Below are 57,671 nucleotides of genomic sequence, written 5' to 3'. Positions count from 1 at the left end.
ACATGGCCTACACCGTCGAGCTGACACAACGTTACCCCGACCGCCTGATAGGTTGCTTTGTCTACAACCCGCGCTGCGGTCCGGAGAACGGGGCCAAGGCGATTGAGTTCTACGCGAAGGAACACGGTTTCAAGATGGTTCAGTTGCAGGCCAACATGCACGCCTACCGACCGGACCGCGCACTCGACTGGTTAAGGCCGGCACTGCGCAAATGCGCGGAGCTGGGGCTCATCGTCAAGCTTCATACCGGCGATGGTCCATACAGCATTCCGACCGAGTGGTATCCGCTGATCCGGGAATTTCCGTCGGTGAATTTCATCATGGCGCACTTCGGCGTGCAGACCGGTGGCGTGTATTGCTTCGAGCCATTCCAGATGGCCATGGATACCCCCAACGTCTATTGCGAATCGAGCTGGTGCCTGCAATCGCGCATTGTCGAATTTGCGAAGGTGCTGCCCACGCACAAGATCCTGTACGGCTCCGACACGCCGCCGAACGAACCGGGCATGTGGCTGCGCCTGCTCGAAGTCCTGTGCCACGAGCCACCGCAAGGTCTGAATCTTGATGAGGACACGCTCGAGGATTATCTCGGCAACAACCTCGCGCGAATGATCGGCCTCGAACCGAGTCCGCCGCCGCGCAGTGTGGAGCAAGCACACGACTATCTGAACCAGTTTGCCGGAGCCCGCGCATGATCATCGATACCCATCTGCACCCGACCAATCTCGTCGACGAAGCCTGGCGCCATACCGGCGAGCCGTTCACCGGCGAGCGCCTGCTCAAGATGATGGACGGCCCGTACATGATCAACGGCAAGCCGCGCCGTATCGACATGGGGTTCATCCAGCCGCCGCCCGGCAACACGGGTTATCGCGACGGTAACCGGCGTGGCCGCGAGGGCATTCGCGACTACATGGCGTACATCGCCGAACTGACGCAGAAATACCCCGACAGGTTTATCGGCAACTTCACCTACAACCCGCGCTGGGGCCCGGAAAACGGCGCGGCCGAACTCGAGTTCCATGTGAAGGAGTACGGCTTCAAGATGCTGAAGCTGCACGCCAACATGCATGGCTACCGGCCTGATCGCGCGCTCGACTGGTTGCGTCCCGCGATGAAGAAATGCGCGGAACTGGGCGTGGTCGTGTTGATTCATACAGGCGACGGGCCGTACACCATCCCGACGCAGTTCTATCCGATCATCCGCGAATTTCCGATGGTGAATTTCATCATCGGTCACTTCGGGATCCAGACCGGCGGCAACTATTCGTTCGAATCCTTCTGGATGGCAATGGATACGCCGAACGTGTATTGCGAGTCGGGCTGGTGCTATCAGTCGCGCATTGTTGAGTTCGCGAAAGAGTTGCCGCGCAACAAGATCGTGTTCGGCACGGACTCGCCGCCGAACGAGCCGGGCATGTGGTTGCGTGAACTGGAAATGCTGTGTTCGCCGGCGCCGCAAGGCATGGACCTGGACGAGGACGGACTCGAAGACTACATGGGCAACAACATCGCGAGGCTGGTCGGCATCGAGCCGAGCAAACCGCCGAAGGATCTGGCCGAGGCTGAGAAGCGCCTCAAGGCGAGCTATGTGTAGTTGATGGAGGACCACGGGCGCCGTATCTGCATGCGTATCCAAGCGTGCGCCCGTGGTCGTCGCGCCTCTTTTTTGTCCACACGCCGGAGCCCACCATGGCCGATGCACGCTTGCACGAACTCGCGGGAACGCAGGACTTTCACGCATTCGTGTCCACCTATCGCGACCTCTTTCCCGATGACGTGCTGACGATCAGGCACCCGTTGTCCGCCGATCAGGATGTGACTGCGCTGGTCGCGGAACTGGCGGCGCGAGGCCGGCATGAGATGCTGGTCTGCGAGCAGGTCGATGGTCTGGACACACCGCTCGTCACTAACGTCTTTGCGTCCCGCAGACGCATTGCGCGGCTGTTCGATGTCGAACCGCCGCACTTGTTTGAAGCCTATCAAAGCCGTGCGAATGCGCCGCTTGCGCCGCGTTTCGTAGCGAACGGTCCAGTGCTCGATCAGGTCACCGAAGGCGATGCAGTCAACCTCGATCACCTGCCAATGATCCGGCATTTCGATACCGACCGCGGCCCTTACATTACCAACGCGGTGATCGTCGCCGAAGATCCGGTGACGGGCATCGCCAACCTCAGCTACCACCGTTCCATGTGCCACGCGCGCAATGCACTCGCCACCAGCCTGCACTCACGCGGACACCTTTGGCGGATGCTACAAAGCGCGCAGCAACGCGGCGACGTGCTCCGCGTTGCAATGGTGATCGGCGCTCATCCGCTCTTCATGCTCGCAGCTTCCGCGCGGGTACCGTTCGGGACGGACGAGCGTTTGATTGCCGGTGGCCTGTTCAACGCGCCGCTTGAACTCGTGCGCACGCCGCGTTACGGCATAGGCGCACCCGCTGCTGCGGAGTTCGTGCTCGAAGGCACGATCGATCCAGCCGAGCGCGCTGAAGAAGGTCCGTTCGGGGAGTTCTCCGGTTATTCGTCGGATCGCTCGACCAACAATGTGCTGCGCATCGACACCATGATGCGCCGTCGCGATGCATGGCTCGTCGACGTGGTCGGTGGTCCGTATGCCGAGCACCTGACGCTCGCGCGTTTGCCGCGCGAGGCGGAAATGAGCGAGAAGTTGAAGGCGCGTTTTCCCTCCGTGACCGCGCTTCATTACCCGAACTCCGGCACGCACTTCCATTGTTATGTCGCACTGAACCAGTCGCGCGACGGTGAAGCGCGCCAGATCATGCTCGCGTTGCTCGGCTGGGACCCTTATCTGAAGAATGTGATCGCGGTGGACAGCGACATCGACATCAGCGACGACTCACAAGTGTTATGGGCGGTCGCTACGCATTTCCAGCCGCATCGCGACCTGTTCGTGATCGACGGCTTGCCGGGCAGTCCGCTCGATCCTTCGTCTTCGGCGTCAGGCACGACCTCGCGCATGGGTATCGATGCGACTCGCGGCTCCGCATTCGAGGGCATTCGCGCGCGCATCGGCGAACGTGCGATCGATCAAGCGCGTTCTCTGCTTGCTGGTCTCGAGCGCGGAGTGCCGGCATGACAATCGATAAAAACCGTCGCATGGTGGTCGGCATCAGCGGTGCATCAGGATTCATCTATGGCGTGCGCTTGCTTGAATTACTGCGAGGACTGGATGTGGAAACGCACCTGATAGTTTCGCGCGCGGCCCTTCTTACGATGACGCACGAGACCCATTACAAACTCGCCGACGTCAGCGCGCTCGCTACCACGACACATCGCTGCGACGACCTTGCAGCCAGTATCGCAAGCGGCTCGTTCCGCACGATGGGGATGATTGTCGCCCCCTGCTCGATGAAGACGCTCGCCGAAATTGCTAACGGCATGTCGCTCGGCCTGATTTCAAGAGCAGCCGACGTGACGCTTAAAGAACGCCGCCCGCTTGTCCTGCTCGCGCGCGAGACACCGCTCACGCTGGCGCATCTGCGCAACATGACCGCCGTCACCGAGATGGGCGCCATCGTGGCCCCCCCCGTTCCCGCGTTCTATGCCCGGCCGCAATCGCTCGGACAAATGATAGATCACACGCTCGGCCGGGTGCTCGACTTGTTCGGGCTCGAGACAGGCACCGTTACGCGCTGGCGGGAGGCCGTCGAAGAACCGCTTTCCGCATGAAGATTAGCCAGGCATCAGCAGTCCGTACGACCACCAGGAGACGATCGATGAACACCATCCACATGACCCATCACGAAGCCGAGAAAATTCCGGTCACCATTTTGGCCGGCTTCCTTGGCGCGGGCAAAACAACACTGTTGAACTACATCCTGCGCGAAAACCACGGCCGCAAGATTGCCGTGATCGAAAACGAGTTCGGCGAAATAGGTATCGACGGCGGTCTCGTGCTTGAATCGACCGAAGAAATCTACGAGATGACGAACGGCTGTGTCTGCTGTGTCGGCGCGGTGCGCGAGGATCTGGTGCGCATCGTCCGCACACTGATCGACAGGCCCGAGCGGCTCGATCACATCATTGTGGAGACGAGCGGTCTTGCCGATCCGTATCCGGTCGCGCAAACCTTCTTCCTCGACGATCCAATCGCTAAACAGGTCACACTCGACGCAGTCGTGACGATGGTTGACGCGAAGCATATAGCGGCACATCTGGACGACATCCTCCTCGACGGTTCTGACAATCAGGCAGTAGACCAGATCGTATGCGCGGATCGCATTGTGATCAACAAGGTAGACCTCGTGAGCGAGCAGGAAGTGGCCACCCTGACCACACGGATTCGCGCATTGAACGCCACCGCCGACATTGTCCCGTCGAGCTACGCACTGATCGACCTGGGAAAGATCCTTGGCGTCGGCGCCTCCGAGTTCTCACAGCAACTGGTCGAAACGGGCGGACTTTCCGGGCATGAGCATGAGGATCACGATCACCACGAACACGCAAATGAGCACGAACACGAACACGAACACGACGCCAGTGTCTCGTCGGTAGGTATCGAGGTATCCGCCGAGGTCGACCTCGACGCATTGCAGGACTGGCTCGCCCAACTACGCGTATCGGATGCGAGCAAGCTGTTTCGCATGAAGGGCATTCTTGCCGTACAAGGGCAACCCTGCCGCTACGTGCTGCAAGGCGTGCACAACGTGATCGAGCTGCGCGCGGCGCAGGCTTGGGGTTGCGAGCCTCGGACTAGCCGCGTTGTTTTTATCGGCCGCGATCTCGATCGTGCCGAGCTGACCGACCGCTTCCATGCCTGTCTCGGCGCACCTATAACGGCCTGACGGGTTGAACAGCCGGCCCGCGGATGACTCGTGGCGCGACTGCTGCCAAAACGACGCGTGCAAACGCGCACTTGTGCCGCGGACCGCGGGCTGGTCAATAACGAAATTCAGGAGACATTCGATGAACACCGCCCCACACCCTGTCGATCAGCGCCTGCCGAAGCGCCAGGTAATTACGCTCGGACTGCAGCACATGCTGGTTGCTTATATCGGCGCGATTGCCGTGCCGCTCATCGTCGCGTCGGCGCTCAAGATGTCGTCCGCCGACACGACCATCCTGATCAGCACCGCGCTTTTTTGCTCGGGTATCTCGACCCTGCTTCAGACCATTGGCTTCTGGAAATTCGGCGTGCGCTTGCCAATCCTGCAAGGCGTTGCGTTCAGCAGTGTCGGACCGGTGATCGCCATTGGCTCGAATCCGAATGTCGGCTTCGCGGGCGTGTGCGGCGCCGTGATCGGGGCGGGTTTGTTCACGCTGTTCGCCGCCCCCCTGATCGGCCGGCTGCGACGCTTCTTTCCTCCAGTCGTGACCGGTTGCATCGTGACAGTGATCGGCTTGCAGTTGTTTCCGGTGGCTTACGAGTGGGCAGCGGGCGGACGGCAGAACCCCCAATTCGGCGCATCGCCATTCCTGCTGGTCGCGCTGTTCGTCGCCCTCGTGATACTCGCGGTCAATCGCTTCGGCTCGCCGTTCCTGCGCAACCTGTCAGTGTTGATCGGGCTCATTGCCGGCGGGATTGTCGCGTGTCTGCTCGGAATGGGGAATTACAGCGGTGTCAGGAGCTCGCCGTGGTTCACCATCCCTTATCCGTTCCACTTCGGCACACCGGTATTCGCCGTCGTGCCGGTGCTGACCATGATCGTTGTCATGGTGGTGCAGATGGTCGAGTCAATGGGACTCTTCATCGCGATCGGCGGGATTGTCGACAAGCAGGTCACCGAGGAAGACGTCGTGCGCGGCCTGCGCGCTAACGGGCTTGCCAGCGCCATTGCAGGCATGTTCGCGGCGTTTCCGTTTATCGCGTTCATGGAGAACGTCGGGCTCGTGATCCTCACGGGCGTGCGAAGCCGCTGGGTGGTTGCCACCAGCGGAGCGCTGATGTGCATCGTGGCCCTGGTGCCGAAGATTGGCGCGGTCGTCGCAGCAACGCCTGCCGCCGCGCTCGGCGGAGCGGGGATCGCCATGTTCGGCGTGGTCGTGGCAGCGGGCGTGCAGACGCTCTCGAAGGTCGACTTCGAAAGCAATCGATACAACGTGCTGATCGTGGGCTTCACGATCGCGACAGCGCTGATTCCCGTGATGGCACCCGAGGTATTCAAGCAGATGCCCGAGTGGACCCAGCCGTTCCTGCATAGCGGCGTCGTGCTCGCCTGTCTCGTCTCCGTGGCGCTCAATGCATTGCTTAACGGCGCGCACGACGAGGTCGTGGCCGAGACACATCAACTGGTCCGGGAATAAGTCAAATCGAATCGTGCGGCGGCCGTCTATGCGCCGCTGCAGGAAATGCGTTGCAAGGAGAAACAAACGTGAGCACCCAAAGCGAAGCCCTGTTGATCAAGAATCCGATTGCTGTCATGAGCGGCCTGCGCGGCGAACGCGCCCGGCTCGGTCACGTCGACGTGCGCGTTCGCGCGGGACGGATCGAGGAAATCGGTCCGCAACTCGTGGCGAGAGAAAATGAAAGAGTCATCGACGCCAGTTCCTGCGTCGTCTATCCGGGGTGGGTCAACACGCATCATCACCTGTTCCAGAACTTGCTGAAGGCGGTCCCCGCCGGTATAAACGCCGATCTTCAGGAATGGCTGGCTGCGGTGCCGTACCCTCGGCTCGCGCGCTTTACACCGGACCTCGCTCGCATCGCCGCCCGGCTGGGGCTGGCGGAACTCCTGCTTTCGGGTGTGACCACCTGCGCCGATCATCATTATCTTTACCACGCAAAAGGCACGACAGAAACCGGCGACCTTCTGTTCGAGGAAGCGGCTGCATTCGGCATGCGTTTCGTGCTGTGCCGCGGTGGAGCACTTCAGGCGGCGGGGGACCATCCGGGGTTTGCGAACAGCGTGTTGCAGCCTGAGTCACTTGACCAAATGCTCGGCGACATCGAGCGCCTGAAGTCCCGCTATCACGATGCCCGCCCCGACTCCATGCGCCGGGTCGTGGTCGCGCCCACCACGCCGACCTTTTCGTTGCCGCCCGCGCTGTTGCCGGAAATCGCACGCGCAGCGCGCAGCATGGGCTTGCGTCTGCATACGCATCTGTCCGAGACGCGTCGCTACGTCGACTTCTGCCGGGAGAAATTCGACATGCTGCCCGTTGAGTTTGTCGCCGAGCATGAATGGCTTGGCCCAGATGTATGGTTCGCCCATTTGGTTCATCTGGAACCCGGCGAGATCGCCATGCTCGCGGAAACGGGGTCCGGTTGCTCGCATTGCCCGGTCAGCAATGCGCGGCTTGGCAGCGGTATTGCGCTCGCGCCGCAGATGGCGGCAGCAGGCGTGCCCATGTCACTGGGCGTGGACGGCGTGGCCTCGAACGAGTCGGGGAGCATGACCAACGAAGCGCATTTTGCGTGGCTGTTGCATCGCGCGTCGCAGGGGGCTTCTGCTACAACCGTCGAAGAAACGATTCATTGGGGGACTGCTGGCGGCGCAAGCGTCCTCGGTCTTGACGCGGTAGGCACGCTCGAAGTCGGCAATGCGGCCGACTTGGTGCTGTACGATGTCGACGCACTGCGTTTCAACGGTTTCCACGATTTAGCGATCGCACCGGTTGCGGCGGGCGAACCAACGACCGTTCGATACAGCGTCGTGGGCGGCCGTGTTGTCGTCGACGACGGTGAGATCCCCGGTATGGATCTCGGAGAGCTTCGGCGGGACGCACGGAAAGCGGTGCAGCTCTTGCTTGTCTGAACCGAGTATTGACTCGGCAGGTGGTGCGAGCGTTCGAAATGCAGTCGACCTCGCTCACGTTCGCGTCGCCCGTCGGTCTTCGGTCGCAACCACCGACGTGATTTAGCTCGGCAATTGAGAGGAGTAAGAGTCAAAGGCGGCTGCCAATAAATCTCAACCAAAGGAAGATGCTTTCTGCAGGTTTCGAGCGGCAGACAATGCGAGGTTTACGTCCAAAGGTTTGCCGACGTCTTTTTTCCATTCGAGATCCCAATGACAAAGAATCGCACTTTGCTTGGCATGTTGACCCCGTCGTCCAACACATGGCTCGAACCGCTGACAAGCGCGATGCTTGCAAGCTTGCCGGATGTTACGGCTCACTTCGCGCGCTTCCCCGTCTCAGAGATTTCGCTTAGCGATCATTCCCTCGGACAGTTCGACGAGTCGGCGATCACTCATGCTGCGCAGATGCTAGCTGACGCGAGAGTCGACGTAATTGCGTGGAACGGTACATCCGCAGGATGGCTCGGCTTTGAAACCGACGAGCGCCTGTGTCGTCGGATTACCGAGATTACTGGTATTCCAGCAACCACATCGGTGCTGGCACTCAACGAGATCTTAAGGAAGACCAATGTACGCGAACTCGGTCTGGTGACGCCGTATGTCGATGGCGTACAAAAGAAAATCGTCGACAACTATCATCGTACCGGCGTCACTTTTGTGAACGATCGGCATCTGAATCTGCAGGTAAACTTCTCCTTTGCCGAAGTCCCGATCGACACAATTCGCACAATGGTCCGCGAAGTCGCGACGTCGCGGCCCGGCGCTATTTCAATATTCTGCACCAACCTGAACGCCGTTCGCATCGTATCCGAACTTGAACAGGAAATCGGGATTCCTGTCTACGACACGATCGCGACCGCCGTGTGGAAGTCCTTGCAGCTCGCCGGATATGACACGTCGCGCTTGGCAAGCTGGGGGCGTTTGTTCAGCGAATTTGTTTAAGGGCGGTTAACCCCACCAACACGCCAGATGAATTTTCTGAAAAGGATCCACCTACCTGCGCACCGTCAATATCCTTTCTCGCATGGGCAGGTTGCCCGCTTTAGATCAACGAGCAATGCTGAATCTGTCGTGACCCGTCGTTCTTCAAAGCGTCAAATTAGCGCCGCTGTACCGCCTCCCTTACGGACAACATAGTCGGAGTTAAATTGGCCGCTTGGCGAGGAATCGCTGCATGCGCGGACTAGTGGAACAGGCTACAGCGCCGTTGAGAGTAGTTAAAAAAGAAATCTTGGTCGCGTTCGGTGTTGACGTCGATGCCGTTGCCGGTTGGCTCGGTTCATACGGAGGCGACGACTCTCCTGACGATATATCGCGCGGCATGTTCGCCGGCGAAGTCGGCTCAATGCGTATTCTCAAATTGTTTGAGCGCGAAAGAATTAAGTCGACGTGGTTCATTCCGGGGCATTCGATCGAGACGTTTCCCGAGCAAATGAAAGCAGTAGCAGATGCAGGTCATGAGATCGGCATTCACGGTTACAGCCATGAAAATCCTATCGCTATGACACCCGAACAGGAAGAAGCTGTGCTTGATCGTAGCATCGAGCTCGTGACGAAACTCGCTGGGCGCAGACCCACGGGATACGTTGCGCCGTGGTGGGAATTTAGCAATGTCACCAATGAGCTGCTCATCAAAAAAGGTATCAAATACGATCATAGCCTGATGCATAACGACTTCCATCCCTATTACGTTAGAGTCGGCGATTCGTGGACAAAGATCAAATATAGCAAGCACCCCGACGTGTGGATGAAGCCGCTTGTACGCGGTCAGGAAACTGATCTTGTCGAGGTTCCGGCCAACTGGTATCTCGACGATCTGCCGCCGATGATGTTCATCAAGAAGGCGCCGAATAGCCATGGGTTCGTTAATCCGCGAGACGTCGAGCAGATGTGGCGTGACCAATTCGATTGGGTCTACAGAGAGCACGAATACGCAGTTTTCCCGATCACCATTCACCCTGACGTTTCCGGACGCCCGCAGGTATTGCTCATGCTCGAAAGGCTCATCGCGCATTTCCGAAGCCATGATGGCGTCCGTTTCTGCACTTGCGATGAAATCGCTGACGATTTTTTGCGGCGGTATCCTCGCAAATTTTAAAGGCCGATGTTGAGCGCATGCGCGCGTAGCAACATCCGTTCGTTCTCCCATCATGTTGAGCTTTTAGCGACGTGCGCCGGCAGTCGATGATAGCCGGTCTAGCGTGAGACTCGCTTTGCTACGGTCGGACAATTCGGCCAACCAGAATTGACGACACCGACCTTCGTGCGACCCGTCCAAACCAAATGTTCATCAGGAGAAAACCATGAAAGTTGCATTGGTGACGGGAGCCGCCAGTGGCATTGGACAAGCCTTGGCAAAATCCTATGCTGAAATTGGCGTAGCTGTCGTTGGCGGCTTCTTCCCGGGTGACCCACACGACCCACAGCTGACTGTTAAATCAGTTGAGGAAATCGGAGGTCGCTGCGTAATGTATCCTGTCGATGTCACTTCAGCCGAACAAGTCGAAGCCTTTGCCAACACGGCGGTTGAGCGCTTTGGACGGATTGACTACGCGGTCGCGAATGCGGGTTTGTTGCGGTCGTCCCCGCTTACAGAAATGAGCGACGAGCAGTGGCATCAAATGCTGGATGTCGACCTGTCTGGAGTGATGCGAACATTCCGCGCTGCTTCACGCCATATGACCGATGGAGGCGCAATGGTTGCCATCTCATCCATTGCGGGCGGGGTCTACGGTTGGGAGAATCACACGCACTATTCCGCGGCCAAGTCTGGCGTGCCAGGCTTGTGCCGCGCTGTAGCGATGGAACTTGCGCCGCGTGCCATTCGCTGCAACGCAGTGATTCCCGGTCTAATTGAACCCCCCCAATCGCTCGATTCCGTTAATTCTTTAGGACCGGAGGGCTTGCGTGAAGTGGCAAAAGCGATCCCGCTTCGACGAGTGGGCAGGCCACAGGAAATCGCAGCACTGATTCGTTTCCTGACCAGCGACGAAGCTTCGTACATTACTGGGCAATCGATCATCGCCGATGGCGGGTTAACCGTGCGGTGGCCAACCTGATCCCAAAAGAGGGTGCGAAAATATGTCTTTATCCATTTCACTTGATGGACGCTGAGCTGTTGTCACTGGCGCGGCGAGTGGTATCGGGGCGGCCATTGCACGCGCTTACGCGGAAGCGGGAGCCCGTCTAGTACTCGCAGATATCAACGAGACCTCCTTGGTAAAGCAGGCAGAGGCATGCCGCAGCTTCGGCGTTCAGGTAGAAACGGTCGTCGCAGACGTGGGTGAGGAAAATGGTGCAAATACGATTGTTGACCACTGTATCGCCGCATATGGCGGAATCGACGTGCTTGTGAACAATGCAGGGATGCTTACTCAGGCGCGCTGCACTGAACTCACGACGTCCATGTGGGACGAGATGCTGCGCGTCGATTTAAGGAGCGTTTTTTTGTGTTCCAGACGCGCACTACCGGATATGAGCGCCCAGCGTTGGGGACGAATCATAAATATCGCGTCGCAACTTGGCATTAAAGGGGGCGCGGAACTCACTCACTACGCCGCTGCGAAGGCCGGCGTGATCGGCTTTACCAAGTCACTCGCGCTGGAGGCGGCGCCCGGTAACGTACTTGTCAACGCGATTGCACCTGGACCGATCGAGACGCCTCTTGTCGATGGTATCAGCGACGCTTGGAAATCTGCAAAGGCAACTGAACTACCGCTGCGTCGCTTCGGACGTGCCGAGGAAGTCGCTCCCACTGCGGTGTTGCTCGCTTCGGATCCTGGCGGTAATCTGTTTGTCGGCCAGACGCTGGGGCCAAATTCTGGTGATGTAATGCCGTGAACGATCACAAGACCTGTACGTATATAAGTAGGCCTTAGAGGGGACTCGTCAAAAATGTGCGGCATGTGCGGTTTGCTGGGAGGCGGCAATCATTGGTCAAACAGTGGCCTGCCCGCGGATAGCGCAAATGTGCGCCGTCGCAGACATTTGCAAGTTTCTCTTGCAAACAGAATTTTAACGACGTTTCGGCTGAGCTTGGATGATTTCCAGGGGCAATCTTTTATCCTGCGGTCACCAACAGAGGCTGCGGAATTGGTTGCCGATTTTTCAGAAATATGGAAAGTCGCTGAAAAAATGCTTGGCAGATCGCTTGACCCTCTCTTGCTTTTTGACGACGAGGCAGACAAATGAGCGTCGCTTACGACGTTATCCCAGTAACGCTCGTCACCGGCTTCCTCGGTAGCGGCAAATCGACGCTACTTGCTGATCTGCTTCAAGGCGACGCCGCGCGAGACACCGCGGTACTCGTCAATGAATTCGGAGAAGTCGGCTTAGACCACCTACTCGTAGGTGCGATAGATGCCCAAACAATCCTTTTGGACAACGGTTGTCTCTGCTGTGCTGTGCGTGGTGAATTACGGGAAGCACTCGCTACATTGTTTTCTCGCCGCGCGCGTGGCGAGGTACCAGCGTTCTCTCGAGTCGTGCTGGAGACTAGTGGACTTGCGACCCCAGCGCCGATAGTCGCTACGTTACTCGGCGATCCGGTCATTCGTAGCCATTTCGTCGTCGCAGGGACACTTACGGTGGTCGATGCTTCAAATTTTGGATGGCAACAACGAGATCACCCCGAATGGCTAGATCAGGTTAGCGCTGCCGACCGACTGCTCGTCGGAAAAGCAGACTTGGTTGACCAGGAACGCATAGAGGACCTTTTAGCCATGCTCGCCGAGCTTAATCCGACCGCAAGCGTTGTTGTCAAACGGGCGGGCATCAAAGCTGACGTATTACGCGCGTCCTTGTTTGAGCCAGGCGACATCCAGAATATGATCCGAAATATCGGGAAAGCAACGCGCAGCACCGCCCCGTCGAGGTCTCGGGCTCCATATAAACATCGCGAGGGTCTTATCGCTTCACAAGTCAGGTCTTTTTGTATGACGTTCGATGTACCGCTTGACTGGGAAGTTTTTACGCTGTGGCTTACCATGCTGCTCAATCGACACGGCAATAGCATCTTGCGAGTTAAAGGCCTACTCTGGATAAGAGGGTCCGGCAGACCAGCGGTCCTTCACGCGATTCGTCACATTGTATATCCGGTGCTACACCCAGAAAACGTCGATGCTGATTGGACCGGCGACAAAAAGTCACAACTTGTGTTTATTGCGGAAGGTCTCGAGCTAGCCCCCTCGTCGCGTCGTATCGACGCTTTCAGCATCAACTTGAGGATTGCAGCCGTTGATCGTCGCTCATGCACCGCAAAGTCAATCCGCTTCAATTGGCGCACCCGCAATCATAGGAAGCAAGGTCGAACTACGTGTGATTGGCACTTCCGTCACGTTGCAGGAACATATCCGCGAAAAGGCGGAGCGGGACCTCGGAATCAAGCTGAACTTCATTGTGCTTGACGGACCGCTTGCGCAACGTGAAGGCGTTATGCACCCCGAGACCTACGATGTTTACGATCAGTGGTTTCACAGTCTTGACTGTCTTTGGCCTGCTCACGCTCTTCAACCTATTGACGTTCGTCGCATCAATCGATGGGACGAAGTAAACGCGCTACCTCGAACCGGGCACCTGGCCGGACGAGCAGGGACGACCGCCGGTAGCGTTCCGGCAGATCGACTCTACGTGCAACGCGACAATACACTCGGGCGGACTGCTTCCGCGCGCATCAGTATGCTGCCTCTTACTCACAACGCGGATAGCTTCGCATACCTTGCTGACGAGATACCTTCCAGACTAATCGATCAAGGTGAGAGTTGGTCTTGGCTTCTTGCTCCCGAACTCGCAGGGCGCGTTGCGCTGCAAGCCGACCCTGCAATAGGAGCTATAGACGCGGCGCTCGCCGTGCGGGCAAGCGGACTGATGGAATTCCAAGACATTGGCAACCTCTCGATAGAAGAGATCGATGGGCTAATCGAGATTTTGATCCAGTATCGACAACGCGGGCACTTTGCCGGCTTCTGGTCGACATTTGCTGAGGCCGCTCAGTTAATGCTTCGCAAGCAAGTCGTCATACAGAGCATATGGTCTCCAGCCATCCTCGAGCTCGAGCGGGCCGGACTCAAGCCACAATTGGCCAGTCCTCGTGAGGGATATCGCGCTTGGTTCGGTGGGCTTGCCCTCTCCAGGTTAGTAGAAGGGCGTGCACGGGATGCTGCGTACGACTATCTGAATTGGTGGCTCGACGGATGGGCAGGCGCGACGATGGCGAGACAGGGTTATTACATTTCAAATCCAGAACGTGCTCGTCAATATATGAGCGAGGGTGAATGGGCGTATTGGTACAATGGAAAACGTGCTGCTGTCCTCGTAGGGCCAACCGGCCAGCAACGAAGTCTAGCCGGACAACTCCGGGACGGCGGAGACTACGCGGCGCGGATGGGCCGTATTGCTGTCTGGGATTCAGTAATGGACGAACAAAACTATCTGGTGCGGCGATGGGGCGAGTTCCTCCGAGCACAATAATTACAATGTCACGCAATGAATAGACGGACACCTTTCGTTCACTCGTCTTCCGACGCCACCGAGTCGAATCGCACAACGGATATAGACAATCGGCACCGCTACAGGCTGATCCAAAACCACCTTCAGCAGGCGATTCTCGCGGGCCGTATCGTACCCGGACTCGTATTGCTTGAAGGACCGGTAGCACGACTTTTTGGTACAAGTCGCGTACCAGTCCGAAAGGCATTCGAGCTTTTGCATTCTGATGGCCTACTTCTCACTTTCGATGGACGCGGCTATCTAGTCGCCAATGAGAACGGCTCGGCGCCCGAACCGCTTCGCGCGCCATTGTCGGAAACTGCGCTTGGCTTTGATGCTCCGCCCGAACCTCTAGATTTACCCACTACAGGGGAGCGGATCTATCGGGCACTGGAGGAGGCGGTCTCGGTCGCAATTGTCTTCGGTCATTTTCGGATAGACGAGACTCTAGCCGCCGAAACGTTACACGTAAGCCGGGACGTGGTGCGCGAAACGCTGGCACGACTTCGCGATCGCGGACTGATTGAGAAATCAACCTATTCCCACTGGCTATGCGGTCCGCTGACGGCAAGATCAGTCGCCCAAGATTACGAGTTGCGCATGTTGCTTGAGCCTGCCGCGCTCCGGTCGAGCCAGCCGTTTCTACAGCATGAAATGCTGGCCGCAGCCATCGCTGATATTGAAGAAGCAATTAATCGCCCAGATTCAGTCGACGCTGACAGGCTTCAGCATATTGAAACCACTTTGCATGTTGACTGTCTAGCGTATGCGCGCAATCGCAAGCTTCTTGATACGGTTCGGCATGCACACATGCCGCTCACAGTGAACCATGCTTTTTTTCAAGCATTTAATCTTCATCCCGAGGCTGGCACGCTCGAAGAGCACCGGGTGGTTTTGCGTTGTCTAATGGCCGGAGATGTTGATCATGCCACGTCCGCATTGTGCCAGCATTTAAAAAACGGCCAAACACGTACATTGCAGCGGCTGAAGGTTCTTGCTGTGTTGCCGGAGCCAGACTTGCCGGCATTCGTAGTGCCGTTTCCCTAGTTTCTGTGGACGTGCCAACGTTGACTAAAATGCAACCCGACGATGTGATTCAGTCTGAGAGCAACCGGGACAAGCGGTCAGCATTGACAGTTAATGCGCAAGCGCAGCGATCTCGCCATGAGAATATTGAAAGAAACACTCACTCAATAGGCACGGTGTGTCGGCTGGATACGTGGTCCTTGGTGACGGGCTTTCGTTCAGTTCTTGTACCGTCCCGGCTCAACCATTATCTCGGGCAAGCGGGATAAGAGAGAAACGTGAATTATCTCCAAAGATGTTAAACCGGCTTCTCGCTTTGGCGGATGTATCTTTGGCAAAACAGAGCATAAGATCCATTGCAGATCATCTGAGGAACCATTGCTTCGTATAATCCTTCGGATCTCTTGCTCCACGATGCTACTCAATGAGCGTGGCTGGTGCGAGCAGTATAAATGCATTGTGTAACTTCGAATGTACTTAACATTCACTACAAAAGAGGATATATCCAAATGGCTAATTTTGCGTTGTTTGTTGAACTGAAGGCTAAACCAGGACAGGAATCGGAAGTCGAGGCGTTTCTAAACGGGGAAGCCAAGCTGGTAAGAGGAGAAGCTGGAACGTTGACGTGGCACGCGGCGAAAGACGAAGGCGAGCCCGGCTTATATGTAGTCTTCGATACCTTCAATGACGAAGTTGCCCGTGAAGCGCATTTGAACGGCGAGGCTGGACAGGAGCTCGTGGCAAATTCCGAACGGCTGTTTTCCGAAGTGAAGGTTCATCGGCTTCAAGTGGTCGCAGAGAAGTAAGACCTAGGGGCGGTACTTCGAAGAGACGAATGCCATTGGATCGCGAATCTCGATTGGCCTCGACCATACCGAACCCGCCTCGCACGCATCACTCTTAGCATCGAGATGACATTATGCCGTTTGCTCGGTCTCTTCGACCGCTGTAACGCGTAACGCAGGCGTGACGGCGCGTCGATTGTTGCGGGGAACGGCGTCTTTTCAATCGCCGAAAACGATGACCTTTGCTCGGTTGTCATCTCGTTTTTTTCCTTCGTGTTCCCTTAATCGAGAGTGACCTGGAAACGGAGAGGCGAGATAACCTACTTTGCTTTGCAGCGCGCACGGCGTCCCGTGTATACATCAATCCTGCTCGCGAAGCGTTTGGACGTACGTCTTGCCGTATGGATAGAACTTTTCCTTGCGGCCTTCCTGCCACGCGCGTTTCATTTCGGGTGTCGTAATGTCCCAATCCGGCCTGCATTTCTTGGTAACAACGCGCAAATCTTGACGCAATTCCTCCATCGTCGGCCTTCCAAAAAACCAGTACCCGCTGTAGATTTTGTAGACGATGAGATCCGGCTCAAGGACAACAACGTGCGGGATCATCGGATCGTGCAACGGGTCCGTGTATTCGGCGATGTCGAGGTCTTTTTGCACAATACGGCCCGCGTCGGATAGAAAAGGCCAGTGCGCGCCCACCCCACTACGGTATTCGTTTGTCTCAGTAAGGTTATCCGTGCTGACGGTGACAAGTTGGCAATAGCCTACTTCCATTTCGCGGTGCAGGTCGATAAGTCCTTCGGCCTGTCGCCGATCCTTAGGGCAGAAGCCTCCACGGCTAAGTATGACAATCATGGGGTCCGTTCCTTGAAGTTCGGACAACTTGCGCCGTGTCGCTGTGTGGTCGGTCAGCTCGTAATCAGGAAAACGAGCTCCAGGTACGATGTCGTTTCTCATGTTCTTAAGTTCCCTTTCGCTTAGTTGACGACCAAGATGTCTGCTAACTGCATTCCAAGCTTCGACGGTGTCTACTCATATAGAGGTGGTTCGGCGGTTTCGCATTAATCATTTTGTTCGGCCGAGTCACTGAAATGCGGTTTTCGACAGTATTGGTTTGTTTTAGAACGGCCGATTCAGAATATACTTGCAAGATTGGGATGGCAACCTTTACATCGGCGTTCCTGTAGAAACAGTGTAAGCGCCTGGTGACGGCATCCTGAATCGACGCAGCAGGCTTGGGAGCACCATGTCCATTGACACATTGAAATAGCTTTCCTTGTCTCGTACCTCGAGATTCTTGTGAGCAGTCTTTCTTAAATGATCGAATCTCCTGAGGTCGGCGTAGCAGTAAGGCCAACGGTGGATCACCCTAAAATGCGCAGGTTGGTACCGCATTACCGAGAGCCGTCGCGTGAACCTCCCACTTCCTTAACGCGCAAGTCAGGCAGTGCCTGTTGCCAAGTGGACCCTTTGGTTGCTTGAGAATTGAGGAGTTTTGCCGGACTTCGTTTGCGCCGACATCGTTTACGTAGTCGAACATCCTCCCTTTGGAACGGGGCTCAAGGTAGCTTTTTTTCGAGCGCCGTCTTAGCACTTGAAACTTATAGAACGCCCAGCGGAAGTGTTTGGTCCCTACGTTGACGTTTAAGCCGACTTTTGAAGGTAGCGTCGTTCATGCCTTTCCAGATCAATCAACTGAGCAGGTCAAACAGTGTCATTCGAAACGCCATTGATCCGGTTAGCGAACGAAAAGTACGAACGGTGCGCGCAGTTTTAGGTTGTGATCAGGCAACTGCTCGGTTGCATTATCCGTGATCAAGCTTGTTGCTGAAAACTCCTGCTTTGTTTGGAAATGCACGCTTTCTCGACTACCGGAACGCTTTGGTTGCGGATTCATTTAAGTTGAGTTGCGGACGTTGCCGATACACAAAAGTTGCAGATTTGCGACGTCGCGGAGCTTTATCGGGACATTCAAACTGCGCGACACGGTAAAACGGATTTTCCACAGTCATCCGGTCCGAGACTCTTGTAGAATCAGCCCGAGTCGGGGGTCAATACGTTCGTGTTTCAGCGACCGAACGCGTCAGGTTATAGCGCCGACGACACCTTTTCTGCGGACGCGGCAGCCGCTCCAACAGTTGCATACTCTTTAGGCAAACCGAAAGTCGGCTACGGCTAGTGAAAATGGTCCTTAACATGAACGAAGAGAAGCGTATATGCGCTGACTCGCAACGGTGTGGCGAGCTAGTGTAATGCTAACTTCGCAGACAAATTGATGAGCGCGAGCCATTTCAAACGGCGATCCATTGGAAAATAAGGAGCACCGAAACGTGCCTCGCTGAAAGTTATTCAAAAATGATCTCACTCAGGATATGACAACTCATCGTGCCCTCAACCGGGTGCAGCGCTGTAACAGAGGGGCGTGGACATGCCCTAAAACATAATGAATTTAATTTAACCTCCTTAATCATGTCGAATCTAATGGAAAAAGTATGCCAAGTCTTATGTCAACGAACTCAGGCAGCACAAAGTATTCGTCGCATCCTATTATGCCGTCAAGCTTCTATTGGTAGCGCTCGGGGCTTGGATCATTCACGGTAACGGTGGCTTCGTTCCGATGGCGATTATCTGCATTGCCATCTGCGCTGTTACGTCGACAACTTGCTTTCTGTTTTCGCTACGCACCCTTCGGGCAAGTAAAGAAAGTGAGACGAGATATCGGCCGATACTTCGACTCAATGCGGAGTTGTGCTCGGCAGGTAGCCTGCTGCTCGCCGTCGTGACGCTCTTGTCAATAGCGGCCACAATCGACCGCTCTTCGGAGTCAGAGTCGATTCCAATCCCGCCGGTTTCGGCTGTCTCGCGACTGAACGACGCGAATGGAACAGTACAAGCGCCTGTTCCAATAAATTCAAACGGCGGGTCGGATGGTCATGTGCCAGTGCTTGCGCGTCAATCGTCGCCTCGCGACAAAGACATTTGGACCTTGTGTGTTGGCCTTATCGCGCTGGTTCTAGGTGGTTCTGCGGCGGGACACAAAATTGGGTTAGCGTTCCATGAGTTTGCGCCTCGCCCCATGCAACCAACAAACAACAGTTCGCCTCCTCAACCAAAACAACCACCAAACAGCGCCCCGCCCCCTCAACCGAAGCTCCCAGTGCGCCACGGTCCTCGGCCTCATTCGTCTAAACGCAGGCGTAAAAAATAACGTTATTGCTAATACCGGATCACGTCAAAAATGCTTCAATGTCGTAGACATATAACCCGTCCAGCGAATGCGTCGAGACCTGACGATGCGTTACCTACTCACGGTTTCACTTTCGGATGCCGCGACCTGTCGAGCATGGGACTAAACTACACAAAGTTTCTGCGCGTGCAACGGTTGGGTCACCCGTTGAGAATTCACGCTCAATCGTCACCAGCTGCTGTGGCTTGTTTGCGAACCGTTCGATACCCGTGCGAAGGGGCCTCGAGATTAAACCTCGTGTCGCTACGATGCTGGGAAGCAAGCGATGCCAGCTATCGATCCACATACGGGCAGCGACCAGTTCCACGTGCGGAATAAAACGCCGGTAATGCCGATGTATTAATCGTGTCACGAACATCGGCGTCCTCGTCTCCAGGCGAATCTGCCGCGATCAATAACTCGGCTTTGTCTGCATACCGGACAGAGAAGTCGACTTGAAGGTAACGCTCGCCGATCAAAACCGTCCCCGGACGTTCGCTAAACGTAACGACTGATGGATCGGACTCAATGAGCATCCGCGCATCCAATACGACGCGGCGATAGATCGTGAGCCTGCGGCTAAGCTTCGGGCTAAAAACCTCAAACCGGTGTGCGCCTCGGGGGCGAATCATCGCGGTTGGCGCGCTCGAATGAAGGGAATGTTCCATAAGATCAAAACCTCATGGACGGGCTTTGAATTTTAAAACGCGAATTGACGGTTTCAAATCGTTCCGAGTGTGCTTAACAATGTCAACTCGAATCAGCGCTTCCCTGCTGAACATGGTTTCCGGATTGACAGAATTCCGTCGAACGACGTTTGCGTACAATTCGGCCGCCGCCAACAACCCCATCGACTGAATCTCACGCCACAACACCGCGGCCGGGATCCAGTCCGGTGCCGCAGCCGCGACCCGCTCGCGCAGATACCCTTCAAAGGGCTTTACCATTGATTTCCGAGGCGTTGCCGCCGGTTTAAATGTCGGCGCATCTTGCGCCGCCAGATACTTCCTCACCGTGTTGACCGAGCAGCCAACCTCACCAGCAATTGCGCGAAGCAGCGGCCGGCTCGTGGCGTTGCTCACGCAGCACATTGCCGAATACGGCACGATCACGATCTATTAAGGGCACCGGACCGAACAGCCCATGCGGGTGCGGACTTTCATCGACTTCATGATCGAGCGGGTGGCCGACAATACGCGTTTTTTCCTCGATACCAGCGACCTTCGCGCGGCTTGCGCTCAGATTTCGTCGCCGCGCATCCGATCGCAAACGTTCGCGTTAAATTTTTGTACATGGAAAGGAATCCGTTAGCCTGGTCGCCGCGTATTCTAGGAAAGCGCCCGAGTGCCGCCGTCTCCCGGCAGTCATAACATGAACGCCCTTGCCCATGATCGACCGCCCTACGCCCCGCGAAGCCGCCATCCGTATCTGCCGCATGTTTGTCATCCATCACCAGTGCCGGGCCGGTGCGGTGCTGCCCACGGAGACGATTCAAGAATGGTGGGCCGTCGATGGCTGGATCTGCCAGGATTTCTTCAGCGGCCTGGAATACGGCCGGCAAGAAGGCTGGCTGTCGGAAACGAAAGGTGAGGAGGCGTCGCCTCCGGCAAACGTGACGATCACGCCGGCGGGTTATCGATGTGGGCAAGGCGTTTGAGGACCTCGGCGCAAAGCCGGGGAATCCGACCCGCTACGACGCAGGGCTGAATGAATTCAGCGCGCTATCTACTACCGCGCCGCGCGCTCGGCCGGGCCGATTCACATCCCAGATAAGCCCTATCAATACTTTGCATTAGTCAGACCTACCATTCATCCACAAACTGGCGCTCAGCCATCGAGCGAAATGCATTCCCTCGCCATTTCGCCACTCTGGGAGCCCGTAATGTCACACGTCATGGTCGATTGGAATGTGCAGGGTTTGAACGCCGCCGACGAATCCGTTGTCGCCCCCGATCATCTTCAGACGCTCGCTAAAACGGTGTATGCGAGCGGCGCGTTGCATAACGACTTCTACGACTTATGGACCGCCGCACCGCTGAGCGTCCGCCAGATCCGTGTTTTCGCGCGCAATTACGGCGAATTCAACCGCGCGTTCCCGGAAGTGCTCGCAGTCATGATCTGCAACACGCGCAATGTCGACGCGCAGACCGAATATGCGAAGACGCTCTATTCGGAAATGGGCAATGGCGATGTTCGCAAGGTGCACTCCGTCCTGTTCGATGGCTGGCTCGCCGAACTCGGCCGGGTCATGGGTGAAGGCGACGCGCTGAGCTGGCGCAACGTGGAACGCGATGTCGATGTGTTGCCTGAAACGCGTGCCCTGATCCATGGTGAGAAGCGCATCTACGCCAGCGACAACGCCACGGGCGCAGGCGCCCAGATGGCGCTGGAATGGCAGGCCTTCACCATGCTGCGCCGCATGTACGACGGCGCGACTCTGTATAAGCACCTCTGGAATGAAGAAGACGAATTCCACGAGGCCTGTGAATACTTCTACGCCCATATTGGCGCGACCGAAAAAGAACACAAGATCGAGTCATTGCAGGCCGCCCGGCAGTTTTGCACGGACGCGGATTCAACGCTGCGCATTCAAAATGGATTTCTCGAGCACTTGCAGTTATTCGAAAAATTCTGGAACGCCATCGCACGGGAAATGCGTGCGATAGGCCGAAAAGAGCAGTTGGAGGGCGTAGGTGACGCACCTGAGAGAGGCGTGGGTTTTCAGAACTCACGCACAGTCGAAGCACTTCGGCCACGCAACGACTGAGTACCCAGAGCCGGGGCCGACCGACTCTGTCGGGCGGCCCATTGCACTACCCTGACGCAAGAACGCCCTCCCTCCACCGCTTCCCTGGACCTGCTGACACAATGAATTCTCGAATCGTTGGACGCTTTGAGCCATTTATTTCGGAATCCGAATTACAGAAGATTCTGAATTTTACTCAGGATGATTCCCACTATGATGAATTCAGGATAGGCGACTGGAAGACCTTCGTCATCTGGAACGACACCGGCGCGGATGGCGACGGCGTCGTTTCCGATCGCGGCGGGCTCGCAACACCGACATCACGAGGACGGGGGCTGCCAACGCTCAACCAGTGGATCACGGACACGTTCGACACGCGCCGCCTGAAACTGGTCCGGATTCATTCACTAGGCGATGGCGTCCTGGTCCCTCACCGGGATTTCGTGGAGTTCGATCCGGGCAGTCACCCCTGGACGCGCATTCACGTCCCGATCATGACCAATGACGCTTGCCTGCACTCGGAAGACGAGCAAGTGTTTCGCATGCGCGCCGGTGAAATCTGGCATCTCGATGCAACGCGCCTGCATTCCGCGACCAACTTCTCGCGGGCACGGCGTTTGAACGTTTGCCTCGATTTTGCACTCGGCAACGATCACGTCGATTCGATATTTAGGATACCAAATTGTCTTGATCCGTCAATACGATCTGAAAAGATTGACCGACCCGCGATGTCTCAGGCGTTCCTCGACGGCATTCTGGGTTTGTCCAGAATCCTCACGGAGCACAACTATCGGGACATTGTCGGGCTGTTGTCGAAAGTGCATTTTTATCGCGATGTCGGGATCGGTCATTTCTTCGACTGGCTGATCACCATCAGTCAGCGCTCGGGACTGGATGCGCTCTACGAGAAGTCATTGGCCTACAGCCGGTTTCTCCAGACCGAACGGCGGCTGTCCGAACGCTTCGTGCTTTGATGCACGCGCCACGATGAATTCCGCCCGCGAAAGTTACCAGGTGTTTCCGCGCTGGACGTCAGGCTTCTGGACCTGGCTGACCGGCCGCCCGTTATCGGACGAAAGCGCCTGCGTCCATCCGTCCCCGCTGGGTTTCGCCGCGTGTGCCGCCGCGAGCTATGTTTCCGGACTGGCCATTGCGCTGGCGGCATTCCACGCAAAAGGCCTGCTTTTCGCGGGCGGACTCCTGCTCGGATGGACCCTCACCGTGAGCGGTGCGCGCCGCATGATCAGCACGGTCGCGCATCAATGTATTCACGCGCAGTTTTCGTCGAATAGACAGGTTGATCGCGCTGTCGCCGATTTATTCGTGGCAATGACGCTGACACAGACGGCGGCGGACTATAGACGAGAACATTTTCTGCTTCATCACCGGTCCGATGTGTTCACGTCGATCGACGACCCGGCGGCGCAGTTTTTATATCGTGCGGGATTTCAGCCCGGCTGCACGACGCGCCGATTATGGTCGCGGCTGGCCATGACCTTGATCGCGCCCAGGTTTCACCTGATGTTTCTTCACGGGCGGTTGTGGAGTCAGGCGAAGTCGATCGCGTCGCGGCGTGGGCTGTGGCTCGTGTGCTGGATTCCGGTACTGTGCGGCCCGGCATGGAATTGGTATTCGTGGACGGCGCTCCTCGTGGGCGCCCTCCTGCCGGTCACGTTTTTCTATCACATCAGTGTCATGCTCGAATTCATCAGCGAGCATGCATGGTTCGTCGAGCCGGATAAAACGTTACGCGCGAAGTATGTGCATGGCACGCATTCATGGGGCCGTTTTTGCGGACGCCGTGTCCCGATTCGCCAGGGAAAATCCACCATCAATTACGCCGTGCAATGGATGCTGTGGACCCTGGAACATGTTTTCTATCATCTGCCGGTCCGGCTGATCGTTTTACCGGGGGACTTGCCGCAGCACGATTTTCATCATCGCAATCCGGCGACCGATCAATGGACTACTGCCGCCCATGCGCGCGAACAGGACGTCGCGCACGGCGACCCGCGCTGGCCGCCTTATCAGGAGTTCTGGGGTTTGCACACGGCCATCGGGCACGTGTTCGAGGGCATTGCGGCGGCTCATCCGATCGTCATGTCCGCTAGTCGATCCCCGCCACGGCTTTCGCGTGCGCAGGAGATTTTGCGAGCGCCTCGATAGAAGCCAGCTCACGCGCGGATTGCGTGACGGCGAAATGGCGGCGAATCGTTTCCGCGACGTGCTTGGCCACGGGCGAAATGCCGGACCCGCGCGAATACAGTTCGACTTCCGTGGGTGCGAGAGCCGGAAAGCCTTGCGCCGGCTTCAGGACGCGCAGTTGCCGCCCGACCGCACTTTCGATCATCACGGACACAGCGCTTCCCGCAGCCACGGCGGCCACCAGGCCTTCGTGGTTCAGGCTCGTGAACGCGACACGCCAGGCACGGCCGGCCGCATCCAGTGCTGCAAGCGCGGCCCGGCGGTATAGACAACCGTCGGGGAACATGGCGAGCGGCACCGGATTGGAGAGATGAACCTCGCTGTCGGCCTTGCTCACCCACAGCAGCCGTTCACGGGTCAGCGGAATCCCGTCCTGGCGCTTCGGATACCGCGTCGCGATCACCAGGTCGATATCGGCGGAATCGATCGATTCGAGCATTTTCCAGCTATGACCGCAGCGGATCTCGATTTCGATGTTCGGAAACGTCTCGCTCACTTCCGCAAGGATTGGCGGCAGCAGGCACGACGCGTAGGTCTCGGAGGTCGCGAGGGTCAGTTTGCCCGCTGCGAGCGCGTGATTGAGTGCGAAAAAGGTCTGCTCGTGCACTTCGATCAGGCGTTGCGCGAGGCCCACGAAGCGCTCGCCGATGGCTGAAAGCGTCACGGTCGTGGTATCGCGTTCGAACAGCCGCTGTCCGACCTGCTCTTCGAGACGCTTGATCTTCATGCTCACCGCCGATTGCGTCCGGTGCAGACGCTGGGCGGCTTGCGTGAAGTTGCGGGTCTCGGAGACCGCGATGAAGGCACGTACCAGGTCGATATCAATATCCTGAGGTTTCACGGCGTTCTCCCTATGCGCGTTCTGAATGATAGCAATCAAATCTATTTGTTGGTCGGTGTATGTGCGTTGGCCCTAGAGTCAAATCAAATGAATGGGGAAAACAGTTGAAGCCGGAAATCGAACGACATCAGGGCTGGATAGAAATGATCGTCGCCATGACGATTTCAGGCACGATCGGCGTGTGCGTCCTGAAGTCCGGTCAAAGCGCGGAAAACGTCGTGTTCGTCCGGTGCGCGGCGGGGTTCGCGTGCCTGCTGCCGTTTTGCTGGTATCGACGGATGATCTGCAAGCGTTACTTCGCGCCTCGCCTGCTCGCGATCACGGTCGCGGCAGGCGTCCTGATGGTGGTGAACTGGGTGTTGCTGTTCAAGGCGTTCTCGCTGGTGACGATCGGCTTTGCAACGATCGTGTATCACGTCAATCCGTTCCTGATCCTGATCGGCGCCGCGCTGTTCATGCGGCAGCGAATCACGCGCAAGGACGTCGGATGGACCGCCCTTGCCTTCGTCGGCTTCGTCATTCTGGTGAACCCCGCTTCGGCCGTCGCCACGCTCGACATCAGGCAGCTTGGCGGCATTGCGCTGGTGATCGCGGCGACGGTGATGTATTCGGGAACGGTTCTATTGACGAAGCGGCTCTCGGGCCTGCCAACGCCGTTCATCGTCATGGTGCAGACCGGCGTGGGCGCGCTGCTGACCCTGCCGTTCGCCCATTTGCACGATCTACCTAAGGACGTGGGCGCGTGGGGCTGGCTCGTTGCGCTCGGCGTGGTTCACACGTTCCTGCTGTATTCGCTGGTGTTTTCGGCCTATCAAAAACTGAGCGTGCCATCGATTGCGGTGTTGTCGTTTATCTATCCGTTGTCCGCGGCGCTGTGCGATTACCTGTTTTTCGGCCACCTGCTTACCGCGACACAGATTGCGGGCGGGCTGTTGATCCTGTTCAGCACGACAGGCCTCAAGCTTCAGTGGAATCTGTTGCCGCGCATGCTCGCCGTCAAATCCGAGACGTAGAACGGATTGCTCGAACCGGACAAGTCGGAAGGTCGGCGAACACCAACAACTCAGACAACCCGACATCGTTCGACCGCGCCCCGCGTGTGAGGCCCAATGACAAGACGCGTGTATTTCTGCTTTGACCACGACGATATAGCCAGTGCCCGGGCCACGGTCGTTCGACAACACTTCCGGTCGATGAACGGCAGCGAGGCCGGATTTTTCGACCTGGCAACATGGAACAACGCGAGCAAGAGCGGCGAGCTTGCGGTCAAGAATCTCATCGACAACGGGCTTGAGGGGACATCGGCAACCTGTGTGCTGATCGGCACTGCAACCTTTTCGCAAGAATGGGTGCGCTATGAAATCTTCCGCAGCATTGCCCGGGGAAACCGGGTATTCGGCGTCCATATCAATCAGATACCGGGCGCCGGCGCCCGGGTGAAACCGAACGGCCCGAATCCGTTCGACTTTCTCGCGCTGAAATTCAGCGACGACGGGACGAGCGTCGAACCGACGGAGTACGTAGGCAACGCCTGGATCCAATTCGACCGGTACCCGCCGTATCGATTGAGTGCGATTGCTGTGGCCAGCAGGCGGGGACACGTGGTCCAGTTGTCGGATATCGGGTGTGAGACGTTCAGCTGGTCAAACCAGGATAGCGCCACGTCGATGTCGAGTTGGGTTGCCTGATCACGGGCCCGATCATAAGGCTTGCTAAGCTGCTGGGTTTAACGATATCGTATTGGGTCATCGTTTCAAGTCCACTCGCGCGCACCGGTCAAAGTAAGATACGTAGTCACAGAGAACAAGATGCGATCCGACCCGAGGACTTCCCGGATGAACATGAAATGCGGGACGGTCAACAACCGGTTCTGTCGCAGTAAGGAAATTCGGAAGAGTCGAGACCGAACGGAGAGGATTGCTTAGTTCGCAAGATCGTAGAACAGCTCGGCGACTGAACGATGGCGTCCACCGTCACTCTTCATCTGTCCTTTCGCTATCATGTGCATGAGTTCGATACCGTCTAAAATGACATGGGTGCAACGAAAACTCTTGAATCCTAGCATTGGTCGTACGATGCGTTTGATCGCTCGACGGTCCTGCTCCACCACGTTATTCAGATACTTCGATTGTCGAATTTTGATCGGTATTTCGCGACCAGCATTGATCGCATTTAACCCTGCAAGATTCGCCCCGCTCTTGTCGCTCGTCACCGTCTCCGGTACGCCGTTTCCAGCGATCGCCTTTTAAAAATAGCGCCGGGCGGCAGCCTTGTCCCGCTTGGCGCGGAACAGGAAGTCAATTGTGTCGCCAGCTTTGTCGACAGCCCGGTACAAGTACTTCCATTCGCCTTTGACCTTGATGTAGGTCTCGTCCATTCGCCAACTCCTGCCAATCCCTTGCTTGCGCGGTCCGAACGCCTTTCCGAGCGCGGGCAGCAGCTTGATGGCCCACCGGTGCACCGTCGAATGGTCAACCGACACTGCCCGCTCGGACATCATCTCTTCCAGATGACGCAGACTCAGCGGGTAGGCAACGTACCAACGTACGCATGTCAGCATTATGTCCAGCGGGTAGTACGGCCGTTTGAGCGCCTTTGCTCACGGGGGCATTCGGAGTCTTGATCATTCGTTACATCGTTCGTCTCGGGGACGATCACCATAGCAGATCGGCTTACTGCGACAGAACCCCTCAATTTCGATTGCGGCGAGCGTCCGCCTTCCAATGCGACGAAAGCAAGCTCAAGCACTAAACCCCTCGTTGTACTTCACCTTTGAAACCGCCCAGCAAACAGACCTGAAAATTAGGTTCCGTAAATGATATGTCAATGTTTCAGTCGATTGGCTCTTGAGTAGCTCGCCGTCCATATTCCCTTCGCTTCCTGCCTCACATCTTTGAGATCATTTAGCCGCCGGAGCATCAACTTCGTGATGTCACCACTTCTTACGAATCCCAGCGATATTGGTTTGGTCATGGTTCGTCGCTTAGCTAGGGAAAAGATCGAACAAAACGCGGAGTCGTTTAACTCAACTGCCCAACGCGTTTGGATCCCGCCACGCGCGCTCGAACGGAAGCCGCCACGCACGTGGGGCGACGAGTTGGTGGATGGCATTCGGCCCCCATGAGCCAGGAGCATAGAAGCGAACCGGTGGTGGAGATTCAAGCAAGGCAGTCGAGACTTCCCACAGCCGCTCGATGCCCTCGGCGGTCGTGAAAAGCGTTCGGTCTCCGCGCATGGCGTCGAGGATCAAGCGCTCGTAAGCCTCCAGTACGTCACCGATCAGACCGGTATCGCGCATCGCGAATTGCAAGCTGAGTTTGTCCAACCGCATCCCCGGACCCGGACGTTTGCCATAAAACGAGAGCGACATTTTCGAGGCGTCGGCCAAGTCGAACGTCAGATGATCCGGCCCTTGCGAACCGACGCCGGACCCTGCCGGAAACATGCTCTTCGGCGGCTCGCGAAACGCGATGGAAATGATCCGTTGCCCCTCGGCCAGCCGCTTTCCCGTGCGCAGATAAAACGGCACGCCGGCCCAGCGCCAGTTGTCGATGGAACATTTCAACGCAATGAATGTTTCGGTTTCCGATTCCGGACCGACCCCTTCCTCGGACCGATAACCGGTGTATTGCCCGCGGACGACATCGGTTGGTTGAATCGGCAACATGCTACGAAAAACCTTGTTCTTTTCCTCGCTGATGGGTGACGGTTCCAGCGACGTGGGCGGCTCCATTGCCATGAACGCGAGAATTTGAAAGAGGTGAGTGACGACCATGTCGCGAAATGCGCCGGTCTGTTCATAGAAGCCGGCGCGCTTGCCGAGGCCCAGCGTTTCGGGCACATCGATCTGAACGTGGTCGATGAAGTTGCGATTCCAGATCGGCTCGAACAGGCCGTTCGCGAAGCGGAAAGCGAGGATGTTCTGGGCGGGTTCCTTCCCCAGAAAATGATCGATCCGGAAGATCTGTTCTTCTTCGAAGACTTCATGCAAACGGGCATTGAGCGACACCGAACTTTTCAGATCCGTTCCGAATGGTTTTTCCATGATGATCCGGGAGCGCTCCACGAGGCCCGCTTCCTTGAGCATGCCGACCGCGGAAAGCGCGGCGTTCGGTGGCACGCTCAGGTAGTGCAGCCGCCGGCACTCGCCATCGAAGCTCAGCTCGGCGTTCAGCACTGCAGTCTTGAGCGCTTCCGCGCCCGCTGTCAGCGGCACGTAATCCAGATTGGCGGCGAACGTGTCCCACTCCCTCTCGGCGACCTTGCGAGATGAAAATTCGTCGAGCGCTGCTCGCGCCGTGCGGCGAAATTCGTCGACCTGAATGTTGTCGAGCGCGACGGCAATGATCCTGCATCCTGGAATGAATCCGGCGCTGGACAAATGGAACAGGCCTGGCAAGAGTTTGCGTCTCGCCAGATCGCCAGTGGCGCCGAACAGAACGACGACTTGTGGATATTGCGGACCCACCCCTGCAGAGATTTTTACCATCGTGCAAATCCTTTTTTGGGTTGTCGATGCCTTGAAAGACGAATGCACTAGAGTGCGTCCGGCCGCCGGCTCAGTTCGTCTATGGTCGTGCTAAGTGCATTTTTCTACCAATGATCTTCGCTGCAAAAAAGCGAAGTGGAACTGCCGGACGAGCCCCGACGGAATTCTTGCACTCGTCATAAGTTTGTTTGCCTGGCGAGATGCTGGATAGGTCTTAAGCGCTTCGCCGCCACAGTATCACGCGCTTATAATTCCGAATTGCGTATGGGCCTCGCACCGGCGCGTTGTTCGCATTTTTATTTTGCCGGGATTGACAGAATGTTGATTTGTGCTAACGCGCCGCATCGGGTTTTGCTGTGGATCGGGACAAAAGAAAGCACGCTGTAAGCAATATTGCGGAGACGATAGGTTTGATTTACTTTCAGATTCTGGGTTGGTTTCACATTGCTATGGAATTTCGCGAGATCGAGGAATCAATGCAAGAAATTCCTGACCTCTGGCGTCAAATGCGCACCCAGTACAAAACGAAATTGCGTCGACGAATTGACTGACAAGGCCCAGCGGGCCAGAAGCTGAATAGAAAGAACCAATCAAGCGAACGCGATCCAGATTGACATGGCTCGCGACCAGCGCCGATTTGCTGTTTCACTGGACGTCATAGCCAGTATCGCAAAGGGAACACCGGGACCGTTTTACGCGAACGGATGAGGTACAGCGGGCTTCTCGTCAATCATCCAATTCATTAGGTATCCTACAACCGGCGATCCTTACTTAAGGCTTAGGGGGAAATCGCTGAAATACCGCCAGCGCTTGGCTGTATCCTGGTCTTACGAGAGGGCGGGTGGTGGCGCTATGCGAAATCCGCCGCAAAAGCGGTGACCTCGACGTTGCTGTATGCCGGTCGATAGTCTCGTCACCGCCAGTCGTGCTTTCGGCGTGATCATCGAGGTCCTGGCCAACCATCAATATGTGATCCCTCGATCCAACCATAGAGATCGTTTGATCGGCGGGCAAACCTCTTTCAGCAACCTCATTGCTAAGACAACGCGAACGCGGTCGTGTGGAATGTTCAGGCTAGCGAATCAAAAATCAAAAGCTCAACGATACGATCCTTGCGCGCGCCGACGAAAAAACGCGCCGACCGCTGAACCCTATTGCCTGCTCCAACGAGTACGCAAACGACAATCTTTGGCGAACGCCCTCGCCTGGCGCGAGAAACCCTTCGCTGAAGCACGTTTCTATCAACGCGACTGCGTCTTCAACAGTTCGCCCGCGCTGCTCAGCATACCGCTGGCGATATTGCCGGAGTCGATCTTATAGCTGCCGTCGCGAACTGCGGCCTTGATTGATTCGACCTTTGCCGTGTCGATGTCCGACGCGCCTGCCACGCTCAGATTCGACAACGACGACAAGCTTACCGTCGAGCTGGTTGCATCGGCCGCGCTAGTTTGCTGCACCGCGCCTGTGCTTTGTACCTTGCTCTTGGCAGCCACGCGCAAGTTGTCGGTCTCAAATCCTGCGGGAATGTTGCTGGAATCGATCTTCATGGTGTGCGCTCCTTAAGCGGTTAAATCCTCTAACGGAGCTTCCCTTAAAGTCTTTACCAAGCCAACGCGCGGCCTGTCGTTCTAAAACGCCGCAACCACGGCCCAACGGGCTTCTCGGGGAAATGCGACAAATTGAAACAAAGTGTGAGCAATTCCACGGCAGGTCCGGCGACCTCGTAAAACATACATTTGTACCGAAGCGAAAGTCGAAGCGGAAAAATCTGGAATATTTTCGTGTCCCTATTTTCTTAATCCCGGCGCTGGTAATCGTAGGCGGTGGACTAGCCAACTTGTGGCGGTGCCATCCGCCAGGATGAAATACTGGTCCTTCGTCTCATGAATGCGACCGTCGCGCGCGATCACCTCTTCCATTCGCAGCATCCGCCCGGCCCATCCTGGCGCGATCGACGGCGCCGCGAACGGCTCGAAGCGCAGAGTGATGCGGTCTGGCGGGAACCTCGACCAGGTGTATCCAATCTTGCCGCACCGCCTGCCCGATGGGAGCCTGTCTGCTACCGCACGCGCACTATCATTACGCATCTGTCGAGGCTAAGTTCAGATGTCGGGGTTCAAACTTTTTAGAAATGTCGGGTTTTGACTTTATCAATCTCTCTTTAAAAAGCTCATTTCCCCACCGCGGCTGCCCGCAGTTCGGCGCTTCTTAGCATCATCGCGTTCATGTCGATTTGCTTGAGCTCGCGTTGTTTGCGCGTGTTGTTGGCCCGCATCTTCGGTTTCACCGGTTCACCCTGATTGGTCCGCGACGGTGAACCCGAGATACGCCGGTTGTCGCGCTCCATCTGCACCTGGCGCGATAGCGCCAACACATGCTCAAGGCGCTTGTTGTCGACCTCGGCACCCTGGTCCATCGCTGATAGCCTGTCGTATTGGCGATAGGCCAGCGCGCTGCCATGTGCCCGGATTTCGATACGCCCATCCGGGTATTCATAGACATCAATGTAGTGATGGGCGAGGGCACGCGTTTGCGGCGTGTCGTCAAGCATGTAGATGACCCGGTCGTACTGCAATGTCAGGCTGTTCGACACGCAACGCAATACCCGGTGCGTCAGAATCAGGTCGAGGTCTTCATCGCCCCTGAGCGGCCGATGCGCGTTAAATGCGCTCTTCGGGATCTTCGCGAAGCGCCCATTGAAGTCGGCCATGAAGTGGGGCGCATACGCGTTGGCGGCCTCCTTCGTATCGATCTTGCGCAGCCTCAACTCTTTGACCAACCGGTCCTGCAAGGTGAGATTGGCCCGCTCCACGCGTCCCTTCGCCTGACTGCTGTTGGCACACAGCGTGTCCACGTTCAACTCGTACAAGGCCCGCCCGTATTGGGTCACGCCCTTGTCGGGCGTGCTCGCGTGCTGGTTGCAGTGAAACACGCTGGCCTTGTCGCTATAGAGTGCCACGGGCTTGCCGTGCGCCTCGATGTATTTGCGCGTGGCCTCGAAATAACTGAACGTCGATTCGGTCGCGGTGAAGTGCAACGTCATCAGTTGGCTTGTGGCATCGTCAATAAACACCAGCAGCGTGCACGCTGGCGCCCGGTCTTCAAACCACCGGTGATCGCTACCATCGATCTGGATCAGCTCGCCCAGACAAGACCGCCGGTTCCTCGGCTGATGGATCTTGGGCGGGCGCTGCTTGCGTGGAATCCACAGGCCGGCGTCGGTCATCAGGTGGCGAACCGTCTCCTTGGAAAGCGTTAAACCATGACATTCGCGCAGCTTCTCGCAGGCAAGCGTTGGGCCAAAGTCGGCGTATCGGTCGCGAATCAAAACCAGTGCCCGGCATGCCGTTACCTCATCAAGCTTTCGATTGCCTGGACGACCTCGCGCTGCCGAGCCCACACCGGCTGCGCCCGTTTGCTTGTACCGCAGCACCAAACGCTCGACTTGGCGCACCGTCAAATTCAAACGCTCAGCCGCCAGGCCCGGTTTGAGCATCCGGTCCACGACAGCCTGAATCACTTTGAGACGATCGAGTTCGCGCATATTTAGTGTCACCAGTCCGGTTGGTTTCATGGCGAACTCCCATCGTCTGATCGAAAGTTCCCAGCTTGCACCAACAGCAGAACACGACATTTCTATCTTGCTAAAACACGACATTAGGATATTGCCCCTACAGCATCCCGAATGATCATTCCTTTTATGTCAAATAAAAGACTGACTCACCGGACCGGCGGCAAGTTGTCGGGCGGTCGTCTCGGCGATCTTGGTCATTCACGCGACTGTACCCAATTGCGTCAAGGCTACTAGTCATTTCTTTTTCGGAAGGGTTCATGGCACGCAGTGCGTCGGGCGTGCGTATGTCGCGCGGAGTCTCAAAGTCCGCTCAAGCGCCGCCACGCGTTACGTCCGGCGGGGGACGGAAAACCGGTGCGGTTGCTATGATTGCGCATCGGTGGCGTAACATCGTTGGATAGCTCCTCGCGGATTCCACGCGCCGCGTACACATCGAGCGCTGTGACGCCAAGCACTCGCACTACCGCTCCGAACGCCCTAGTTCGGCCTTGCCGATCGACAGTATTTGACTGCGCACGATAGTTCCAACGTCCAGAACATCGCCACGTACGCGTGCACAAAGGAACGGCGCCACTTTCTCTGCAGCAAGGATGCCGATTCCGCATATAAGCTCCAGCAACCCGTAAAGCCGGACAAGCGCCGCACTGCTACCGAGCCCCGCCGAACGTGACACCGCACGCGGTGCCAGCAACTTGGCCAAGCCCAGCGCGATACTGAACTAGCCAGCCCGGGGGTCACTGCTCGTGGCATGTTAGACGCACCTAGGCCGTCGCGAGCGTGTTGGCCTGCGTCGTGCAAATTGGAGTTGACAAGGTCATTCATAGCTCCGCCATAATTGAGGTGGGCGATCAGTCGTGATTGTCAGAACTACTTTAGTTCAATAAGTGTTTCGTTAATCTTCTCATAAGCGCTTCGCAGATGAATAGCGATCACGTCAAATTTGAATCCTTCGCCTTTGGTCCTTTCGAAGTTTCGGTTACGGAACGCTCAATTCGTTGCCGTGGGGAACCCTTGATTATCGGAGAGCGCGCATTCGACCTCCTCGTGACGCTAGCGAGGGGGTCGGGCACAATCCTAAGCAAAGATGAGCTGTTTGAATCGGTCTGGCCAAACCGGGTCGTCGACAAAAACACCCTCGAATCTCACATGTCTTCGCTACGGAAGGCGCTCGGCGCGGAGCGCTCGGCAATCCGCACGATTTCGGGAAGGGGCTATCAGTTCGTAGCGGAGATCAATAGCAATACCGACCCTCGCCAACCCAGCGGCGGCCTGAAATTGCCTGAGAGGCTTTCTCCACTGATTGGCCGCGAAAAGTCGTTGTCGACGATCGCTGCACTCGTAAAGGCATATCGGCTGGTAACTCTTGTTGGCGCCGGCGGTGTAGGAAAGACAAGTCTTGCGATTGAAGCAGCACGGAGCCTCTCAAGCACATTTTTCGACGGAGTGTGCTTTGCGGAACTTGAGAATCTCCCGTCCGGAGATTATGTCCCGATGAATATTGCTGCTGCGCTTGGATTTCCACCGGCGGACGGATGCATTCTTGAAAACCGGGCGATCGCCGCTCTAGGTGACAAACGAATTCTTCTGGTGCTCGATAACTGTGAGCATTTGATTGACGCTTCAGCCAGTACGGTCGAAACACTTTTGAGATGCGCGCCATTTCTCGCTGTCTTAGCCACCAGTCGGGAACCACTCAGGATTGTGAGTGAACATGCTTATCAGGTTCCGGCGCTCGCGGTGCCTTTGAACGAGTCGAGTTCGCCGGAGGAATTAGCGAATAGTGCTTCGGTGCGTCTCCTAGACAGCCGACTCAAGTCGGCCGGCGTTGCCATGGACAGTAACGCAGAGGTCGTCAGATACAAAGCGCGCATTTGCAAGCGGCTCGACGGCATCCCGCTAGCGATCGAACTCGCCGCCGCAAATGTGGCGCTTCTTGGAGCAAAAGGCGTTGCTGACAGACTCGACGACCAATTTGCGCTATTTACCAAAGGACGCAGAGCGGTACCTTCGCGACAGCAAACTTTACGTCATACCTTTGACTGGAGTTACGATTTGCTACCGCTACCTGAGCGCGTCGTATTCGCTAGACTCAGTGTGTTTGTCGGCGGATTTTCGATTGAGACGGCCCTGACCAATGCGTCGGATTCCACGTTGCTCGCACGCGAAGTCATGGACGCGGTGGTGAATCTGGTATCGAAATCGTTAATTACGGCTACACAGATTGGTGGCACGGCGAGCTATCGTATGCCGGAAACGACCCGAACCTATGCCGCCGAAAAACTCCTCGAGTCTGGAGAGCACGCCACGATCGCAAGGCGGCATGCCGAGTTTTTCCTTGCGGAGTTCGAGCGAGTTGAGTCTGATTGGGGGCGCGGCGAGCCGGAGGAGCTTTTACATACATTCCGGCACTACCACGACGACCTCAGATTCGCGCTTGGATGGTGTTTCGCGAGCGGCGGTGACCCTGCGTTAGGCATACGACTGGTGACAGCCGCCGTTCCCTATTGGATGAAGGTTGAATATGTGGCCGAGTGCCATTTGAACGTCGCAAATGCAATCGCACAGATAGACGCCCTAGGCATCGTCGACGCAAAAAGATCTGTGAAATTGCACTTGGCCCTGGGAGCGGTACTGCTCTATGAGGGCTTGGCTCAAGACGCTCAAACCGAGTTCAACCGTGCGCTTGAGCTAGCAGGCGGTTCAACCGATGTCGAACTAGAGCTAAAGTCTTTGCACGGACTGTGGGCTACAACCCACTTGCTTGGGCCGTTTGATCAGTCGCTGTCCTTTGCCGAGCGGTTTTCCCAGATTTCTGAGACTGCGCAACGGCCCGAGGACGCAGCAAGCGGCATACAGATGCTCGGTGCGTCGCGGTTTTGTCTTGGTGATTTGGGCGAGGCGCGCTCGCATCTGGCAGCATTTCTCTCCCGTGCCCCGTCGGCATCGAATGCGTTAAGCCACGATTTTCAGGTTGATGGGCATGTTGCCGCAGAATGTGCCCTTGCTCATACGCTTTGGGTCCAGGGATATGCGGACCAGGCGAAGGAAGCGATGCGGCGGGCTATGGAGCGGGCGGATACGCTCGGTCATGCCTTGAATTGCTGGTACTCGCGGTTGATGTGCTCATGCCCTCTCAGTTTGCTAACGGGGCCTATATCTCAGCTATATGATCAGGTTAACTGCTTGTCTGAGATCGCTCGCATTCACGGCATGGCGACCTGGACGCCATATGTCGATTTATGGAAAGGTCTGATTATCTCGGCACAGGGCGATGCCACTGCGTACGATCGGCTTATTGACCCCGTCTTCGCTAGCGTCCACTCTGGGTGGCGTTTCAATCCCTATCTGACAGGGACGTTGTCGGAGCTTTGCTCGCAATTAACCTTAAATGGCAGAGCAAACCTTGCAGCAAAGATAGTAGCGAACGCGATTGAACACGCAGAACGTACGGGAGACAGGACATCTTCGCCGGAGCTCCATCGAATTGCAGGCGAGATTTTTCTTAGGCTTGGCACCCGTGATTCGGAGTCGCTAGCGGAACAGGAATTTGTAAAGTCGATTGACTCAGCGCGTGAACGAGGATTGCTCGCGTGGCAATTGCGCGCGGCGCTAAGTCTCGCGCGAGTACGAAAAAATCAATCCCGTCATGAAGAGGCTCGAACTGTCATCGAAGACGTACGTTCCCGTTTTACAGAAGGTCTCAGCACCGCAGACCTTCTCATCGCCGACAGTCTTCTTTCTGACCTTTCTTAATCCCAGGTACGACCATGCCACGTCAATCGCCAGACCTTTCTACGGATACTCACGCGCGTCGTCCGAAGAAAGGATGCGCAACATTTTATCCTGATCGATAGCTAGAACATCCCCGCCCGCCTTCTGGAAGCGACGCCAGCCCATCTGAATTTCATTCTGACTGGTCGTAACCAACGGATGGAGGCGGGGATGGTATCCCTTCTTATAGGCGGGAAATGCGTTTCTTGCAAAACGCCACATCATCACAGAGCAGAAACTCATTCGGGCGATTCCAATAAACGGGTTCCGAAACCAGCCCTCGGTTCGTGCCATATGAACATATGCTTGTACTGTTTCCAGTGCGACCCGCATCATCGCAACAGTGATCATCCATCTCCGGTAAATTTCGTCGGTGCTATAAAAATACTGGTAGACGTCGAAAGCGACAGCACCGTGCTCGACCTCCTCGACTTGATGCCAAATCCAGAAGGCCTTAATTTCCGGGTCAGCATCCGCGAACCATTTGTCGTAGTTATCCAAGATGATCAGTCCGGCGAGGAAAGAAAACGTCTCGTAGCCTGCTGTAAACCCGAGTAGTCGTTTTACGGAATCTTTTTGAGTGTGCTTTGAAAAATAGTTGGCCGAACGCGTGTCAATTGCGGCGAGTTTCGGATACCGGCCCGATAAGCGTCGGGAAAACTGTTCGTAGTTACTCGCATGATTTGCTTCTTGTCCGATAATTGCGCACACATCGTTGCGCAGCTTTTCGTCTTTGATCTGCGGTTTGGCCTGACGTAACGCCGCAATAAGATACCTCTCGAAATGAGGTACGTGAATTCCAACGGCATTCATAAAAACCGAAAATTGGGGAGAGGTTCTGCTCCAAACGCAATCCGCGATAGTTTTCGCCGAAAGGTCAAACTTCAATGGCCGGACTTCAATTCCGTCCATCGGATGATCCGAGGTTGCTGTCACGATAGCCTCCTGTCGACGGCACTACATGCGAGGGCAACTTCTAAAGTCTTCGGATGCCCGACCTGACACCACTCGCATGTGTCTTGCCCACCGCAGCACCGAAATCATTGACAGTCACCTGACACTACCCTGTTTCGCCGCGTACGCGCTGGCTTCAATTGAAGACTACGGCGCGTGTCAAGGTACTTGTCGCCTCAGTCATGCAGCCAAAGGCTGTTTAAGTGTGGCGTGCGAGGCCATCGTGACGACTGACTCGCGCTCCGGATTGAGCGTGACGGCACCGATGGGCGTCCAGTCTCGCATGCAGCCTGACCAGCGGGCCGGGTTACGTTCCCGCGCCTGGACATACACCTCGTGACGAGCGGCGAGGATCGCGTGATCGTCTCCGTCATGGCGCTGCGCCGGGCTGACGTAGCGGATGCTGCTGTGACGGTGGTCGAAGTTGTACCAATGCACGAAGTCGCTCGCCCAGTTGCGTGCAGCATTGAGCTCGGCGAAGCCCGTGGCGGGGAACTCCGGGCGGTACTTGGCCGTGCGGAACAGCGCCTCGGCATAGGCGTTGTCGTCACTGACGCGTGGGCGTGAGTACGATGGCTTCACGCCAAGCCAGTGGAGCATGGCCAGCACGGTCGTGGCCTTGAGCGTGGAGCCGTTGTCTCCATGCAGCACCGGCTTGTCCGCCAGAGTAACGATGCCCTCGGCCAGCGCCGTGCGCCGCACCAGATGGGCAGCGTGACTGGCATCGTCGCGCTCGTGCACCTCCCATCCGACGATCTTGCGGCTGTACAGGTCCAGGATCAGGTACAGGTAAAACCATTGACCGACGACCTCGGCGGGCAAGTACGTCATATCCCAGCACCAGACTTCCCGTGGTGCGCAAGCGATGTGCGTGGTCGGCGGCCGGCCAGCCTTTGGCGCTTTGGCCCGGCCGCGGTGTGCGGTCTGCCCGTGCTCGCGCAGCACGCGGGCGAAGGTGGATTCGCTGGCGATGTAGACGCCCTCGTCGGCCAGCATTGGCACGATGCGCGCAGGAGGCATATCGGCGAAGCGCGCCTCGTTGGCCACGCGAAGCACTTCAGCACGCTCGACGGCGCTCAGCGCATGGGCGGGTTGCGGGCGTACCGAATTGGGCCTGCCATCGCCCGTGACGAGGCCCTCGCAGGCATTCCAGCGCTGCAGGGTGCGCACATCGATGCCGGCCGTCTCGCAGGCCAGACGCAGCCGTGCGCCGGCCTTGTGCGCGGTATGGATGTCATGGGCCAAGGACTGGCGATCTTCGAGGCCGATCATTCGTCCTCGCCCGTGCGGAAGATCGCCGCGACTTTTTTTGATAGCACCAGCAGGGCCGCCGTCTCAGCCAACGCACGGTCCTTGCGCAGCAGCTCGCGCTCGAGTTCCTTGATGCGCCGCCGGTCCTGCTGGGTTTGCTGTGGGCTGGCACGCGCCTCTTCGGGCTTAGCCAATGCTTGCGTGGCGCTTTGCCGCCAGGTGGCCAGCTCCTGTGGATACACGCCGTTGGCGCGGCACCACGCGCTCTTGCCAGCCTCGTCCATCGCAGCGGTCGTCAGCACGGCATCGAATCGGGCCGCCGCTGTCCAGGCCCGCTCGCGAGCGGGCCTGGACAGCGCATCACTGCGCCAGCGCTCCAGCGTCGCCACTCCCACGCCAACCTCACGTGCAACGTCTTCCAACGCCGCGCTCTCCGGCGGCAGCAACCGCGCAACCGCTCTGTCCTTGAATGCTTGTCCGTATTTTGCCAATTCGTTTTCTCATCATCGCCCCCGGTTCATCGATTCTATCGGGGCGACAAGTATTCTGACGCGGGGGGACTAGCATACAGACCCGAGAAAACGGGCGTTTGTTGCACACGAGAGAGGCCCATCCGGCTCACGGAAAATTCGCATGGAAATTCTACTGAGGGTTCTGGACTGTATTCGGCGGCAGTCGAACTGGATCAGGCCGCGATCGTCTCAGTTCGACCAAAATCCGCCTTCGGGTTTCCGAATAGTCAATCGTCGTCTCGAGAAGTATCCGTCGCAAGCGATTCGACGCTCACTTAGAATCCCAAGGCGTAAAGAGCCGGATGTGCATCGGCACAACAAGACCTAGCGTGGCTTCTTGAGGTTGCAGATTCTCACCGACCCAGGTTTTCAATTGCGGCAGCAACGCCCTTCCCCTACTCCGGGTGTAAACCGGAGCTCGACTCCGGTACTTTGATCTCGCTAATGCCTCGCTACGCTTTACCCCCAATGGAGGTCACCGCCGTCTTTTTGCCGGACGGATGCCTTCCGAGAAAGTTAGACTATTTACCTCGTTTCTGTCAGAAATGCTGTCGGGCGCAGCGGCGAAACAATAGCTTCGAAGGCCGCCCGCAGGCCTCTCCCCGGTCCAACCTGCACGCGACGATCGTGATAGCAACTCCGTTGCTCTTCTAGCTCGCACGCAAATCTGTATGTCAAACTCACTCACGGCAAGCACCGTTCGTCAATTTGCATTTGCATGGCAGTGGGACCTTCCAAAAGCGTGCCGCTACCGCAACTCCTCGATTCGTGAAGGTCACCCCTTCTGCTACCTAGACCACCGAACAAACTGTAGGACCTCCTGCTCGCTGATGATAGTCCCAAGCATATAAGTGCATATACTCGTATAGTATTGCATGAACTCAGCGACTCGATAGGGGGAAGGATGGGCGCGTCCCCGAATTAGAGCGTGTGTCCCGCCGCTACAGAGCAGTTCATGAAGCTCGCCCGACAACGCTCGTAGGTTTTGACGACAATCTGACACATGCGGGACGTACGGCGATGATTTCCGCGTCGTGGATTGAACGCGCTTAGTCCTCGGTGTCGAACCGACCAAACATTCAGTCTTGAGGATGAGGGATCTAGTGCAAATACCCTGCTTGAGACTGAGTTCGAACCTCCAGCAGAAAGTGCTGGACGATTTCTTTACTGACGGGAACATTCGAATGCTAGATAAGCTTGATACCGTAATTTGTGAGCCGGTACGTACGGCGATTGGCACTTATGGTGGGTCGTTCAAGGACGTGCCCGCCACTGAGTTTGGCGCGATTGCAATCAAGGCTGCGGTTAGCCGGTCCGGCATCAAGCCGGAAGAAGTTTCTTCGGTCGTCATGGGCAATGTGGTTCAGGCGGGGAACCGCATGAACCCTGCTCGTCAGGCAGCGATAAATGGCGGAATTCCTGTATTCGTACCGGCACAGACCGTCAATCGGGTTTGTGGTTCGGGTGTTCAGGCCCTCCTTGCTGGCGCACAGGAAATCGCATTCGGGGCAGCGAACGCAGTAGTCGTCGGTGGAATGGAGAACATGGACAGAGCCCCGTATCTTTTACCGAGCGGCCGTTGGGGAGCTCGCATGGGGAATGTCGAAGTGCTCGACAGCATGCTTACGGATGGACTCGTGGATGCGTTTTCATCAGAGCACTCTGGATGGCATACCGAAGACCTCGTTAGCGCTGTCGGTCTGACACGCGAGCAACAGGACCGTTGGGCCGAGCGTTCACAACAGCTTTTTGGAAACGCGCAGGTAGCAAAGAAGTTTGTTACGGAAATCGTCCCGGTGGAACTTAAAGGGCGTAAAGGTCTTGTCACGTTTGACAAGGACGAGCATCCGCGACCTGACACAACGTACGAAACTCTGGCCAAGCTGCGCCCCGCCTTTCGCAAGGACGGCACGATTACCGCCGGCAACGCCCCTGGGTTGAATAGCGGGGCGTCCGCAATGGTTGTGGCAAGCCGGTCGTTTTCCGACGCCAAAGGTCTCAATGCGGTCGCGCGACTGCGGGGCTACGGCGTCGCGGCCGTCGAACCGGGAATGTTCGGGCTTGGCCCTGTCCCCGCTCTGGAACAGGCGATAGGACGCGCCGGATGGACCTTTAATGACGTTGATCGGATTGAAATCAACGAAGCGTTTGCGGCGGTTCCGCTCGCCGTAATCGCAAAACTCGGACTGAACCACGAAATCGTGAACGTGGAAGGCGGGGCCATTGCGCACGGGCATCCGATTGGGGCAACGGGAGCAATCCTGATGACGCGTCTTATCCACTCGATGCGTCGCGATGGCTTAAAGCGAGGTCTCGTCTCGCTGTGCATCGGCGGCGGGCAAGGCATCGCCGTGGCAATCGAACTGCTTTGATGGTCAGGCACCGGGCGTGGCCTTGTCAACAGCCACGCCTGGCGCAATGCCCATCGGTCGCGACAGTTGGGTACAGATCTGATGCTTAGTGTTATCGAAAAGTCCGAAAAAGAGATTCACCACCGACCGGCCATGGGCGTACAGATATCGATTTGGTGAGGCTCCTCTCGATCATGGCCAGATTGGTAGGAAACTGTCATTCAGCATTGCAAACGCTGCCTCAAATTGCGCTTGACGTGCGAGCGCGAAGGCCGCGGGGCGTCACGTCGATTTTCGGGATGCAACCTCATACGTAAGTATCCGATCTACACCGTTGCGAATTACGCTTACGCGCGAGAAGATTGGCCACTTAGATAGCGGACCGCGACGAATTGCGCCCCGTGCTTACTACGCATTGCGCGAATCTGCTGCTGTTTCCGATTCCTGGGTTCCCGGATGATGCATGCATTCCAAACCAACAGGAGCAGCGCCATGGAATTCCTCCGACTCGTCCGTATCGTTCTATCCAGCTTCTTCGGCGTGCGTAAGCGTGCGTCGCATGAGGCGGACTTCGCCAACGTGAACTTTTTCCTGCTGCCGTTCGTGGCCGTGTTTATGGCAGTGGTCATCGGCGCGATCTTATTGGGCTTTGTGCACCTGGTCGCGCACTCGACAAGCGCAATGCAGGGCTTCTAAGTCGCGGTCGCTACATTGGCCGCCCAACTCGGCTGCTATTGGGGAATATGGCTTAACAGCAACGGGTTCATCACGGTCGCGCTGAAAATAAATCAGATTGATGCGTGGACCGCCGGGTCATCGAGAATCTCGGCAAGGGCGCATATGGCTCCATCAATCCTGACGCTCCAGGGATGCCCAAAGTTGATCCGTACACAATTCTGGAATGCGTGCCTGGCAGAAAAGATCGGACCAGGCGCGATGCTGATACCACGGCCGATCGCGAGCCGGTGCAGCGCCATTGCATCGACCGCGTCCGGCAATTGCAGCCACAGGAAGTAACCGCCCGAGGGCGTCACCCATCTGACCTCACGCGGCAGGTAGCGCCGCAAAGCCGCCTCCATGGCTGCACGTTGCGTCTGCATCGCGGCGTGCAGCTTGCGCAGATGCCGGTCGAACCCGCCGTGCTCCAGGTAGTCCGCTATGCCCGCCTGCGCAGGGATGCTGGCCGAGAGCGTCGTCATCAGTTTGAGCCGCTGCACGCGATCCGCGAAGCGTCCAGCGGACACCCATCCAATACGATAGCCCGGCGCAAGCGTCTTCGAAAACGAACTGCAGTGCATGACCAGTCCGTTGCCATCGAAGGCTTTCGCAGGGAGTGGCCGGTCACGGCTGAAGTGCAACTCCGAATAAACGTCGTCCTCGATCAGCGGTACGTCGCGCGCTGCAAGCATGTCAACGAGCAACTTCTTCTTTTCGTCGGAAAGGGTGACGCCGGTGGGATTCTGGAAATTGGTCATGAACCAGCATGCGCGAATCGGATGCTTGTCGAGCGCAGCGGCGAGCGCGTCGAGGTCGAGGCCTGTGACCGGATGGACCGGAATCTCGACTGCGCGCAAATCGAGCCGCTCAATGGCCTGCAGGGCCGCGTAGAAGCCCGGCGACTCGACCGCGACAACGTCGCCCGGACGCGTGACGGCCATCAGACACAGATTTAGCGCCTCCAGCGCGCCGTTGGTCACGACGATCTCCTCAGGCGGGATCGATACACCGGTGGCCACATAGCGCAGCGCGATCTGGCGGCGAAGATGGTCGTTGCCGGGCGGCAGATCCACGACCGTGCTCCATGGACTGAGCGCGCGCGTGCCATGGGTCAGCGATTTGAGCAGACGGGCTGAAGGGAACAACAGGGGTGACGGGAACGCCGAGCCGAGCGGCACGATGTCGGGGTGCTTCGCGGCATCGAGCACGGAAAACACCAGATCGCTAATATCGACCTTCGTTGAATCGGCAAGCGGCATGTCCTGATGCGAGGGCACCTGTTTGACCGCCGCACCGGGCGTCACGAAGTAGCCCGCGCGTTCTACGGCGCGGATCAGCCCCCACTCTTCTAGCAGATAGTACGCGCGGAAAACCGTTGACTGACTGACACCGCGCTGCGCGATGATCTGCCGGAGCGACGGCAGGCGGGAGCCTATCGGAATTTGCCCCGACCGGATCCCATCAGCGATCGAGTTGGCGAGAGCCTCGTAGCGTTTCATGATGGGTTTTTCTTCAAATGTTTATCCCATGTTTAGGTCGCCGTCGCCGGACGTCGTGCAATGCTCCGTTGCATATGACCACCAAGCGAAGCACTCAAAACGCAGTTACTGGCATTGCAATTCGACATGGTCCGTTTTCCCTCGCACCACGCAATATCCGAGCAAAGTGTACGCTAGAACTTCTTATGCGACGTGCTCGAAAGGCTCCGAGCGATGGACAGCCAGAAACGACTGTCGGCAGGTAAAGTCTCCGACTTTACCTGCCGACAGCATTACCCTATATCACCGGCAAGGGTCGAGCGGCCACTTAGCTCAATGTGAACTGATCTGACCTAAGCCTTCGAATGTCACGCGTTGTGTCGGAATCTCAATTGACGTTCGGCGCCGGAATCGAACCCAGGACCGAAGACACCAGAGCAGCAATATCCAGAAGTCTAACGTCATCACCCGCCTTTCCATCGAGTTCGAGACCGATCGGCAGACCGCCGGAGGAGAGCCCCATCGGGATGCTGATACCAGGCAGACCGGCACAGCTCGAAGCGAACACGTTCTTCGCGATGTTGAGAGCTGGCACTTCCTTGCCCGCAATCGTTACCACCGAGTTGGTGCCGATCGGAGGGGCCACAAGCGGCGTCGTCGGGAACAGAATTGCCTCAATCCCGTTCGCACGAAACGCATCGGCGTAACGCTGCTGAAGCGACGGGCGCAACACGTTGAGCGAGTGCTGATAGTCCGCGACGGAAACATAATTGGGCGCCCCCGGTACGACTGCATCGCTCCAGAAGAAGTCGACGTTTGCGCCGAGGCCCTTGTAGATGTCATCGAACGAGACAGGCGCCTGGATCTCTTTCACATATTCCGTAACGTGCGGCATCGTTTCGTGGAAGAAAATCGGCCAGTTCGCTTGATATGCGAGGGTCTGGAAATCGTCGCCAAGATCGATTTCTACAACTTCTGCGCCGGCGTCTTTCAGCTTAGCAAGCGACTCGTAGAACGTACGTTCAACTTCCTGGTCGACCAGGTCCAGGTGTGTTTGAGGAGCAAAGCCGAAACGTACGCCTTTCAACGATTTGGGAGAAGAGCTAGCGAGGGAGAGTGACGAGCCCGTAACGACTGCATCAAGCAGCGCCACGTCTGCAACGCTTCGTGCCATCGGTCCCGGCGTGTCGAACGTATTGGCAATCGGCGCGACGCCGGTGCCGGCCCAGCGACCTGTCGACGGACGGAAGCCAACTACGCCGGAGAACGACGCGGGAACCCGGATTGAGCCGACAGTGTCACCCCCGAACGCGGCGGGCACCAGACGGCCGCCAACGGAGGCGCCGGCGCCACCCGAAGAGCCACCAGTCACTCGCGTCAGGTCATACGGATTGACTGCTTGACCGTAGTGCGCGTTCAAGCCCGTCAAACCGTAGGACATTTCTACTAGGTTGTTCTTGCCAAAGATAACCGCGCCAGCATTGCGCAGTGATGCCACAATCGTTGCGTCTTTCTTCGGCCTGAACCCTGCGAGGACCTTCGTGCCGATGGACGTCGGCAGATCGAAAGTGTTCATGCTATCTTTAACCGCGATCGGCACGCCATGGAGCGGCCCCAATATCTTGCCAGCGCTGCGATGCTCGTCGGCTTTCGCTGCCGCTTCGAGCACTACGTCTTCGTAGATCGTGATGAAAGCGTTCCTACCCTTGAGGTCGCGGTTTCGGCTTAACAGTGCCGCTGCATAGGTACTGGCCGAAACCGAGCCGTCCTTAATGGCAGCTGCAGCTTCCGTAACCGTGAGGTCGTGCAAATTTTTGGATGTATTCGTGAAATCTTTTGACATGATGGTTTTCCGTTCGTTTAAAGGAAACTTCAGTAGGCACGGTGCAGCTTATCGCCGTGCCTTAAGTTGCCGCTCGACCCGAAATGCCATATGCTTTGCTGATCGTGCCACTCTCCAAAATATACGAACGCACCCTAAACTTAGAAGAGTCGGCAGCCGGCTGGCCGAGAAGGGAAACACCTCGCGGCTTCGCAGTTTCTGGTTCGAAACTGACCGGGAGGTGACATGACGGCACTTGGCGATGAGCTCGTGGTGGCAGCCGGCGACAGCATCGATCACTGGCACGACGTCACGTGCCGAGACTATTCGGCTTCTGAATATAAACGTGAGACTGGGGAGCTCTTCAGCGCAAGCATTGCACGCAGGCAATTCGGACCGCTTTCGCTGAGTGGCGTTTCGTCGGCTGGTTTTGGCGCTGCCCGTCTTATTCGCAGCCCATCCGACATTCGCAAGGATCCGCGCGACCATTTCATGGTCTTTCTGGTGGAAGAAGGTGGCGTTAGCGTGTCGCAGGAGGGCAGGGAAATGACAGCGCGGGCCGGCGACCTGTTCCTTTACGACCAGGCGCGGCCGTTCACCCTGGAATTCCAGGAAAGTTACTCGGGCATTATGCTCAACATCCCTCGCCCGATGCTTGAAACGCGCCTACCCTCAGCCGGTCGACTTATTGCTAATCGCATTTCCGGCGAATCAAAGCTTGGCGAGTTAGCGGGAACTATTGTTCGCCAGATTATGGGGCTTGACGAGCAATTGAAGGATCCCACCATCGATCGCCTTGGTGGCTCCGCACTCGACATCCTTGCCACCACACTTGATGCACAGGCCTCGAATGAGCTTCTCCTGACATCCAGACACCACCGCCTTCTGGAGCAGGTTAAGGGCTATATGCTCGCCCATCTGCATGAGGCCGGTATGGACCTTGAGACGATTGCGCGGGCCCAGAATATGGCCCCGCGAACTCTCAACAGAGTCTTCGCGACCGAAGGCACCACGCCCATAAGATGGTTGTGGCAGCAACGCCTGAGCGCCAGCCATCTTGCGCTGACCGAGGGACGAGTAAGGAATGTTACTGAAGCGGCACTAAACTTCGGTTTTAGCGATCTTTCTCATTTCAGTCGCACATTCAAATCAGCGTTCGGGAAGTCCCCTCATGCATTGGTACGAAAATAGCCGTATTGATTGATGCGATATCAACGCCCGCGCTGACGCGGTGACCACGTTTGAATCCCAATATTGGGATTAGTTGGCCGAAAGCATTCGACAGATTGATTCGTATTCGGTGCGTGCAAATGGGGACGTCGTCTCCACCATTCTCGGCGACGATGAATGAACCTTCACGACAGATTCAAACAAAATCACGTGGTGGCTGGACGCCCGCATATGGCGGAACAACGTCAATATCATAGCTGCACACAAATTAAAAACTACGATCGACAAGACCGGGGCGAACCCTTTCACGCTTACCAAGGCGGGAGTGGTCGAAGCTAGCAAGTTTTCTCGTCGACATACAGCTCAATTTCGACAAGACGTAAGCGGTGTTTTCTCCACACTACGAAGGAAGCGTGAGGATTAGCGGTCCGCTAAAACGGCATATCGTCGTAACGCGGCGCGGCCAATGACCGCTTCACAATCTTTAGCCATTCCTTCAGTTGCTTGATGTCTTCGAATACGAGCAGGTCATGTTCAAGGGCGTGGAGGCTCTCCTGCAGCGAGAAGATATCAGAGGCAAGATTGCGCATGATGGTGCCGGGCGACACGTCGATGAAGGGTGGAATTCCGTAGCTGTGCTTGAATCCGTTCTCGACATGCAGGATTTCGTGGTCGAGTTCACCGACCTGTTCCTTTAGTATCTTGTTGTAGTGTTTCAACCGGTCTTCGCCGATGTTGTTGATGGCGCTTTGGTCGATATGTTCCAGCTCCAACTGCAACTCAAGTAATTGCAACAGGCTGTTTTTGCTATACGCCTGATTGGCCCTTTGCATGAGAGCGGTCTTCCGCTCACGTTCCTGCGGATCAGTTTCTCGATCAGGATGAAGAGCGCTGGCTAGTTTTCGGTAGACCTCGCGAATCGATAAGCTGAGCTCTGCCTGCTCCGCTTGTTCTCGTGCCTCTGCAGCGAGTTGTTTAGGGGTTTTTTTTCGTTTCGCGCGTCGTTCTTCACGAGCTTGGTTTTCGACGGCGTCTTGTTTTCGGAGCTGCTCCATTTGCGCCTGCGCGCGCTGCAGCACATCCTCGGGCGAACTCATGTCAACGTCGTCGCCTAACTCAACGCCGAGCATGGCTTCGAGCGCGAATTTCATATCATCAAACTCGGCGGCAGCTTCACTGTCAAAGTCAGATTCGCTGTAACGGTTGTAAATCGTCTTAAGTTCCGGATCATCGCTCTCGGCGACCAACTCCCCCGCCAAGTCGCTGATCAGGTCGGCAATCGTGCGCCGCTCGGATTTAGTCAGCCCCTTCATATCGTATGTTTGTTCCAGGCGATAAACGAGCTTGGTACGCAACTCGATGGAAGTTTGCTCAAGGGGCGCGAACTCGCTAAGGTATTTCCGATGGAAGGCAGGCATTGCAGCCTCCCAGGCACTCAGCCGAGCACGCCGCTTTTCGATCTGCTTGATCAGCGTGTTGAATGCCTTTTGCCCCTTCGACAGATGAGCCTTATTGTGGTCGGGAGCAATGCTGATGGCCCTGAGATTTGTCCTGGTCATAGGATGACTTCCGCTGGTCGATGCTGGAGAGCGAGCAGCCACTATTTTAACGGAGGTCGCTATAGCCGCGTTGGTTCCGCACGCGGCTATAGCGGAGCACGTGCACGTCACGATCAATGATCGACTCAGGCCGGCAGCGTGTCGAACGCCGATTGGACCCCGAGCGTAGTCTCTTCAGACGTGGGTTGTCGCAAGCTGCGTGCGTTTGGCGAAGTTAAACGGCAATAAGTCGCCGATGTCTCTTCTGCTCAGCGGGCAGATCGTACTCGATGCGCCGGCGCGGCAACTCTGCCGGCAGCGGCTTGCGCCCACGCTTGCCGCGCTCGGGCTCATCAAGCTTCGGCAATCCCGTATCGGGCAGCGCGAATGCGTCATCCGAATCATCGTCACCGAGTTCAGTCGCGGCGATCTGCTCGGCTTCGTCGAATATGCGATCCTTGAGTTTCTCGCTGCTCGGCGCGAAGCGCTTGAGCTGCGCCAGACGGAACAACTCCTCGAGTTGCCCGACGCGTTGCACAAGTTGCTGGTTGTGGGACTGAAGCTCGAGAATGCGCGCGATCAGCTCATCGGGCGAGAGCTGTTTGAGATCGTCCTCAGCGGACGGATGACTGGCGTCGATATCCGTGTCCTAAAGGATACCGACGCCGCACACCGGATGGGTTTACGTCAAAGTGTAACAATCGCGGCGGGCGTCGCGCGCGATACGCCCGGCGCGCTGCTACTGAACACGTTCAGCTCACGTGTCGGTACTGCCTTGAAGGATGACGACGCACGGCGTCGATGTCGATACCTTCAAGTAACCAGTGGAGCTGCTCGCTCGTCAATTCCATCACCGCCTGCTGTCGGCGTGGCCAGGCGAAACGGTCCGCCTCTAACCGTTTCATCATCAGCCAGAAACCCGAGCGCTCGTAAAACAGCAGCTTGATGCGGTTGGCCCGCTCGTTACGGAAGGCGAAGACCGCCCGGGCAAACGGGTCAAGCTGCATGGACTGCTCGACCAGAATAACGAGACCGTTGATCCCGTTCCTAAAATCAACCGCGTCGCGGTGCAGATAGACCCGCAGTTCAGCGTCCAGTCGGAACATCACCGCGCCCCAGCGTTTCGATCATCGCCGATACCAGCGTCGCGTCGTGGGCACCGCATTCGAGTCTGAGTGTGATGCCATTGGGCATTTCCACAGTCATGCGCGATGGTGCCAACGGGCGCTGCGCGACACGCGTGGCGTCGCGGTGCGGCGGCGGCAACTGGGGAAGTGGCGGTTGTGGGTCGGCGCAAGCAATCTCGACGACCGGAACAAAAGCTGCCGCGTCCCTTGACTCCTGCGTCGCGCCCTCGCCGCGGTACGTCTTCTCGTGCTCGCAGATCCACCGGTGCAGTAAATTTGCGTTCACCCAAGCCCTCAGCGCCATGCCCGCCACCGATACTCCGGGCTGCAGGCAAGCCTCAATCAATCTCTGCCTGTCCCGTTTGTCAAAACGCCGTTTGCCGTCCCGACCCACGCTGATGACCTTAAGCGGCAAAAAATCTGAATCTGAATCATTCTGTGTCATGGAAGGTGTCCATTGATTTTCAGTGCACACATCCTGCGCCATCTAATCTCAAGGCACCACGCGCGCTCAAATCACCGCTAACGACAAGACCATGTTGAAAAGACTGCTTCATTTTATCGCCCTACCCCAAAAGCTTTCGAATGTGCCCCTTCCGCATGGGCATGCACTTCATATGGACTTTTTCAGAACTCACTGCTGCAATGCTAAATCGACGATTCGGATATCGTACCAATTTGTTTCGAAATGGAACTCGTTACTGAACCTCTACGCCTCATCGGTTTGTATTGGGGCATGGACGTAGTCTCGCGGTTGGGAAATGAAAACATTGGAGATCTGCGAATCTGGCGCACACGTCACCGGGACAATTTTTCGGCGCACGATTTCGCGCTGGTTGAACTCATCCGCCCATCCTTAGCTTCAGCGCTCGCGCGCTCGAAAACCGGCACTACCACGCCCGAATTGCATGTGACATACGCGATTTCCGAGCACGCTGTTAAAGCATTGACCGCACGCGAACGAGAGGTGGTGTCCCTCATCGTCGAAGGACTGCTCGATAAGCAGATTGCGGAACGGCTTGGAATTTCGTTCACGACGTATGCACTCACGTGGACCGCACATTCCAGAAAATGGGAGTTGGCAATCGCGCTACGCTCATTCGGTTGGCGCGAAAGCTCGATAGCTAAAGATGGGTCTCGCCGATACTAAGCACGGGAAACTCAGCTGGCCTGCGCTGTCATTGATATGAACCGCTCGGCGCCTGTCGTTTCTTTCGGTAGTCGGTGCGAGACCGACTACCACCAAACTTTGCCGCTCAATGAGCCGTCCCATTCGACGCGACAACCGAGAGAGTCTGGCTCCAGCCACCGCCAAGCGACCGATACAACGCAACCGCTGCCAGCGCGTGCTCTCGTTTCGCCTGGTTCAGTGAGTCCGAATCCTGAAGATAGGTCTGTTGCGCCGACAGCACGTCCAAGAAATCCGTTGCACCGCCTTTGTATAACTGGTTCGCCAGCTTCAGTGACTGGTCTGACGCTCCAAGGGCGTGCGTCAGACTTTCTGTGGACTGCGTCGTGCTAACAAGATCGCTCCGGGTGTCCTCCACTTCCTTCAGCGCCTCAAGCATCGTCTGCTGAAGATCTAACTGCGATTCACGCATCTTGCTTTCGTTCTGCTGGATGTTCGCCGTGATTCGGCCGGCGTTGAAGATGGGACTTGTCGCGCTTAACGCCGCACTGAACAGATTATCGGTCAGCGTAGGCAATCCAACATAGGACGCGGCCAACAATCCGTCGCTAAGATTCAACTGGAATTTTGGGTACCGCTCGGCCCTCGATACACCCACCTCTGCGGCACGCTGCTCGACTTTGGCATAAGCCACGAGCACATCCGGACGGCGCAACAATGCTTCAGACGGCAAAGTCGTCGGCACCGCGCCATCGGGCGTAGGTACGGGGCGAGGCGCCGCCAGCACCAGTTTGTCGACCGATTCGGGCGTGCGGCCCGTATAGACGGCAATCAGGCTGAGCTCGTGCTGAATCGTCGATTGAGCACGCGGGATTCTGGCCTGCAGTTCATCCAGCTGATTTTGCGCGCGCGCGACGTCGAGCTGCGTCGACAATCCGAATTTCAGACGCTCCTGGGTGAGTTGCAAGGCATGCTGCCGAATCCCAAGGTTGTCGTTCAAAATCTGCATTTCTTTTTGCGCCCAGCGCAAATCTACGTAGGCCGATGCTGTATCCGCTGCTAGTGCAAGCCTTATCGCGTCTTCAGCATGCTGCTGCCCGACGAGTTGCGCCCGTGCCGCAAGCAAATCCAGCCGCTCGCCGCCAAACACGTCAGGCGACCAGCTCAACGCAAGCCCTACACCGCCCTCGCGTACATAACCAAGCGGAGGGGGAGCGTTTTGCCGAGTATCAGAACCCTTTGCAGTTGCGTCGAGCTCCGGCATTAAGACAGCACGCTTTTGCGTTGTGTTGGCTTGTGCCTGCTTCACCCGCTCGGCTGCTGCTTGAAGATCAAGATTACCGGTGAGTACGGAGTCGACCAGTTCTGTGAGTACCGGGTCGCCGAACTGCGACCACCAGGTTGTTGCATCGACGGCATCCTGAGGCGCCTCAACGTTCCAGTTTGTCGGCACGACGGTTTTAACCGTATCTGGCAGATTCGCATGCGTGGCTGGCTGAACGGCACATGCGGCCAACGAAAGACTAGCGAGAACTACTAACAAGTGCTTTTTCATGATTTACCTCAATGTGCATCCGGCGGAGGCGCGGCGTTCGAAATAGGGTTAGAGAACAGAAGGCTGGCTACGGCGACGACAAAACACAGTGACAGTACGAAGAATGTGTCTGAATAGGTAAGCACCAATGCTTCGCGCAAAACCAGTGAATGAAGAGTTGCGAGACCTGACTGCGTTGTGTTCAAGACGTCACCCGCCACCGCAGTCCAATGCGCGGACTGCTCAGATAAGATGGATTCCACCTGTGGGCGGCCGACGGTCACGCTTTCGTTCAGGCGCAAGTAGTGAAAGTTAAGGCGATCGTTCAACATCGTTGCGCTTACCGCAATACCGATCGCACCGCCTAGGTTTCGCATCAGATTAAACAGTCCACTTGCGGACTTCAGGCGTGACTGCGGTAACGAACCGAGCGCCATTGTCACAATCGGGGGCACCGCGAACTGCTGACCGATACCACGCAGTGCCTGTGGCAACAGCAGTTGCTGCCAGCCCCAGTCGTGCGTAAGGGGCACGTACAGATAACAGCCAAGTCCGAAGCAGATTAAGCCAAACACTAGGAGCTTGCGCATGCTGATGTATTTGGTTGCGAACGCATACGCAACCAAGGCGACCAGTTGGAATGCGCCAACCGAAAGCAACGCGATGCCTATTTGTAGCGAACTGAAGCCCCGCACCTGGCTGAGAAACTGAGGTGTGAGAAACACCGCCACAAAAATCCCGATTCCGATGATGAATGAAAGGATGCTGCCAATGCCAAAGTTGCGCACGAGGAGCGCTCGCAGATCAATAATCGGATCCTTGGCTGTTAAGGCGTGAACAAGGAACAGGAAGCCACAAATCGCAGAGATCCAGGTACAGGCAATGATGACGTGGTCGCCAAACCAGTTTTTGCGGGGACCTTCTTCGAGTACATATTCAAGGCAGCCAAGGAAACCGGACAACAACAGCATCCCCAGATAGTCGCCCTTTTTCAGCAGGGAGAGATCAGGCTTGTCGATGTGGACATACTTCGGTACCAGCGCGGCGACCAGCACACCGGGCACGACGTTCAAGTAAAACAGCCAATGCCATGACCATTGGTCCGTGATCCAGCCACCGATCACCGGTCCTATAGCGGGGGCAAGCGAGGCAAGCGCGCCGATCGTAGTTGAGGCCACAATGCGTTGCTTGCCTGGGAAAAGCACAAACGCCGTTGTAAATACCGTTGGAATCATTGCGGCGCCCATCGCGCCCTGCAAGCCACGAAACAGTATCATCGAATTAATATCCCAAGCGATGCCGCACAGCATGCTTGTGACGGTGAAGCCGACTGCTGAGGCAACGAATAGCCAACGAGTTGAAAACACCTTCGAAAGCCAGCCAGACATCGGGATCACAAGAATCTCCGTAATCAGGTAAGCGGTCTGCACCCACGACAGCTCGTCCTGGCTTGCGGACAACCCGCCACCAATATCCCGCAGTGACGAAGCGACAATCTGAATGTCCAGCGTGGCCATAAAGAATCCCAGACACATAAGCGCGAATGCAAAAACTCGCTGTTGTAGGGGCTGTGACGCAGGGTCGAGTGGTTGAAAGGTTGTCATGATATTGACCTTATTCGCTCAATGGCCGCTGGCGACTTGCGTGCCGTCTGCGAGGTGAACGTTGACAGTCGCCGACAGACCGGGGCGTAGCACGTTCTCCATGCCATGCGGCACTTCAAGGCGAATACGTACCGGGACACGCTGAACGATCTTCGTGAAGTTGCCAGTTGCATTCTCTGGAGGCAGAACGCTGAAGGTGGCGCCGGTGGCAGGAGCGAGACTTTCGACGTAACCGTGCAATGGCTGGCTCGACGCGTCGAGTTCAACGTCCGCCTTATCGCCAACGTGCATCTTCTTCAGTTGGTCTTCCTTGAAGTTGGCATCTACCCAGAGATCGGTAGAAGGCACCACGGTCAGTAGCGGAGCACCGATGTTGGCCAACATCCCGACCCGTGCCGTGCGGTTCCCGATATAACCGTCGACAGGCGAACGAATCGTTGTGTATTCGACGTTAAGTTGCGCGACTCGCTGACCCGCCAGGGCCGTGTTGACGCGTGCTTGAGCGTCATTAATCTGCGCCCCCAAAACATCCAGTTGGCGCTTTGCAGCGAGAACGGCTGCATTACTACTCTGAACAGAAGCCTGAGCCTTGGAGAAATCAGCGTCAGCGCGCTCGACGATCTGATTGGACACTGCATCGTCCTTGACGAGTTCACGATAGCGAGCCTGGTCTTGGCCGCTGCGCGTCAATTCGGCGGATGAGGCACGCACTTCCGCCTCGTGCTGATTAATCACAGCAGCCTGCAGGACCAATTGCGCCTGCAATTCCGCGACAGTAGACCTGGCACTTTCAACCTCTGCTGTCGCCTGGGCAAGCTTCGCGTCGTAGTCACGTGCATCAAGGCGAATCAGCACCTGGTTCGCTGTGACGCGCTGGTTGTCCTGTACGAAAATGTCATCTACAAAACCGTTCACTTTTGGAGCCATTACCGTGACATTGCCGCCGACATAGGCGTCGTCAGTAGATTGCACGAAGCGCAGCACGAAGTACCAGTAGCCAGACGCCGCGACAAGTGCCAGCGCAACCGCACCGTAAGCGAGGCGCATCCACGGAATGCGTCGCGTCCTGGTTGTTTCGGCGGCCGGGTTTGGATTATCAGAAATGGGGGTAGACGGACTCGACATGTTTTTACCTGTGTATATACACTTTGTTAAATGGGAAACTGGCTTAACTGCGTAGGCTATCGGCCTCATCTTTTGCTAATCTTTCGAAACTTCCCGTGTGAGACGAAACAACTCATCCCTCAGCGCAGCGGCCTGCTGCTGCCCAAACTGACGCTGAAATTCGTCGCGGGCTAGTCGCCAATAGACCATTGCTTCCTCCAGCTTGGCGTGCCCACTCGCCGTCAGCGTCAACTCCAACCGCCGCACGCCATTTCCGTTCGCCTCGTTGGCCACCAGTCCGTTCCGCTGCAAAGGCCTCAACGCTCGCACCAAGGTCGTCCGTTCCATCACCATTGCTTGCGCTAACTCGATCATTGTGAGTTTCGACCCGCGTTTGATGGTCGCAAGGATATTGAACTGGGATGACGTGACATCCGCTTGCGAGAGATATCGCTCATAAAGCTGAGAGATATGTCTGGCGGCTTGCCGAATTGCAAAGCAATCGTCGTTTTCGGGTGAGTTAGTGTGCATGTGCACAGATTAGTGGTGCGCCCCCGAAGTATCAAGCTTGCGTTTACATCTCATTGTTACCGTACTGACAAGAGTCAGCGCGATCACCGACCGGATGCGCCGGTAGTCGCAAAAGTAATTGAACTCAAAAAGAGAAATTTTGTTGCCATCTCCGGTCCGCGACGTCCCACATTATGCGGCACAATCGTCGGTGCGCGCCGGCGCGCCGCGCGTCGTATGTGTGCGCCGCGTGTTTAACGTGCGCTGTATGCACCAATTCTATGACCGGGAGCAGTCGCTCTGAGACCGCGAGTAAATTCGAAGTCCTATGAGTATCAGTAGTTGGCGATCAAATCATTTGACCCTCCAACCGGCTAATTCTTTACTCATCTATTGGAGGACGAATAATCTACTCGAGACGTCTTCGCTGAAACTTGCTGCCTCTCGTGCGCTACCGATCTGAACAACGTCGCAGTTGAAAAATCAGAACCGCCGCATCGTTATGAGCTGAAAGCGGATCGCCACGTGTGCTGATCTGCGCGAATTGGTTAAACGGTTTCTCCTCTTGTGATTGAACTGTTTCAACCGCTGCTCAGACTCTGATTGATAAGAAATGCCATCACGGATACGTGCATATACTTCTTGTCAGGGCGTGTGCGTTGCAAATATATGTTGCAAAAGGCCGTGAGATCCGCAACAGGATCGATGCACAGAGCATCCAGGAAGGCTCCGCAGGAATTTCATCACGGCATAATTTGAGCCGACGCCTTTTGCTCGATTTTTTCTAACATGATGTTGCATCCATAGATGAAGATGCAATTTGCATCCTCATCTAGTATTCAATCGCCGACCCCGTAATTCTTCTTTCGGAAGGCGCTTCGAAACGCTGGAGTCACAGTCTGTCACGGTCTCACAAGCGACCAACAGAGGTAACGGTCACGTCAACGACGCGTCGAGTGGGCAAGAACCGCGTCGGCTCCCTAGCTGACCAGTTAAACTCGTGACCGTGGATATTCCATGCTAGGGAGACGCTGATCAAAGCGCCTGTTGTTCGCACAATGAATAAAGCAGGCTGAATTTTTTTAGTTGGCTAAGGAATCCAAAGATTGTCGAGGTGAATGTCGCCGTATTCCAGCTTAACTTTCTGCATTTTTCACATACGTGACGGATTGCTCCCGTGAGTCGACAGCAGTTGCTTTTTTGCGATCACCAAATTTGCTAGTGCGAACAGACTGAACAGTTGCGCGGTGTTCTTGGCCAGACCTTTGTAGCGGACCTTGCGATGACGAAACAGGTTCTTCACGACATGAAACGGATGTTCGACCCGCGCGCGGATCTGTGCCTTAGTTCGTTCGAGTGCGACCATCAGGTCCTTCAGCGGACCTTCTTGCATCGCTTTGATCTTTCCGCGTTTGGCCGCCACGTGCCACTTCACCGTCGCGCCCATCATCTCGTCGCGTTTGTCTACGCCAAGGTAGCCCGCGTCGCCGAACGCATCTTCTTCATGCCCGTGAAGCAGCGCGTGGGCCTGCGATACATCCGACACGTTCGCCGCTGTGCCCACTACGCTATGCGTGACATCGCAGACGTCACCGACGGTAGTCCACCACAAACGAACATCGTTCACGTTAATGGCTCTCGCTCCGTCCTGTTGACCGTCTTGTTCGATCGCTGGCGATTGAACTCGCCCCGTTCAGCATCGCCGTGAACGCAGTGGTGCCTAACTTTCTCTACAGCGAGGCATGCTACCCACGCGCGACGTTTATCGACGACGCCAAGGGACGCGACTATGTCAGATCGCTGGTGCCAGCGGGTCGACTGGGACGCCCTGAGGAAATCGGTAAACTTATATGCTATCTCGCGTCAACGCAATCCCGCTTCCTCACTGGAGCAATCGTGGATTTCGCGGGCGGGTGGCCAGCGGCTCAAACCCGGCAGCGACGCAGTGACGATTGGTGCATC

General features: G+C 56.7%; 46 protein-coding genes and 3 pseudogenes (2 of these 49 cut by a window edge). 28 read left to right on the top strand and 21 right to left on the bottom strand.

Annotated features, from left to right (window positions below):
* From AXG89_RS29150 to AXG89_RS29075, 16 genes are all read left to right on the top strand, one after another.
* Window positions 1-695: the 3' portion of an amidohydrolase family protein gene (locus tag AXG89_RS29150; protein WP_062173371.1), read on the top strand. 226 nt of this gene lie to the left of the window's left edge; only the last 695 of its 921 coding nucleotides appear in the window; its start codon lies off the left edge, out of view; the stop codon is at window positions 693-695.
* Window positions 692-1,597 (top strand): amidohydrolase family protein, encoded by a 906-nt coding sequence (locus tag AXG89_RS29145; protein WP_062173372.1) that lies wholly within the window; start codon window positions 692-694, stop codon window positions 1,595-1,597. The genes AXG89_RS29150 and AXG89_RS29145 overlap by 4 nt, the downstream gene beginning before the upstream one ends.
* A gap of 95 nt (window positions 1,598-1,692) precedes the next feature.
* Entirely contained in the window at window positions 1,693-3,099 is a 1,407-nt protein-coding gene (locus AXG89_RS29140; protein ID WP_062173374.1) for a UbiD family decarboxylase, read from the top strand.
* A gap of 20 nt (window positions 3,100-3,119) precedes the next feature.
* Window positions 3,120-3,692, top strand: coding sequence for a UbiX family flavin prenyltransferase (locus tag AXG89_RS29135; RefSeq protein ID WP_062174084.1), 573 nt, complete (start codon window positions 3,120-3,122; stop codon window positions 3,690-3,692).
* A 47-nt stretch (window positions 3,693-3,739) separates the two neighbouring features.
* On the top strand, window positions 3,740-4,807 hold the full coding sequence (locus AXG89_RS29130; protein ID WP_062173376.1) for a CobW family GTP-binding protein: 1,068 nt from the start codon (window positions 3,740-3,742) through the stop codon (window positions 4,805-4,807).
* Between the two features lie 121 nt (window positions 4,808-4,928).
* Window positions 4,929-6,266 carry a nucleobase:cation symporter-2 family protein gene (locus AXG89_RS29125; protein ID WP_062173378.1) on the top strand — a complete coding sequence of 446 codons (1,338 nt, stop codon included), beginning with the start codon at window positions 4,929-4,931 and terminating at the stop codon, window positions 6,264-6,266.
* Window positions 6,267-6,382: 116 nt separating this feature from the next.
* The gene (locus AXG89_RS29120) at window positions 6,383-7,717 is read left to right on the top strand and encodes an amidohydrolase family protein (RefSeq protein ID WP_442861768.1); all 1,335 of its coding nucleotides are present in this window, start codon (window positions 6,383-6,385) and stop codon (window positions 7,715-7,717) included.
* A 252-nt stretch (window positions 7,718-7,969) separates the two neighbouring features.
* A complete protein-coding gene (locus AXG89_RS29115; RefSeq protein WP_062173381.1) occupies window positions 7,970-8,701 on the top strand; it encodes a maleate cis-trans isomerase family protein in 732 nt (243 codons plus the stop codon).
* A gap of 232 nt (window positions 8,702-8,933) precedes the next feature.
* Complete coding sequence (locus AXG89_RS29110; RefSeq protein WP_062173383.1) at window positions 8,934-9,857, top strand: polysaccharide deacetylase family protein; 924 nt, start codon at window positions 8,934-8,936, stop codon at window positions 9,855-9,857.
* Between the two features lie 205 nt (window positions 9,858-10,062).
* Window positions 10,063-10,818 (top strand): SDR family NAD(P)-dependent oxidoreductase, encoded by a 756-nt coding sequence (locus AXG89_RS29105; protein ID WP_062173385.1) that lies wholly within the window; start codon window positions 10,063-10,065, stop codon window positions 10,816-10,818.
* Window positions 10,819-10,900: 82 nt separating this feature from the next.
* Window positions 10,901-11,599, top strand: coding sequence for an SDR family NAD(P)-dependent oxidoreductase (locus tag AXG89_RS29100; protein WP_236873562.1), 699 nt, complete (start codon window positions 10,901-10,903; stop codon window positions 11,597-11,599).
* A 63-nt stretch (window positions 11,600-11,662) separates the two neighbouring features.
* Entirely contained in the window at window positions 11,663-11,950 is a 288-nt protein-coding gene (locus tag AXG89_RS29095; RefSeq protein ID WP_256936050.1) for a hypothetical protein, read from the top strand.
* A complete protein-coding gene (locus AXG89_RS29090) occupies window positions 11,947-13,164 on the top strand; it encodes a CobW family GTP-binding protein (protein ID WP_236873550.1) in 1,218 nt (405 codons plus the stop codon). The genes AXG89_RS29095 and AXG89_RS29090 overlap by 4 nt, the downstream gene beginning before the upstream one ends.
* Entirely contained in the window at window positions 13,076-14,227 is a 1,152-nt protein-coding gene (locus AXG89_RS29085) for an ABC transporter substrate-binding protein (RefSeq protein WP_082771597.1), read from the top strand. The genes AXG89_RS29090 and AXG89_RS29085 overlap by 89 nt, the downstream gene beginning before the upstream one ends.
* 15 nt (window positions 14,228-14,242) lie before the next feature.
* Window positions 14,243-15,292 (top strand): GntR family transcriptional regulator, encoded by a 1,050-nt coding sequence (locus tag AXG89_RS29080; protein ID WP_082771598.1) that lies wholly within the window; start codon window positions 14,243-14,245, stop codon window positions 15,290-15,292.
* Window positions 15,293-15,780: 488 nt separating this feature from the next.
* Window positions 15,781-16,077, top strand: coding sequence for a putative quinol monooxygenase (locus AXG89_RS29075; RefSeq protein ID WP_062173387.1), 297 nt, complete (start codon window positions 15,781-15,783; stop codon window positions 16,075-16,077).
* A 339-nt stretch (window positions 16,078-16,416) separates the two neighbouring features.
* Here AXG89_RS29075 and AXG89_RS29070 read toward each other — a convergent pair whose 3' ends face one another.
* The 3 genes from AXG89_RS29070 to AXG89_RS43610 all read right to left on the bottom strand — a co-directional run bounded on the left by AXG89_RS29070 (window position 16,417) and on the right by AXG89_RS43610 (window position 20,364).
* Complete coding sequence (locus tag AXG89_RS29070; protein ID WP_082771599.1) at window positions 16,417-17,013, bottom strand: redoxin domain-containing protein; 597 nt, start codon at window positions 17,011-17,013, stop codon at window positions 16,417-16,419.
* Between the two features lie 2,562 nt (window positions 17,014-19,575).
* Complete coding sequence (locus AXG89_RS29065; protein ID WP_144029397.1) at window positions 19,576-19,950, bottom strand: hypothetical protein; 375 nt, start codon at window positions 19,948-19,950, stop codon at window positions 19,576-19,578.
* Between the two features lie 12 nt (window positions 19,951-19,962).
* Window positions 19,963-20,364 carry a hypothetical protein gene (locus AXG89_RS43610; protein WP_236873551.1) on the bottom strand — a complete coding sequence of 134 codons (402 nt, stop codon included), beginning with the start codon at window positions 20,362-20,364 and terminating at the stop codon, window positions 19,963-19,965.
* A gap of 305 nt (window positions 20,365-20,669) precedes the next feature.
* Between AXG89_RS43610 and AXG89_RS29055 the strand changes: the two genes are divergently transcribed.
* From AXG89_RS29055 to AXG89_RS29040, 4 genes are all read left to right on the top strand, one after another.
* The gene (locus tag AXG89_RS29055) at window positions 20,670-20,939 is read left to right on the top strand and encodes a hypothetical protein (protein WP_062173392.1); all 270 of its coding nucleotides are present in this window, start codon (window positions 20,670-20,672) and stop codon (window positions 20,937-20,939) included.
* Between the two features lie 225 nt (window positions 20,940-21,164).
* The gene (locus AXG89_RS29050; protein WP_162916121.1) at window positions 21,165-22,049 is read left to right on the top strand and encodes an iron-containing redox enzyme family protein; all 885 of its coding nucleotides are present in this window, start codon (window positions 21,165-21,167) and stop codon (window positions 22,047-22,049) included.
* Window positions 22,050-22,150: 101 nt separating this feature from the next.
* The gene (locus AXG89_RS29045; RefSeq protein ID WP_062173396.1) at window positions 22,151-23,002 is read left to right on the top strand and encodes an aspartyl/asparaginyl beta-hydroxylase domain-containing protein; all 852 of its coding nucleotides are present in this window, start codon (window positions 22,151-22,153) and stop codon (window positions 23,000-23,002) included.
* A gap of 13 nt (window positions 23,003-23,015) precedes the next feature.
* Complete coding sequence (locus tag AXG89_RS29040; protein WP_062173398.1) at window positions 23,016-24,194, top strand: hypothetical protein; 1,179 nt, start codon at window positions 23,016-23,018, stop codon at window positions 24,192-24,194.
* On the opposite strand, the gene AXG89_RS29035 is transcribed toward AXG89_RS29040, so the two are convergent.
* Entirely contained in the window at window positions 24,136-25,074 is a 939-nt protein-coding gene (locus AXG89_RS29035; RefSeq protein WP_144029396.1) for a LysR family transcriptional regulator, read from the bottom strand. The genes AXG89_RS29040 and AXG89_RS29035 overlap by 59 nt on opposite strands.
* 104 nt (window positions 25,075-25,178) lie before the next feature.
* On the opposite strand from AXG89_RS29035, the gene AXG89_RS29030 reads away from it, so the two are divergent.
* Both AXG89_RS29030 and AXG89_RS29025 read left to right on the top strand, forming a co-directional pair.
* Window positions 25,179-26,087 (top strand): DMT family transporter, encoded by a 909-nt coding sequence (locus AXG89_RS29030; protein ID WP_062173402.1) that lies wholly within the window; start codon window positions 25,179-25,181, stop codon window positions 26,085-26,087.
* 96 nt (window positions 26,088-26,183) lie between these two features.
* A complete protein-coding gene (locus tag AXG89_RS29025; protein ID WP_062173404.1) occupies window positions 26,184-26,762 on the top strand; it encodes a TIR domain-containing protein in 579 nt (192 codons plus the stop codon).
* 233 nt (window positions 26,763-26,995) lie between these two features.
* Here the strand turns inward: AXG89_RS29025 and AXG89_RS29020 are convergent.
* The 4 genes and pseudogenes from AXG89_RS29020 to AXG89_RS29000 form a co-directional block, all read right to left on the bottom strand.
* Window positions 26,996-27,634 (bottom strand): annotated as a pseudogene (locus AXG89_RS29020) (IS6 family transposase).
* A gap of 465 nt (window positions 27,635-28,099) precedes the next feature.
* The gene (gene zwf, locus AXG89_RS29015) at window positions 28,100-29,563 is read right to left on the bottom strand and encodes a glucose-6-phosphate dehydrogenase (RefSeq protein ID WP_062173406.1); all 1,464 of its coding nucleotides are present in this window, start codon (window positions 29,561-29,563) and stop codon (window positions 28,100-28,102) included.
* Between the two features lie 1,241 nt (window positions 29,564-30,804).
* Window positions 30,805-31,110, bottom strand: a complete 306-nt coding sequence (gene flgM, locus AXG89_RS29005; protein ID WP_062173410.1) for a flagellar biosynthesis anti-sigma factor FlgM — start codon at window positions 31,108-31,110, stop codon at window positions 30,805-30,807.
* 623 nt (window positions 31,111-31,733) lie between these two features.
* Window positions 31,734-33,137 carry an ISNCY family transposase gene (locus AXG89_RS29000; protein ID WP_062173412.1) on the bottom strand — a complete coding sequence of 468 codons (1,404 nt, stop codon included), beginning with the start codon at window positions 33,135-33,137 and terminating at the stop codon, window positions 31,734-31,736.
* A 918-nt stretch (window positions 33,138-34,055) separates the two neighbouring features.
* On the opposite strand from AXG89_RS29000, the gene AXG89_RS28990 reads away from it, so the two are divergent.
* Entirely contained in the window at window positions 34,056-36,890 is a 2,835-nt protein-coding gene (locus AXG89_RS28990) for a winged helix-turn-helix domain-containing protein (RefSeq protein WP_082771600.1), read from the top strand.
* A gap of 39 nt (window positions 36,891-36,929) precedes the next feature.
* On the opposite strand, the gene AXG89_RS28985 is transcribed toward AXG89_RS28990, so the two are convergent.
* Both AXG89_RS28985 and AXG89_RS28980 read right to left on the bottom strand, forming a co-directional pair.
* Window positions 36,930-37,844 carry a metal-dependent hydrolase gene (locus AXG89_RS28985; RefSeq protein WP_144029440.1) on the bottom strand — a complete coding sequence of 305 codons (915 nt, stop codon included), beginning with the start codon at window positions 37,842-37,844 and terminating at the stop codon, window positions 36,930-36,932.
* A 198-nt stretch (window positions 37,845-38,042) separates the two neighbouring features.
* A protein-coding gene (locus AXG89_RS28980; RefSeq protein WP_119024700.1) for an IS3 family transposase occupies window positions 38,043-39,604 on the bottom strand; the annotation gives its coding sequence in 2 pieces (ribosomal slippage) (window positions 38,043-39,166 and window positions 39,166-39,604; 1,563 coding nt in all).
* 1,205 nt (window positions 39,605-40,809) lie between these two features.
* Between AXG89_RS28980 and AXG89_RS28975 the strand changes: the two genes are divergently transcribed.
* Complete coding sequence (locus AXG89_RS28975; protein WP_062174093.1) at window positions 40,810-41,997, top strand: thiolase family protein; 1,188 nt, start codon at window positions 40,810-40,812, stop codon at window positions 41,995-41,997.
* Between the two features lie 471 nt (window positions 41,998-42,468).
* Window positions 42,469-42,672 carry a DUF2970 domain-containing protein gene (locus AXG89_RS28970; protein ID WP_062173423.1) on the top strand — a complete coding sequence of 68 codons (204 nt, stop codon included), beginning with the start codon at window positions 42,469-42,471 and terminating at the stop codon, window positions 42,670-42,672.
* A 92-nt stretch (window positions 42,673-42,764) separates the two neighbouring features.
* Here the strand turns inward: AXG89_RS28970 and AXG89_RS28965 are convergent, their stop codons facing one another.
* Together AXG89_RS28965 and AXG89_RS28960 are read right to left on the bottom strand one after the other, a co-directional pair.
* Window positions 42,765-44,192: an aminotransferase-like domain-containing protein gene (locus tag AXG89_RS28965; RefSeq protein WP_062173425.1), complete on the bottom strand. Its 1,428-nt coding sequence runs from the start codon at window positions 44,190-44,192 to the stop codon at window positions 42,765-42,767.
* A gap of 367 nt (window positions 44,193-44,559) precedes the next feature.
* Window positions 44,560-46,014 (bottom strand): amidase family protein, encoded by a 1,455-nt coding sequence (locus AXG89_RS28960; protein WP_062173427.1) that lies wholly within the window; start codon window positions 46,012-46,014, stop codon window positions 44,560-44,562.
* Window positions 46,015-46,239: 225 nt separating this feature from the next.
* Between AXG89_RS28960 and AXG89_RS28955 the strand changes: the two genes are divergently transcribed.
* Window positions 46,240-47,184: a helix-turn-helix domain-containing protein gene (locus AXG89_RS28955; protein WP_062173428.1), complete on the top strand. Its 945-nt coding sequence runs from the start codon at window positions 46,240-46,242 to the stop codon at window positions 47,182-47,184.
* A 410-nt stretch (window positions 47,185-47,594) separates the two neighbouring features.
* Here the strand turns inward: AXG89_RS28955 and AXG89_RS28950 are convergent, their stop codons facing one another.
* From AXG89_RS28950 to tnpA, 4 genes and pseudogenes are all read right to left on the bottom strand, one after another.
* Window positions 47,595-48,722 carry a J domain-containing protein gene (locus AXG89_RS28950; RefSeq protein WP_062173431.1) on the bottom strand — a complete coding sequence of 376 codons (1,128 nt, stop codon included), beginning with the start codon at window positions 48,720-48,722 and terminating at the stop codon, window positions 47,595-47,597.
* Between the two features lie 241 nt (window positions 48,723-48,963).
* A pseudogene (locus AXG89_RS28945) lies at window positions 48,964-49,284 on the bottom strand (transposase domain-containing protein); the annotation flags it as partial.
* Between the two features lie 169 nt (window positions 49,285-49,453).
* A complete protein-coding gene (gene tnpB, locus AXG89_RS28940; protein ID WP_062173435.1) occupies window positions 49,454-49,807 on the bottom strand; it encodes an IS66 family insertion sequence element accessory protein TnpB in 354 nt (117 codons plus the stop codon).
* Window positions 49,788-50,273: an IS66-like element accessory protein TnpA gene (gene tnpA, locus AXG89_RS28935; protein ID WP_069638457.1), complete on the bottom strand. Its 486-nt coding sequence runs from the start codon at window positions 50,271-50,273 to the stop codon at window positions 49,788-49,790. The genes tnpB and tnpA overlap by 20 nt, the downstream gene beginning before the upstream one ends.
* Window positions 50,274-50,516: 243 nt before the next feature.
* Between tnpA and AXG89_RS28930 the strand changes: the two genes are divergently transcribed.
* Window positions 50,517-50,978 (top strand): LuxR C-terminal-related transcriptional regulator, encoded by a 462-nt coding sequence (locus AXG89_RS28930; protein WP_082771601.1) that lies wholly within the window; start codon window positions 50,517-50,519, stop codon window positions 50,976-50,978.
* Between the two features lie 106 nt (window positions 50,979-51,084).
* Here the strand turns inward: AXG89_RS28930 and AXG89_RS28925 are convergent, their stop codons facing one another.
* The 5 genes and pseudogenes from AXG89_RS28925 to AXG89_RS28905 form a co-directional block, all read right to left on the bottom strand.
* Window positions 51,085-52,512, bottom strand: coding sequence for an efflux transporter outer membrane subunit (locus tag AXG89_RS28925; protein WP_062173441.1), 1,428 nt, complete (start codon window positions 52,510-52,512; stop codon window positions 51,085-51,087).
* 8 nt (window positions 52,513-52,520) lie between these two features.
* A complete protein-coding gene (locus AXG89_RS28920) occupies window positions 52,521-54,095 on the bottom strand; it encodes a DHA2 family efflux MFS transporter permease subunit (protein ID WP_062173443.1) in 1,575 nt (524 codons plus the stop codon).
* Window positions 54,096-54,113: 18 nt separating this feature from the next.
* A complete protein-coding gene (locus AXG89_RS28915) occupies window positions 54,114-55,220 on the bottom strand; it encodes an HlyD family secretion protein (protein WP_062173445.1) in 1,107 nt (368 codons plus the stop codon).
* Between the two features lie 75 nt (window positions 55,221-55,295).
* Window positions 55,296-55,574, bottom strand: coding sequence for a hypothetical protein (locus AXG89_RS44450; RefSeq protein ID WP_335671988.1), 279 nt, complete (start codon window positions 55,572-55,574; stop codon window positions 55,296-55,298).
* 1,288 nt (window positions 55,575-56,862) lie between these two features.
* Window positions 56,863-57,288: pseudogene (locus tag AXG89_RS28905) on the bottom strand (transposase); the annotation flags it as partial.
* 125 nt (window positions 57,289-57,413) lie between these two features.
* On the opposite strand from AXG89_RS28905, the gene AXG89_RS28900 reads away from it, so the two are divergent.
* On the top strand, window positions 57,414-57,671 hold the 5' portion of the coding sequence (locus tag AXG89_RS28900; RefSeq protein WP_236873552.1) for an SDR family oxidoreductase. It continues 9 nt past the right edge of the window; only the first 258 of its 267 coding nucleotides appear in the window; the start codon lies at window positions 57,414-57,416; its stop codon lies off the right edge, out of view.

Origin of the sequence: Burkholderia sp. PAMC 26561 (genome assembly GCF_001557535.2) — a bacterium.
Lineage (GTDB): Bacteria > Pseudomonadota > Gammaproteobacteria > Burkholderiales > Burkholderiaceae > Caballeronia.
The sequence above is the reverse complement of the archived record's forward strand: the minus strand, read 5'-3'. Positions and strand labels throughout refer to the sequence as shown.

Bases quoted from the DNA above. Each gene is read 5' to 3' on its own strand.
- AXG89_RS29125 (WP_062173378.1), top strand. From the start codon at position 4,929: ATGAACACCGCCCCACACCCTGTCGATCAGCGCCTGCCGAAGCGCCAG.
- AXG89_RS29120 (WP_442861768.1), top strand. From the start codon at position 6,383: ATGAGCGGCCTGCGCGGCGAACGCGCCCGGCTCGGTCACGTCGACGTG.
- AXG89_RS29130 (WP_062173376.1), top strand. From the start codon at position 3,740: ATGAACACCATCCACATGACCCATCACGAAGCCGAGAAAATTCCGGTC.
- AXG89_RS29110 (WP_062173383.1), top strand. From the start codon at position 8,934: ATGCGCGGACTAGTGGAACAGGCTACAGCGCCGTTGAGAGTAGTTAAA.
- AXG89_RS29145 (WP_062173372.1), top strand. From the start codon at position 692: ATGATCATCGATACCCATCTGCACCCGACCAATCTCGTCGACGAAGCC.
- AXG89_RS29000 (WP_062173412.1), bottom strand. From the start codon at position 33,137: ATGAAACCAACCGGACTGGTGACACTAAATATGCGCGAACTCGATCGT.
- AXG89_RS29095 (WP_256936050.1), top strand. From the start codon at position 11,663: ATGTGCGGTTTGCTGGGAGGCGGCAATCATTGGTCAAACAGTGGCCTG.
- AXG89_RS29050 (WP_162916121.1), top strand. From the start codon at position 21,165: ATGTCACACGTCATGGTCGATTGGAATGTGCAGGGTTTGAACGCCGCC.
- AXG89_RS28965 (WP_062173425.1), bottom strand. From the start codon at position 44,192: ATGAAACGCTACGAGGCTCTCGCCAACTCGATCGCTGATGGGATCCGG.
- AXG89_RS29080 (WP_082771598.1), top strand. From the start codon at position 14,243: ATGAATAGACGGACACCTTTCGTTCACTCGTCTTCCGACGCCACCGAG.
- tnpB (WP_062173435.1), bottom strand. From the start codon at position 49,807: ATGTTCCGACTGGACGCTGAACTGCGGGTCTATCTGCACCGCGACGCG.
- AXG89_RS29065 (WP_144029397.1), bottom strand. From the start codon at position 19,950: ATGGAACATTCCCTTCATTCGAGCGCGCCAACCGCGATGATTCGCCCC.
- AXG89_RS29075 (WP_062173387.1), top strand. From the start codon at position 15,781: ATGGCTAATTTTGCGTTGTTTGTTGAACTGAAGGCTAAACCAGGACAG.
- AXG89_RS28950 (WP_062173431.1), bottom strand. From the start codon at position 48,722: ATGACCAGGACAAATCTCAGGGCCATCAGCATTGCTCCCGACCACAAT.
- AXG89_RS44450 (WP_335671988.1), bottom strand. From the start codon at position 55,574: ATGATCGAGTTAGCGCAAGCAATGGTGATGGAACGGACGACCTTGGTG.
- AXG89_RS28960 (WP_062173427.1), bottom strand. From the start codon at position 46,014: ATGTCAAAAGATTTCACGAATACATCCAAAAATTTGCACGACCTCACG.
- AXG89_RS28955 (WP_062173428.1), top strand. From the start codon at position 46,240: ATGACGGCACTTGGCGATGAGCTCGTGGTGGCAGCCGGCGACAGCATC.
- AXG89_RS29115 (WP_062173381.1), top strand. From the start codon at position 7,970: ATGACAAAGAATCGCACTTTGCTTGGCATGTTGACCCCGTCGTCCAAC.
- AXG89_RS29070 (WP_082771599.1), bottom strand. From the start codon at position 17,013: ATGAGAAACGACATCGTACCTGGAGCTCGTTTTCCTGATTACGAGCTG.
- AXG89_RS29140 (WP_062173374.1), top strand. From the start codon at position 1,693: ATGGCCGATGCACGCTTGCACGAACTCGCGGGAACGCAGGACTTTCAC.
- AXG89_RS28925 (WP_062173441.1), bottom strand. From the start codon at position 52,512: ATGAAAAAGCACTTGTTAGTAGTTCTCGCTAGTCTTTCGTTGGCCGCA.
- AXG89_RS28930 (WP_082771601.1), top strand. From the start codon at position 50,517: ATGGAACTCGTTACTGAACCTCTACGCCTCATCGGTTTGTATTGGGGC.
- AXG89_RS29045 (WP_062173396.1), top strand. From the start codon at position 22,151: ATGAATTCTCGAATCGTTGGACGCTTTGAGCCATTTATTTCGGAATCC.
- AXG89_RS29055 (WP_062173392.1), top strand. From the start codon at position 20,670: ATGATCGACCGCCCTACGCCCCGCGAAGCCGCCATCCGTATCTGCCGC.
- flgM (WP_062173410.1), bottom strand. From the start codon at position 31,110: ATGAAGATCGATTCCAGCAACATTCCCGCAGGATTTGAGACCGACAAC.
- zwf (WP_062173406.1), bottom strand. From the start codon at position 29,563: ATGGTAAAAATCTCTGCAGGGGTGGGTCCGCAATATCCACAAGTCGTC.
- AXG89_RS28915 (WP_062173445.1), bottom strand. From the start codon at position 55,220: ATGTCGAGTCCGTCTACCCCCATTTCTGATAATCCAAACCCGGCCGCC.
- AXG89_RS29040 (WP_062173398.1), top strand. From the start codon at position 23,016: ATGAATTCCGCCCGCGAAAGTTACCAGGTGTTTCCGCGCTGGACGTCA.
- AXG89_RS29135 (WP_062174084.1), top strand. From the start codon at position 3,120: ATGGTGGTCGGCATCAGCGGTGCATCAGGATTCATCTATGGCGTGCGC.
- AXG89_RS28920 (WP_062173443.1), bottom strand. From the start codon at position 54,095: ATGACAACCTTTCAACCACTCGACCCTGCGTCACAGCCCCTACAACAG.
- AXG89_RS28990 (WP_082771600.1), top strand. From the start codon at position 34,056: ATGAATAGCGATCACGTCAAATTTGAATCCTTCGCCTTTGGTCCTTTC.
- tnpA (WP_069638457.1), bottom strand. From the start codon at position 50,273: ATGACACAGAATGATTCAGATTCAGATTTTTTGCCGCTTAAGGTCATC.
- AXG89_RS28970 (WP_062173423.1), top strand. From the start codon at position 42,469: ATGGAATTCCTCCGACTCGTCCGTATCGTTCTATCCAGCTTCTTCGGC.
- AXG89_RS29025 (WP_062173404.1), top strand. From the start codon at position 26,184: ATGACAAGACGCGTGTATTTCTGCTTTGACCACGACGATATAGCCAGT.
- AXG89_RS29105 (WP_062173385.1), top strand. From the start codon at position 10,063: ATGAAAGTTGCATTGGTGACGGGAGCCGCCAGTGGCATTGGACAAGCC.
- AXG89_RS29090 (WP_236873550.1), top strand. From the start codon at position 11,947: ATGAGCGTCGCTTACGACGTTATCCCAGTAACGCTCGTCACCGGCTTC.
- AXG89_RS28975 (WP_062174093.1), top strand. From the start codon at position 40,810: ATGCTAGATAAGCTTGATACCGTAATTTGTGAGCCGGTACGTACGGCG.